General features: G+C 70.7%; 49 protein-coding genes, 4 tRNA genes and 1 pseudogene (1 of these 54 cut by a window edge). 34 read left to right on the top strand and 20 right to left on the bottom strand.

The window, feature by feature from the left end; translation table 11 throughout:
* The 9 genes and pseudogenes from AC07AB_RS01710 to AC07AB_RS01670 form a co-directional block, all read left to right on the top strand.
* Positions 1–748, top strand: partial view of an acyl-CoA dehydrogenase family protein gene (locus tag AC07AB_RS01710; protein ID WP_478558332.1) — the 3' portion only. Its footprint begins 320 nt before the window's first position; only the last 748 of its 1,068 coding nucleotides appear in the window; its start codon lies beyond the left edge, outside the window; its stop codon occupies positions 746–748.
* Positions 749–771: 23 nt separating this feature from the next.
* A pseudogene (locus AC07AB_RS01705) lies at positions 772–1,146 on the top strand (MaoC family dehydratase); the annotation flags it as partial.
* Between the two features lie 143 nt (positions 1,147–1,289).
* Complete coding sequence (locus AC07AB_RS01700) at positions 1,290–2,456, top strand: lipid-transfer protein (RefSeq protein ID WP_478558329.1); 1,167 nt, start codon at positions 1,290–1,292, stop codon at positions 2,454–2,456.
* Positions 2,457–2,761: 305 nt separating this feature from the next.
* Positions 2,762–3,754 carry a DUF1906 domain-containing protein gene (locus AC07AB_RS01695; RefSeq protein WP_478558327.1) on the top strand — a complete coding sequence of 331 codons (993 nt, stop codon included), beginning with the start codon at positions 2,762–2,764 and terminating at the stop codon, positions 3,752–3,754.
* Between the two features lie 310 nt (positions 3,755–4,064).
* A complete protein-coding gene (locus AC07AB_RS01690) occupies positions 4,065–4,595 on the top strand; it encodes a SigE family RNA polymerase sigma factor (RefSeq protein WP_478558324.1) in 531 nt (176 codons plus the stop codon).
* 436 nt (positions 4,596–5,031) lie between these two features.
* Entirely contained in the window at positions 5,032–5,967 is a 936-nt protein-coding gene (locus AC07AB_RS01685) for an MEDS domain-containing protein (protein WP_478558321.1), read from the top strand.
* Positions 5,964–6,455, top strand: coding sequence for an ATP-binding protein (locus tag AC07AB_RS01680; protein ID WP_478558318.1), 492 nt, complete (start codon positions 5,964–5,966; stop codon positions 6,453–6,455). Before AC07AB_RS01685 ends, AC07AB_RS01680 begins: the two co-directional genes overlap by 4 nt.
* A gap of 262 nt (positions 6,456–6,717) precedes the next feature.
* The gene (locus AC07AB_RS01675; protein ID WP_478558315.1) at positions 6,718–7,902 is read left to right on the top strand and encodes a serine hydrolase domain-containing protein; all 1,185 of its coding nucleotides are present in this window, start codon (positions 6,718–6,720) and stop codon (positions 7,900–7,902) included.
* Between the two features lie 1,075 nt (positions 7,903–8,977).
* Positions 8,978–10,633, top strand: a complete 1,656-nt coding sequence (locus AC07AB_RS01670) for a long-chain fatty acid--CoA ligase (protein WP_478558312.1) — start codon at positions 8,978–8,980, stop codon at positions 10,631–10,633.
* A gap of 136 nt (positions 10,634–10,769) precedes the next feature.
* On the opposite strand, the gene AC07AB_RS01665 is transcribed toward AC07AB_RS01670, so the two are convergent.
* The 3 genes from AC07AB_RS01665 to AC07AB_RS01655 all read right to left on the bottom strand — a co-directional run bounded on the left by AC07AB_RS01665 (position 10,770) and on the right by AC07AB_RS01655 (position 16,701).
* Positions 10,770–11,168, bottom strand: a complete 399-nt coding sequence (locus AC07AB_RS01665; protein WP_478558310.1) for a cupin domain-containing protein — start codon at positions 11,166–11,168, stop codon at positions 10,770–10,772.
* A 55-nt stretch (positions 11,169–11,223) separates the two neighbouring features.
* Complete coding sequence (locus AC07AB_RS01660; RefSeq protein ID WP_478558307.1) at positions 11,224–15,978, bottom strand: PAS domain-containing protein; 4,755 nt, start codon at positions 15,976–15,978, stop codon at positions 11,224–11,226.
* A gap of 273 nt (positions 15,979–16,251) precedes the next feature.
* Positions 16,252–16,701 (bottom strand): SSI family serine proteinase inhibitor, encoded by a 450-nt coding sequence (locus AC07AB_RS01655; protein WP_478558304.1) that lies wholly within the window; start codon positions 16,699–16,701, stop codon positions 16,252–16,254.
* A 215-nt stretch (positions 16,702–16,916) separates the two neighbouring features.
* On the opposite strand from AC07AB_RS01655, the gene AC07AB_RS01650 reads away from it, so the two are divergent.
* The 3 genes from AC07AB_RS01650 (at position 16,917) to AC07AB_RS01640 (ending at position 18,109) form a co-directional block, all read left to right on the top strand.
* Positions 16,917–17,006, top strand: a tRNA-Ser gene (locus tag AC07AB_RS01650).
* Between the two features lie 154 nt (positions 17,007–17,160).
* Positions 17,161–17,889, top strand: coding sequence for an HD domain-containing protein (locus tag AC07AB_RS01645; protein ID WP_478558301.1), 729 nt, complete (start codon positions 17,161–17,163; stop codon positions 17,887–17,889).
* Positions 17,890–18,036: 147 nt separating this feature from the next.
* A tRNA-Arg gene (locus tag AC07AB_RS01640) sits at positions 18,037–18,109 on the top strand.
* Between the two features lie 305 nt (positions 18,110–18,414).
* Here the strand turns inward: AC07AB_RS01640 and AC07AB_RS01635 are convergent.
* Positions 18,415–19,203, bottom strand: a complete 789-nt coding sequence (locus AC07AB_RS01635) for a GntR family transcriptional regulator (protein WP_478558298.1) — start codon at positions 19,201–19,203, stop codon at positions 18,415–18,417.
* Between the two features lie 107 nt (positions 19,204–19,310).
* Here AC07AB_RS01635 and AC07AB_RS01630 point away from each other — a divergent pair, with 107 nt between their 5' ends.
* The 4 genes from AC07AB_RS01630 to AC07AB_RS01615 all read left to right on the top strand — a co-directional run bounded on the left by AC07AB_RS01630 (position 19,311) and on the right by AC07AB_RS01615 (position 22,449).
* Positions 19,311–19,718, top strand: coding sequence for an NUDIX hydrolase (locus AC07AB_RS01630; protein ID WP_478559689.1), 408 nt, complete (start codon positions 19,311–19,313; stop codon positions 19,716–19,718).
* Between the two features lie 46 nt (positions 19,719–19,764).
* Entirely contained in the window at positions 19,765–20,190 is a 426-nt protein-coding gene (locus AC07AB_RS01625; RefSeq protein WP_478558295.1) for an ATP-binding protein, read from the top strand.
* Complete coding sequence (locus AC07AB_RS01620; RefSeq protein ID WP_478558292.1) at positions 20,184–20,600, top strand: hypothetical protein; 417 nt, start codon at positions 20,184–20,186, stop codon at positions 20,598–20,600. The genes AC07AB_RS01625 and AC07AB_RS01620 overlap by 7 nt, the downstream gene beginning before the upstream one ends.
* Before the next feature lie 586 nt (positions 20,601–21,186).
* On the top strand, positions 21,187–22,449 hold the full coding sequence (locus AC07AB_RS01615) for a DNA sulfur modification protein DndB (RefSeq protein ID WP_478558289.1): 1,263 nt from the start codon (positions 21,187–21,189) through the stop codon (positions 22,447–22,449).
* 443 nt (positions 22,450–22,892) lie between these two features.
* Here the strand turns inward: AC07AB_RS01615 and AC07AB_RS01610 are convergent, their stop codons facing one another.
* Positions 22,893–23,555, bottom strand: coding sequence for a hypothetical protein (locus AC07AB_RS01610; RefSeq protein WP_478558286.1), 663 nt, complete (start codon positions 23,553–23,555; stop codon positions 22,893–22,895).
* A 194-nt stretch (positions 23,556–23,749) separates the two neighbouring features.
* Here AC07AB_RS01610 and AC07AB_RS01605 point away from each other — a divergent pair.
* Positions 23,750–23,823 (top strand) — tRNA-Met (locus tag AC07AB_RS01605).
* 66 nt (positions 23,824–23,889) lie between these two features.
* On the opposite strand, the gene AC07AB_RS01600 is transcribed toward AC07AB_RS01605, so the two are convergent.
* Positions 23,890–24,693 carry an alpha/beta fold hydrolase gene (locus AC07AB_RS01600; RefSeq protein WP_478558283.1) on the bottom strand — a complete coding sequence of 268 codons (804 nt, stop codon included), beginning with the start codon at positions 24,691–24,693 and terminating at the stop codon, positions 23,890–23,892.
* A gap of 100 nt (positions 24,694–24,793) precedes the next feature.
* On the opposite strand from AC07AB_RS01600, the gene AC07AB_RS01595 reads away from it, so the two are divergent.
* Positions 24,794–24,867, top strand: a tRNA-Met gene (locus tag AC07AB_RS01595).
* 160 nt (positions 24,868–25,027) lie between these two features.
* Here AC07AB_RS01595 and AC07AB_RS01590 read toward each other — a convergent pair.
* Together AC07AB_RS01590 and AC07AB_RS01585 are read right to left on the bottom strand one after the other, a co-directional pair.
* On the bottom strand, positions 25,028–25,582 hold the full coding sequence (locus AC07AB_RS01590; protein ID WP_478558280.1) for an NADPH-dependent FMN reductase: 555 nt from the start codon (positions 25,580–25,582) through the stop codon (positions 25,028–25,030).
* A 20-nt stretch (positions 25,583–25,602) separates the two neighbouring features.
* Positions 25,603–26,511 carry a TIGR03620 family F420-dependent LLM class oxidoreductase gene (locus AC07AB_RS01585; protein ID WP_478558277.1) on the bottom strand — a complete coding sequence of 303 codons (909 nt, stop codon included), beginning with the start codon at positions 26,509–26,511 and terminating at the stop codon, positions 25,603–25,605.
* A gap of 313 nt (positions 26,512–26,824) precedes the next feature.
* Between AC07AB_RS01585 and AC07AB_RS01580 the strand changes: the two genes are divergently transcribed.
* The 6 genes from AC07AB_RS01580 (at position 26,825) to AC07AB_RS01555 (ending at position 35,764) form a co-directional block, all read left to right on the top strand.
* The gene (locus AC07AB_RS01580; protein WP_478558274.1) at positions 26,825–27,568 is read left to right on the top strand and encodes a response regulator transcription factor; all 744 of its coding nucleotides are present in this window, start codon (positions 26,825–26,827) and stop codon (positions 27,566–27,568) included.
* A gap of 12 nt (positions 27,569–27,580) precedes the next feature.
* Entirely contained in the window at positions 27,581–29,350 is a 1,770-nt protein-coding gene (locus tag AC07AB_RS01575) for a sensor histidine kinase (RefSeq protein ID WP_478558271.1), read from the top strand.
* Between the two features lie 39 nt (positions 29,351–29,389).
* Positions 29,390–30,919 carry a bifunctional glycosyltransferase family 2/GtrA family protein gene (locus AC07AB_RS01570; RefSeq protein ID WP_478558268.1) on the top strand — a complete coding sequence of 510 codons (1,530 nt, stop codon included), beginning with the start codon at positions 29,390–29,392 and terminating at the stop codon, positions 30,917–30,919.
* Positions 30,916–33,030, top strand: a complete 2,115-nt coding sequence (locus AC07AB_RS01565) for an ArnT family glycosyltransferase (RefSeq protein WP_478558265.1) — start codon at positions 30,916–30,918, stop codon at positions 33,028–33,030. Before AC07AB_RS01570 ends, AC07AB_RS01565 begins: the two co-directional genes overlap by 4 nt.
* A 299-nt stretch (positions 33,031–33,329) precedes the next feature.
* Entirely contained in the window at positions 33,330–34,868 is a 1,539-nt protein-coding gene (locus tag AC07AB_RS01560) for an MFS transporter (RefSeq protein ID WP_478558262.1), read from the top strand.
* Positions 34,869–34,963: 95 nt separating this feature from the next.
* Positions 34,964–35,764, top strand: a complete 801-nt coding sequence (locus AC07AB_RS01555) for a TetR/AcrR family transcriptional regulator (RefSeq protein ID WP_478558259.1) — start codon at positions 34,964–34,966, stop codon at positions 35,762–35,764.
* Positions 35,765–35,938: 174 nt separating this feature from the next.
* On the opposite strand, the gene AC07AB_RS01550 is transcribed toward AC07AB_RS01555, so the two are convergent.
* From AC07AB_RS01550 to AC07AB_RS01540, 3 genes are all read right to left on the bottom strand, one after another.
* Positions 35,939–36,781 carry a YceI family protein gene (locus AC07AB_RS01550; protein ID WP_478558256.1) on the bottom strand — a complete coding sequence of 281 codons (843 nt, stop codon included), beginning with the start codon at positions 36,779–36,781 and terminating at the stop codon, positions 35,939–35,941.
* 235 nt (positions 36,782–37,016) lie between these two features.
* Positions 37,017–39,503, bottom strand: coding sequence for an MFS transporter (locus tag AC07AB_RS01545; RefSeq protein WP_478559686.1), 2,487 nt, complete (start codon positions 39,501–39,503; stop codon positions 37,017–37,019).
* A gap of 114 nt (positions 39,504–39,617) precedes the next feature.
* Complete coding sequence (locus AC07AB_RS01540; RefSeq protein WP_478558253.1) at positions 39,618–40,100, bottom strand: MarR family winged helix-turn-helix transcriptional regulator; 483 nt, start codon at positions 40,098–40,100, stop codon at positions 39,618–39,620.
* A gap of 285 nt (positions 40,101–40,385) precedes the next feature.
* On the opposite strand from AC07AB_RS01540, the gene AC07AB_RS01535 reads away from it, so the two are divergent.
* A complete protein-coding gene (locus AC07AB_RS01535; protein ID WP_478558250.1) occupies positions 40,386–40,607 on the top strand; it encodes a hypothetical protein in 222 nt (73 codons plus the stop codon).
* Positions 40,608–41,283: 676 nt separating this feature from the next.
* Here AC07AB_RS01535 and AC07AB_RS01530 read toward each other — a convergent pair.
* Both AC07AB_RS01530 and AC07AB_RS01525 read right to left on the bottom strand, forming a co-directional pair.
* Positions 41,284–42,429, bottom strand: coding sequence for a methyltransferase domain-containing protein (locus tag AC07AB_RS01530; protein WP_478558247.1), 1,146 nt, complete (start codon positions 42,427–42,429; stop codon positions 41,284–41,286).
* Positions 42,426–42,833 carry an ATP-binding protein gene (locus AC07AB_RS01525; RefSeq protein WP_478558244.1) on the bottom strand — a complete coding sequence of 136 codons (408 nt, stop codon included), beginning with the start codon at positions 42,831–42,833 and terminating at the stop codon, positions 42,426–42,428. Before AC07AB_RS01525 ends, AC07AB_RS01530 begins: the two co-directional genes overlap by 4 nt.
* Positions 42,834–43,049: 216 nt before the next feature.
* On the opposite strand from AC07AB_RS01525, the gene AC07AB_RS01520 reads away from it, so the two are divergent.
* From AC07AB_RS01520 to AC07AB_RS01510, 3 genes are read left to right on the top strand one after another with little or no spacing between them, the layout of a single operon-like run.
* A complete protein-coding gene (locus tag AC07AB_RS01520) occupies positions 43,050–43,886 on the top strand; it encodes a helix-turn-helix domain-containing protein (protein WP_478558241.1) in 837 nt (278 codons plus the stop codon).
* Between the two features lie 11 nt (positions 43,887–43,897).
* Complete coding sequence (locus tag AC07AB_RS01515; RefSeq protein WP_478558238.1) at positions 43,898–44,116, top strand: DUF397 domain-containing protein; 219 nt, start codon at positions 43,898–43,900, stop codon at positions 44,114–44,116.
* Between the two features lie 50 nt (positions 44,117–44,166).
* Positions 44,167–44,373 carry a DUF397 domain-containing protein gene (locus tag AC07AB_RS01510; RefSeq protein ID WP_478558235.1) on the top strand — a complete coding sequence of 69 codons (207 nt, stop codon included), beginning with the start codon at positions 44,167–44,169 and terminating at the stop codon, positions 44,371–44,373.
* A 314-nt stretch (positions 44,374–44,687) separates the two neighbouring features.
* Here the strand turns inward: AC07AB_RS01510 and map are convergent, their stop codons facing one another.
* Entirely contained in the window at positions 44,688–45,470 is a 783-nt protein-coding gene (gene map, locus AC07AB_RS01505; protein ID WP_478558232.1) for a type I methionyl aminopeptidase, read from the bottom strand.
* Between the two features lie 66 nt (positions 45,471–45,536).
* Here map and AC07AB_RS01500 point away from each other — a divergent pair, with 66 nt between their 5' ends.
* Positions 45,537–45,878 carry a helix-turn-helix domain-containing protein gene (locus tag AC07AB_RS01500; RefSeq protein WP_478558229.1) on the top strand — a complete coding sequence of 114 codons (342 nt, stop codon included), beginning with the start codon at positions 45,537–45,539 and terminating at the stop codon, positions 45,876–45,878.
* 158 nt (positions 45,879–46,036) lie between these two features.
* On the opposite strand, the gene AC07AB_RS01495 is transcribed toward AC07AB_RS01500, so the two are convergent.
* The 3 genes from AC07AB_RS01495 to AC07AB_RS01485 all read right to left on the bottom strand — a co-directional run bounded on the left by AC07AB_RS01495 (position 46,037) and on the right by AC07AB_RS01485 (position 47,897).
* Positions 46,037–46,891 (bottom strand): alpha/beta hydrolase, encoded by an 855-nt coding sequence (locus AC07AB_RS01495; protein WP_478558226.1) that lies wholly within the window; start codon positions 46,889–46,891, stop codon positions 46,037–46,039.
* Positions 46,888–47,088 carry an amidohydrolase family protein gene (locus AC07AB_RS01490; RefSeq protein ID WP_478558223.1) on the bottom strand — a complete coding sequence of 67 codons (201 nt, stop codon included), beginning with the start codon at positions 47,086–47,088 and terminating at the stop codon, positions 46,888–46,890. The genes AC07AB_RS01495 and AC07AB_RS01490 overlap by 4 nt, the downstream gene beginning before the upstream one ends.
* Before the next feature lie 275 nt (positions 47,089–47,363).
* Entirely contained in the window at positions 47,364–47,897 is a 534-nt protein-coding gene (locus tag AC07AB_RS01485) for a GNAT family N-acetyltransferase (RefSeq protein ID WP_478558220.1), read from the bottom strand.
* Positions 47,898–48,478: 581 nt separating this feature from the next.
* On the opposite strand from AC07AB_RS01485, the gene AC07AB_RS01480 reads away from it, so the two are divergent.
* From AC07AB_RS01480 to AC07AB_RS01470, 3 genes are read left to right on the top strand one after another with little or no spacing between them, the layout of a single operon-like run.
* Positions 48,479–49,285, top strand: coding sequence for an SDR family oxidoreductase (locus AC07AB_RS01480; protein WP_478558217.1), 807 nt, complete (start codon positions 48,479–48,481; stop codon positions 49,283–49,285).
* 27 nt (positions 49,286–49,312) lie between these two features.
* The gene (locus AC07AB_RS01475) at positions 49,313–50,206 is read left to right on the top strand and encodes a helix-turn-helix transcriptional regulator (protein ID WP_478558214.1); all 894 of its coding nucleotides are present in this window, start codon (positions 49,313–49,315) and stop codon (positions 50,204–50,206) included.
* A gap of 56 nt (positions 50,207–50,262) precedes the next feature.
* A complete protein-coding gene (locus tag AC07AB_RS01470; protein ID WP_478558211.1) occupies positions 50,263–50,859 on the top strand; it encodes a hypothetical protein in 597 nt (198 codons plus the stop codon).
* Between the two features lie 186 nt (positions 50,860–51,045).
* Here the strand turns inward: AC07AB_RS01470 and AC07AB_RS01465 are convergent, their stop codons facing one another.
* The 3 genes from AC07AB_RS01465 to AC07AB_RS01455 form a co-directional block, all read right to left on the bottom strand.
* Positions 51,046–51,828: an alpha/beta fold hydrolase gene (locus AC07AB_RS01465; protein WP_478558208.1), complete on the bottom strand. Its 783-nt coding sequence runs from the start codon at positions 51,826–51,828 to the stop codon at positions 51,046–51,048.
* 137 nt (positions 51,829–51,965) lie between these two features.
* Positions 51,966–52,877 (bottom strand): helix-turn-helix domain-containing protein, encoded by a 912-nt coding sequence (locus AC07AB_RS01460; protein WP_478558205.1) that lies wholly within the window; start codon positions 52,875–52,877, stop codon positions 51,966–51,968.
* Positions 52,878–52,958: 81 nt separating this feature from the next.
* A complete protein-coding gene (locus AC07AB_RS01455) occupies positions 52,959–53,969 on the bottom strand; it encodes an NADP-dependent oxidoreductase (RefSeq protein ID WP_478558202.1) in 1,011 nt (336 codons plus the stop codon).
* 111 nt (positions 53,970–54,080) lie between these two features.
* Here AC07AB_RS01455 and AC07AB_RS01450 point away from each other — a divergent pair, with 111 nt between their 5' ends.
* Entirely contained in the window at positions 54,081–54,686 is a 606-nt protein-coding gene (locus AC07AB_RS01450) for a TetR/AcrR family transcriptional regulator (RefSeq protein ID WP_478558199.1), read from the top strand.
* A 342-nt stretch (positions 54,687–55,028) separates the two neighbouring features.
* Positions 55,029–56,153 (top strand): PLL family lectin, encoded by a 1,125-nt coding sequence (locus AC07AB_RS01445; protein WP_478558196.1) that lies wholly within the window; start codon positions 55,029–55,031, stop codon positions 56,151–56,153.
* The last annotated feature ends 191 nt before the right edge of the window (positions 56,154–56,344 follow it).

Raw genomic sequence — 56,344 nt, 5'->3', positions numbered from 1 at the left:
GACGCTGGTGGCGACCGGGGCGTTCCCGCCGCGCGCGGCGGCCGCTCTGCGGGACGGCGGCGGCTGGCGGCTCAGCGGCTCCTTCCCCGCCGTTCCGTGGCTGCGCGAGGCGACGCATGTGCTCGTACCGGCCCGGCTGCCGGGCGGTGAGGAGACCGGGTGCTTCCTGGCGGAGGTCGGCGCGGCGGAATCCGCGGAGCTCGTGGAGCCCGTGGAGCCCGTGGAACTCACCGCGCCCTGGTCGGCCGGGCGGCTGACCATGGCCGCGGCCCCCGCCGAACGGCTCGGGGACGCGGACACCTGCGGGTCCGTGCTGGCGGTGGCCCGTACCGCCTTCGCGGGGTTGCAGGCCGGGGTGTGCGCCGGTTCGCTGGCGCGCGCGGTCGAATACACCACGACGCGCGAGCAGTTCGGACGTCCGCTCGCCGCCAACCAGGGCGTGATGCTGCGCGCCGCCGACGCCTATATGGACACCGAGGCGATCCGGGTGACCGCCTACGAGGCGGCCTGGCGCCACGACGAGGGCCTCCCGGTCCGTACGCACGCGCTCACCGCCGCGTGGTGGGCATCGGAGGCCGGAAAGCGGGTCGTGCACGCCGGGCAGCACTTGCACGGCGGCATGGGAGCGGACCTCGACCACCCCGTGCACCGGCACTTTCTGTGGGGCCGCCAGCTCGACGCCTACCTCGGCTCGGCCCCCGAACTCCTCGCCGAACTCGGCGAGGCGCTGACTCAGGAGGCGGCGTGACCACCCGAGAGACGGGACCGCGGGTGTGCACGGGCGACCTGCTGCCCCCGCTGCGCATCCCCATCACGCGCACCCTCATCGTCGCGGGCGCCATCGCCTCCCGCGACTACCAGGACGTGCACCACGATGCCGAAGCGGCCAAGGAGAAGGGGTCCCCGGACATCTTCATGAACATCCTCACCACCAACGGCCTGGTCGGCCGCTATCTCACCGACTACTTCGGGCCGGGCGCCGTCCTGCGGAAGGTCGCGATCCGGCTCGGCGCGCCGAACTATCCGGGGGACGAGATGGTGCTGACCGGCGAGGTGACGGACGTGGCCGGGGAGGCCGTATCGGTCGCGGTGCGCGGCCGGAACGGGATCGGCCACCATGTCACGGGCACCGCGACCGTACTCCTGTGCGGCGAGGGCGACGGGATCGACGGGCGCTTCGGGAGCGACGGGATCGACGGGATCGACGGGCGCTTCGGGGACGATGGGCGCGATGGGCGCTTCGGGGACGATGGGCGCGACGGGCGCGACGGCTGCGACGGCGGTGCCGCATGAGTGTGCGCGGCGCGGACACCCTCGGCGGGAAGGCCGCCGTCGTCGGCATCGGCGCGACCGAGTTCTCCAAGGACTCCGGGCGCAGTGAGCTGACGCTCGCCGCCGAGGCCGTACGGGCGGCCCTGGCGGACGCCGGGCTGACGGCGGCCGACGTGGACGGCATGGTCACCTTCACTATGGACACCAGCCCCGAGATCACCGTGGCGCAGGCCGCGGGCATCGGGGAGCTGTCCTTCTTCTCGCGCGTGCACTACGGCGGCGGCGCGGCCTGCGCGACCGTGCAGCAGGCGGCGCTGGCGGTCGCGTCGGGGGTCGCGGAGGTCGTCGTCTGCTACCGGGCGTTCAACGAGCGCTCCGGCCGCCGCTTCGGCTCCGGGGTGCAGCGGCGCGAGCCGTCCGCGGAGGGCGCGGCGCTCGGCTGGGCGCTGCCGTTCGGGCTGCTCACCCCGGCTTCCTGGGTCGCGATGACCGCCCAGCGGTACCTGCACACGTACGGGCTGTCCCCCGAGGTCTTCGGCCAGGTCGCCGTGGTCGACCGCCGCCACGCCGCGCGGAACCCGGCCGCGTACTTCTACGGGAAACCGATCACGCTCGCCGAGCACGCGGCGTCGCGCTGGATCGCGGAGCCGCTGCGGCTGCTGGACTGCTGCCAGGAGACCGACGGCGGCCAGGCCCTCGTGGTGACCAGCCTGGAGCGCGCCCGCGACCTGCCGAACCCGCCCGCCGTCATCACCGCCGCCGCCCAGGGCGCGGGCCGCGGGCAGGAGCAGATGACCAGCTTCTACCGCGACGAGCTGACCGGGCTGCCGGAGATGGGGGTGGTGGCGCGGCAGCTGTGGCGTACGAGCGGACTGGCGCCCGGCGATATCGACGTGGGCATCCTCTATGACCACTTCACTCCGTTCGTGCTGATGCAGCTGGAGGAGTTCGGCTTCTGCGGGCCGGGGGAGGGGTCGGAGTTCGTGGCGGCCGGGGAACTGCCGCTCAACACGCACGGGGGCCAGCTCGGCGAGGCGTACCTGCACGGGATGAACGGCATCGCGGAGGCGGTCCGCCAGCTCCGGGGCGTCTCGGTCAACCAGGTGCCCGGCGCGGCGCGGGCACTGGTCACGGCGGGGACGGGCGTTCCCACGTCCGGGCTGCTTCTCGCAGCAGACGGCTGAACGAGGTGAGTCTCGGCGCGCGGTGACCGTGTGTCGGCACATTCACTCGACGTATGAACCGACTGAAGCGACGGGAACAGCTGAAGCGACGGGACCGACTGAAGCGACTGAACTGGCTGAACCGGTTGAAGCGACGGGACGGACCCGACCGACGGGATCGGTTGAAGCGACGGGATCGGTTGAAGCGAGGGGACCGGCTGAACCAACGGAACCGACTCGACCGACGGAACCGACGGAACCGACGGACGAACGCCATCGGATACGCGGCCGCGCTGGCGGCCACGGTCGTCTCGCTGACCGGGGGCGTGCAGTCCGCCTCGGCGGAGGGGGCGGCGGGCCCGGGCGCCGTCGGGGCGCACCCGGCCGGCGCCGCGCCGCGCGGCGCCCCGGCCGACGACCCTGATCCGGAGACCGATTTCGGCGCCGATATGGCCGCTGATCTCGATCCGACGACTGACGAAGAGGCAGAGGCAGCGGAGGCGGCCGATACGAGAGAGAAGCCCGGGGCCCGCGAGGAGAGGACGGGCGCCAGGAAGGTATCCCCGGCCCGTACGACCACAGGCGACCCGCGCGCGACGGGCGCCTCCGTCTTCGAGGGCCGGGCCTTCGACACCTGCCACGCCCCGTCGCTGAAAACCCTCCGCGCCTGGCGCTCCTCTCCCTACGGAGCCGTCGGCATCTACTACGGGGGCCGCGGCCGGGCCTGCCCGAAGCAGCCGTATCTCGGCCCCGGCTGGGTACGCGGCGCCCGCGCCATGGGCTGGCAGGTGCTGCCCGTATACGTCGGCTCGCAGTCGCCGTGCGTCGCGAGCGCCCGTAAGAAGCACGTCCGTATCGGCGCCAGCCCCTGGACCCAGGGCAAGGCCGAGGGGCGGGACGCGGTGCGCCGGGCGAAGGCGATGGCGATGGCGGGCGGCAGCGCGCTCTACCTGGACATGGAGGCGTACAACATCCGCAAGAAGGGGTGCGCCCGTACGACCCTCACGTTCATCCGGGGCTGGAGCAACGCTGTGCGCGGCCTCGGGTACCTGCCCGGCTTCTACAGCAGCGCAGAATCGGGCGTACGGCACCTGGAGAGCGCGCGGCGGGCGGGGGCGGACGACCTGCCCGGCGCGATGTGGTTCGCCCGCTGGCACACGAAGCCGTCGGTCGACGGGGAGCCGTCGCTGGCCCGGGGCGCCTGGCAGCCGCACCGCAGGATTCACCAGTACGCGGGTGATGTGACCGAGTCGCACGGCGGCCGGCGGATGAGCATCGACCGCAATCTGGTGGACGCGCCGGTGGCCGTCATCAAGTGATGGGCGGGGTGGCTGCCGGCGGCCGTCGAAAGAGGACCGGCTGTCATCCGATCCGGGCTTGCGCGAGTCCTTCAAGGCGAGGGCACGGGGCTCGGTGACAGGGCTCGGTGACGGGGCTCAGTGGCGGGGCTCGGTGCCGGGGCGGAGGGAGCGGTCGGGGCGCGGGACTCGGGGAGCGCACCCTGATGAACCCTGATCGCTCTCCCCCTCTAGGAGGTGGGGAAACCCCCACCAGTACGACCTGAGAGGGATCGTTCTTCGGCACCTTCGGGCGATCCGCCGCGTACCGGCGCGCTTCTAGCGTTAAGGCATGACCACGCCTGTGTGCACGAGCGCATCCACTGCCGTGTTCCCGTCGTTCTCGTCGTACGTACGGGCCCGCGGGCCGGTGCTGCTGCGCACCGCCCGCTCGCTGACCTCGAACCCGTGCGACGCCGAGGACCTCCTCCAGACGGCGCTGGCCAAGACGTACCTGGCCTGGGAGCGCATCGAGGACCACCGGGCGCTCGACGGCTATGTCCGGCGGGCCCTGGTGAACACGCGGACCTCGCAGTGGCGCAAGCGGCGGGTCGACGAGTTCTCCTGCGACGACCTGCCGGAGCGCGAGACGGCGCCGACACCGGACCCGGCCGAGCAGCAGGTGCTGCGCGACGCGATGTGGCGCGCGGTGCACAAGCTTCCGGAACGGCAGCGGGCGATGGTCGTCCTCAGGTATTACGAGGACCTGACGGAGGCCCAGACGGCCGAGCTGCTGGGGGTGTCCGTGGGCACGGTCAAGAGCGCGGTGTCGCGGGCGCTGGGCAAGCTCCGCGAGGACCCGGAGCTGGTGCAGGCGGCGTGACTTCAGGGTTCCCGGTCTCCGCTGGGCTTCGCTGATCTCAGCTGAGGCGTGAGCGGTGAGCGGTGAGGGGTGAGGGGTGAGGGGCGGGGGCGCTTTCCCGCTTCCGGTGGGCTTTCTGCCTCCGGCGGGCCTTCGACGGGGCCGTCGACAGGGCCGTCGAACGGGCCTCCGGCGGGCCTCCGAACGGGCCTCCGCCGATGATCCGAGCACATTGGGGCGCTCGGCGACCGATACCGAACAGACATGGACCACTCCCGGTGGCTTCCGACCCTCTTTAGGGCAGTTGTAGGCGGTATTGAGGTCATCGGGCTGTCATGCCATTTCCACTGGGTACCCTCCGCGTAACCGGCCGCTGGATGGCTCCATCAACGGGAGAGGGCGAAGGCGGATGCCTGCCTGGGACGCGGAAAGCATCGGCGTGATTCCCGTACAGCGAATGCGACCCGGGGACCACGCCTTCGTGAGTTACGAGGACGACGAGACCCCGTGGGGCATCCTGACGGCCTTCGCCTGGACGGGGCTGACCCGGGGCGAGAAGGTGATGCTCTTCCCGGTCCCCGGGCTGACCGAGAGCGAGGTCCTCGACCGCCTGGACGCCTGGGGCCCGGCCGCGGCGGCCGCGCGCAGGAGGGGCCAGATCGTGCTCAGCAGCATGCGGTCGCTGATCCTCCCCCACCGGGAGTTCACGCCGGGCCGTCAGTGGGCGGGCATCACGACGGAGACCGAGCGTGCCGTACGGGAGGGCTACACCGGGTTTCGGGCGTACATCGACATGCACTGGGTGGCGGATCTCGGCGCGGACATCGAGACGATGATCTACCGCGAGACGCACGCGGACCATCTGTTCACCGACGCTCCGTACAGCGAGATCTGCGCGTACGACCGTCGTGAATTCAGTAGGGAGGTGCTGGACGCCATGGCCAGGGCACACCCCAGGAACCTGCTGGAACGCCTGGGATCGCTGCACACGGAGCACACCGACGGCATGGTGCGGCTGTCCGGTGACGCGGATCTGGCGACCCGCCCGGAGTTCACGGCCGCATTGAGGGCCGCGATGGCCCGTACGCCGGTGGCCGAACGGCTGGTCTTGGACCTCACGGATCTGCATTTCCTCAGCGCGGGTTGCGCCGCCGACCTGCTGCTCGTGGCCGAAGGCGCCATCGGGGGCAGACGGATAGAAGTGCGGTGCGACGCGTTTCAGGCTCGTACGCTGCACAGGCTCGGCGCGGGTTCCATCCGCTGCCTGTCGTTGGTCGAGCGGCCGGGGGAGAAACATCCGAAGGAGAGGCCGCCGGCGAGTACGGCCGAGGGACCGGGCGAGGGGATGGGCGAAGGGTCGGGCGAAGGTTCAGCTCAGGGGAGGCAGCGATGAGGTCCGATCCCTGCGGTCTCTCCGCCGGCGACGGGGCCGTGGAGTGGCTGCTGGAGTGCGACTTCACCGGCGAGGACCTGCCGGGTCTGCGGGTGGCCGTCGGTGAGTGCGCGGCGTCGGCGGGGCTCACGGAGCCGCGCTGGGGGGAGTTCGTCCTGGCCGTCAACGAGGTCGCCTCCAACGCGGTCGAGCACGGCGGCGGCCGCGGCTGCCTGAGGCTGCGGAGACTCTGCGGCGAACTGGAGTGCCGCATCGCCGATGACGGCCCTGGCTTCGCCGAGTCCGTCATCCCCGACCTCCTTCCGGGGCTGGACGGCGCGCACACCGGCCGGGGGCTGTGGCTGGCACGGATGGTGACCGACCGGTTGGTAATAAACGGTGGGGCTATGGGGACGGCTGATTCGGCTGCCTCGGACGCGGGCGCCGTGGGTGCGGCGGACGCTGTGAATGCCGCGGGCGCGGTGGTGACGCTGGCCATACGCGTGTGACGCGGAGCGCTGCGGGTACGTCCGGGGCGCCCGTACATACGCGTGTGACGCGGAGTGCCGCGGGTACGTCCGGGACGCCCGTACATCAGGGGGCTACGTACACCCTGAATGGGCGGGTTGGCGGGATGTTTCGCGCGGTCGCGATGGCGGAGGCTGAACGCGTCAGTCCCGGTCGTCGATCGTTCATCGTTCCTTGATCGCCGTCCGTCGACTGCCGTTCGTCGTCTGCCGTTCGCCGTTCGTCGCCCGAGGAGAGCCCCCCATGTCCGATAGTGCCCAGCGGCTTCGCAACGTCCGAGCACCGCGGTGGATCAAGCGGCGGCGAAGGGGCGCTCTGGCGGCCGTGGTGGCTGCCGGGCTCGCCGTGGGCGGCACGCTGACCGTGGCGAGCGCGCAGTCGCGCGGGCCGGGGGACGGGGTGCGGCGGGGGCTGGACCGGTTGGTGCACGAGGACGGTTACCCGGCCGCGCTGGCGGCCGAGCTCGGCCGGGACGGGCGTACGCACAACTACACGGCGGGCGTCGCGGACCTGAGGACCGGCGCGAAGGCTCCGGTCGACGGGCGGGTGCGGGCGGGGAGCAACACCAAGCCGTTCACTGCCGCGGTCGTTCTGCAACTGGTCGGCGAGGGGAAGATCGACCTCGAAGCCCCGGTCGAGAGGTACCTGCCGAACCTCGTACGGGGCGAGGGCATCGACGGTCGCCGCATCACGGTGCACCAGCTGTTGCAGCACACCAGCGGGCTGCCGGACTACACGCAGTTCATAGAGGCCCCGAAGGGCAAGGGCCGACACCTGTACGTACAGCCCCGCACCATGCTCGACCTGGCGCTGGCCCACAAGGCGACCTTCCCTCCCGGCACCAATTGGTCGTACAGCAACACCAACTACCTCCTGGCGGGCCTGATCATCGAGAAGGTCACCGGCCGCCCGCTGGCCGAGGAGATCACCCACCGGGTCATCCAGCGCCTCGGGCTGCGCCACACCTACTTCCCGGACGCGGGCGACGAGTCCATCCGGGGCGCCCACCCCGAGGGCTACCTCTCGGCGAAGCCGGGGGAGCGGCTGGAGAACATCACCGAGATGGACCCCTCGGCGGCCTGGGCCGCCGGCCAACTGATCTCCTCCCCAAGCGACTTGAACCGCTTCTTCTCCTCCCTCTTCGGCGGCGAGCTCCTGAAGCCCGCGCAGCTGGCGCAGATGCGGACCACCGTCCCGGCACCCGGCTTGTGGCCGGGCGCCCGGTACGGGCTCGGCGTGATCAGCACGCCGTTGAGCTGCGGGGGCCTGATGTGGGGGCATGGCGGCGACATCCCCGGCTATCACACGCTGGCCGGCGTCACGGCGGACGGCCGTGCGGCCACGGTCGCGACAACGGCCGACGGCCCGCCGTCCCTGCGGGGCCCTGCGGATGTCCAGGGCGTTGTGGATGCCGCTTTGTGCGGGTGAGGGGGGCGGGTGAGGGGGCGGGGGTCGGGTGGTGGGTCGGGTGGTGGGGCTGGGTGGTGGTGCTGGGGTGGCTTCGGGTGGTGGTGCTGCCGCGTGGGGCGGTATTGGGGGTGGTTCGGGTGCGGGTTTCGTCTCGGACCCTTCGGGTCCAAGGCGCCGGCAGCGGGAGGGGAGGGGGGCGGCCTGGGGTCGGTGGCTGGATGCGGGTGGTTCGTGGCTGGGGTCAGAGAGGCTCGCTGCGCTGCGCCGCTGGCTGCTGCCGCGAGGTGGCTGTTGCCGGTGAGCGGGTGCGGGTGCGGGTGGGTCTCGGCCTGTGATCCACAGCGACGAGCCGCAGGGGGTGCGGCGCGCTGCGCTGCGCCTCGGTCGTGCTTGCTGTCCGGGGGCGGTTTCCGCCCGCAGAACGAGGGCCCTGAGGTGGGGAAACCCTCCTCCGACGCCAAATGTGCCCGATATGCCCGATCTATTAGGTTGAACGGGCAACAGGGGGACCTATCGCCGGATTCCGTGTCCGAAAAGGCGCTTTTGCCGGGCGGTAAGTCCACCCTACCTACGAGTAGGACACGAGCCTCTTCGGCAGCAACCGGCGGCGTAGCGCAGCGGAGCTTCTTGCGGCCCTGGCCCCTGGCCGAGCGGCGGTCAGCAACCGGCCCGGGCCACCCCCTCCGCCGCTGGAACCCTAGGCCGCAACCCCGAGACCACGCGCGCCCGACGTCCCACCATGACCACTTCGCGGCAGCAGCCAGCGGCGCAGCGCAGCGAGCCTCTCTGACCCCAGCCCCAAAACACGGCGGCACACAGCAAACCGAGAGCAGCCCCGCCCCCTCCCCTCCCGCTGCCGGCGCCTTGGACCCGAAGGGTCCGAGACGAAACCCGCACCAACCCACCCCCAATACCGCCCCACGCGGCACCACCACCCGAAGCTTCCGGCAGCCCTGCCCTGCCCCGCCCGGCCCCGCCCGGTCCGCCCGCCAGTCACCGCCACCTCCCCGCGGGGTAGTGACATACCCGCAGGTACGGCAGCAGAATCAGCGTTACCTACTCGCGCGTAACCGGCCACCGGGAGGCACCCCCGATGCAGAGCACCATGCAGGACGTACCGCTGTTGGTGTCACGAATTCTGAGCTATGGGTCAACCGTCCACGGGACGGCACGGGTGACCACCTGGGCAGGGGAGGGCGAGCCTCGGCGGCGGACCTTCGCCGAGGTCGGCAGCCGGGCCGCGCAGCTCGCGCACGCGTTGCGTGACGGGCTCGGGGTGCGGGAGTCGGATGTCGTCGGAACGCTCATGTGGAACAACAGCGAGCATCTGGAGGCGTACCTCGCCATCCCCTCCATGGGCGCCGTGCTCCACACCCTCAATCTGCGGCTGCCCCCCGAGCAGCTGGTGTGGATCGCGAACCACGCCGCGGACCGCGTCATCCTCGTGGACGGCAGTCTGCTGCCGATGCTCGCCGCGGCGTTGCCGCAGTTGCCGGCCGTACGGCATGTGGTGGTCAGCGGGCCCGGGGACCGTTCGGTTCTGGACGGTGCCACCGCCGCCGTGCACGAGTACGAGCAGCTGATCGCCGGCCGCCCCACCTCGTACGACTGGCCCGAGCTGGACGAACGGCAGGCCGCCGCCCTCTGCTACACCTCCGGCACCACCGGCGAGCCCAAGGGCGTCGTCTACAGCCACCGCTCCGTGTATCTGCACTCCCTCCAGGTCAACGGCGCCGACGCGTTCGGGCTGAACCCCGCCACGATCTGCCTCCCCGTAGTGCCGATGTTCCACGTGAACGCCTGGGGACTGCCGCACGCCGCCTTCATGGCCGGCGCTTCGCTGCTGATGCCCGACCGCTATCTGCAACCCGCGCCGCTCGCCGAGATGATCGAGGCCGAACGGCCGACGTTCACCGCCGGTGTGCCCACCATCTGGCAGGGGCTGCTGGCCGAGCTGGATGCCCGGCCGCGCGTCGTGTCCAGCCTGAAGACCGTGGTCAGCGGCGGGTCGGCGTGTCCGCCGTCGATGATGCGGGCGTTCGAGGAGCGGCACGGGCTGACCATCGTGCAGGCGTGGGGCATGACGGAGACCTCGCCGCTCGGCTCGATCGCGTACCCGCCGCACGGGGTGACCGGCGAGGAGGCGTGGCCGTACCGCGTCACGGCGGGCCGGCTGCCCGCCCCGGTCGAGGCCCGGCTGGCGGGGCCCGGTGGCGGGTTCCTGCCCTGGGACGGCGAGTCCGCCGGTGAGCTGGAGGTGCGCGGGCCGTGGATCGCGGGCGCCTACTACGGGGGCGCCGACGGGGAGCCCTGCCGGCCCGACGACAAGTTCAGCCCGGACGGCTGGCTCCGTACGGGCGACGTCGGCACCATCACCCCGGACGGCTATCTGACCCTCACCGACCGGGCGAAGGACGTCATCAAGTCCGGTGGCGAGTGGATCTCCTCCGTCGAACTGGAGAACCGGATCATGGCCCACCCCGCCATCGCCGAGGCCGCGGTCGTCGCCGTTCCCGACGAGAAGTGGGGCGAACGGCCCCTGGCCACCGTCGTCTTCAAGGAGGGCGCCACGGCCGAATTCTCCGAACTGCGGGACTTCCTCGGCGAGTCCGTCGCCCGCTGGCAGCTCCCCGAGCGCTGGGCGCGGGTGACGGCGGTGCCGAAGACGTCGGTGGGGAAGTTCGACAAGAAGGTGATCAGGCGTCGGCACGCGGCGGGGGAGCTGGAGGTCACCGAGCTGGGCTCGTAGCTGGGCCGCCCTATGGGGCGGACGGGCTTCGAGGGCGGCCGCTCTGCTTCTACCGGCCGCTCTGCTTCTGCCGGCCGCTCGGCTTCTGCCGGCCGGGCGGTCTACCGTCCGGCCGGCCCTCAGCGTCCCCGTCCGGTCACCCTTCGGCGGCCAGGCCCGGGGCCCGCCGCCCCGTTGGTGCCGCATAGCCCGGTACGGACGGCCAGCGCACCGTCAGTACCACCGACTCCTCCTCCGCGAACCAGGAGTGATCGACCCCGCGCCCCCACACCACATAGTCCCCCTCCTCCGTCAGAAGGACGCTGCGACCGGGGAGCTCCACGCGGAAGCGGCCCCTGATGAGCACCAGCAGCGCCGTACGCTCCTCGCCCCGCACCCAGCGCGTCCGCTCGTCGCCCGGAGGGTGGACGCCCCATTTGATCTCTACTGCCTCGCTGTACCGCGGGTCATCGGCATCCTTGAAGTGGCCCAGCAGCCATCCCCGGTCCAGTGCCGCGTCCTTGCCCGCATTGCCCACATACACGCTGTCGTTCACGGAGGCGGAGGCTAGCAGCCGATAGCAGCCCTTTGGCGCCTGCCGTCGGCCACGCTCAGTTGTTGCCTATCTTCGCCAGCAGGTCCACGATGCGCCCCTGTACCTCCGCGCTCGTCGAGCGCTCCGCGAGGAAGAGCACCGTCTCGCCCGACGCGAGCCTCGGCAACTGGGCCGGGTCGAGGTCGGCGGAGGTGTACACGACGAGGGGAGTGCGGGTGAGCAGGCCGTTGCCGCGCAGCCAGTCGACGATTCCGGCCCGTCTGCGGCGTACCTGCAACAGGTCCATGACCACCAGGTTCGGCCGCATCCGCGTCGCGAGCTCCACCGCGTCCGCGTCCGTCGCCGCGTGCCCCACCTGCATGCCGCGCCGCTCCAGCGTGCCCGTCAGCGCCCTCGCGATCGGCTCCTGCTCCTCGATCAGCAGGACGCGGGGCGGGTGCTGTTCGCTGTCGCGCGGGGCCAGCGCCTTCAGGAGTACGGCCGGGTCGGCACCGTAGGCGGCCTCCCGCGTCGCCTGCCCCAGACCCGCCGTGACCAGCACCGGAACCTCAGCGGCCACCGCCGCCTGGCGCAGCGACTGGAGCGCGGTGCGCGTGATCGGCCCGGTCAGCGGGTCGACGAACAGCGCCGCCGGGTAGGCGGCGATCTGCGCGTCCACCTCCTCGCGCGAGTGCACGATGACGGGCCGGTACCCGCGGTCGCTCAGCGCCTGCTGCGTCGTGACGTCAGGGGCCGGCCATACGAGCAGCCGACGCGGATTGTCCAGCGGCTCCGGCGGCAACTCGTCGTCCAGCGGCGGGCGTTGCTCGTCGTGGACCTCGACCGCGCCGTTCGGGCCGTCCAGTGGTTCGGGCCCCTCCGCCGCACCCTCGTCCGGTGCTCCTATGGCGTAGGCGCGGCCTTCGGAAGCGTTCATGAGGTGCGGCTGCTGAGGCTGCGGTTGCGGCTGTGACGGGGTGTGGCCGTGGGGCTGCCCCTGCGGGCCGGTGGGCTCCGGTTCGGGTACGCCGCGGTCGGCCGTGTCCGGCGGCGTGCCGAGCTTGCGCCGTCTCCCCGAGCCCGAGCCCGTCGGCGTACCGCCCGCGGGGGTCGGGACCTCCGCGGGCCGCCGCTGCCCGCCGTCCGTCTGCCGCGCGAACGGCGTGCCCTGGCCGAGCGTCCGCACGCTGATCGAGCGCTGCTGTCCCTGGCCTTGCCCCTGTCCCTGCCCCTGGCCCTGTCCCTGCCCGGGGGTGCCGGCGTCAGGCGCGGACTCGGCGGGCTGCGGCTGACGCGGTGGCTGCTGCTGAGGGGGCTGGTGCGGATGCATTTGGCGAGGCAGCGAGGGCGCGTCGGCCTCCGGACCGTGGTCGCTCCGTTCGCCCCGCGGCTCCTCGGCCAACGGCCGCCGCGCCCGCCTACGGCCCGAGGGCTGCTCGCCACCGTCCGCGCCCCACGGGCCCTGGCCGCTCTGCGCCCCCAGACCGCCGAGCGCATTGGCCATAGCGGCCGGCGACGCGCCGTCCCCGGAATCGGTATCGGCTCGGGAATCGGACGCGGGCCTGGAATCAGACGCGGCCCCGGAGTCGGACGCGGGCCTGGAATCGGGCGCGGCCCCGGAATCGGCCTCGGCGGAGCGCGCCTGCGGCACCGCGCCGCCGCCGGGGAACGGGCCCCCCTGGCCGGGCTGGGCGTTCGGGACCCGCTGCGGAGCACGGTCGGCGGCCGCGGGCGGCAGCGCGAACGGGCCGCGCGGGGCGGGCGGTTCGTTGCCGTCCTGCCCCGGAACCGCCCGGTCTGACGCCTCGGCGAGGGTACGCCGAGCGCGCCGCCCCGCGGGCCGGGACGGCGTCTGCTGTCGGCCTTCGTCGTACGGGTCGGCGCCGTACGGACCCGCTCCGTACGGGCCCGCGCTGTGCCCGCCCGCGTCGTGCTGGGCGAGTCCGCCCGGAGGCGTCGGGCCGAGGGCGCTGGGCAGTTCCGACTGCGGGGTGCGGTCCGCCTCGGCGGGCGGCAGCGCGAAGACGGCCCGCCCGGCGGACTGCTGCTGTGCCTGCTGCGCTTGTTGTGCTTCCTGTGCCGCGTCCCGGCGGGCGCGGCGACCGGTCGGCGGGGGGAACTCGCCCTCGCCGGGCCCACTGTGGCCGGTACGTTCGTCCGCCGAGCCGTCCGCCCCGTCCGCCACGCCGTCCGCCGGAGCTTCAAGGCCCCCGCCCCGGCCGTGCCGGTTGGGCCGTCCGTGCGGTTGCGCTTCGGCATCACCCGCGCCGAGCTGCTCCTCCTGCGGGCTGCGCCGGGCCCGCCGCCGCCCGGTCGGCTGCGGCTGGGCCTGGTCCTGGACCTGCGGCTGGGCAGGAGGCTGTACGTGACCGGCGCCCGGCCCCGAGCCCTGCGGCCCATGACCCTGCCCGCCGGGGCCGCCCTGCCCGCCTTGCCCACTCTGTCCGCTCTGCCCGCCGGGCGGTACGTACGCAGGGTCGCTGCTGCCGGGCCGCTGAGGGCGGTACGGCCGGCCGCCCCCAGGCTGCTGCCCGGAGCCGTCGGCCGCGCCGCCGGGCCCGTACGCCGGGTCGCCGGAGCCGGAACGGTCGCCTCCGTCCGTACGGCCGGCAGCGGGAGCAGACCCGTTCGAGCCACCGCCCGTCGTACGCGCGATGGCCTTGCTGCCGGGGTCGCCGCCCGCGCCCGCACCGGGCCCGCGCTGCCCGGCCTCGGGCGCGGGGCCTGGACCGCCAGGGCGCTCAAGGTGCGCCGACTGCTCAAGGTGCTCCGGCCGCTCAAGGCGCTCCGGCTGCTCAAGGTGCGCAGGCCGCTGGGCGAGGGGCGGCAGCGGACGGCCCGCGCCCTCGCCGCCGCCGGAAGACTGCGGGCCATGCGGGGTGCCGCCCCCGCCGCCGGTCCCGCTCCCGCCGTTGGACCGCTGCCGGCCGGGCTGTTGTCCCGGCTGTTGTCCGGCGCCCTCGGGGCCGCCCGGCGCGTACCCCAGCGCGGGCTGCGCGCCGCCCGTGCCGCCCCCGGGGCGCTGCGGGCCGATGGGCCGACGCTGGCCACCGCCGCCACCGGAGACGTCGTCGGGGCCGTTCCCCTCGTCGCCCGCCTCGGGGTCCCGGCGTGCGCGGCGTCCGCCGCCCTGGGACTGGCCCTGCTGCTCATCGGGGCGCTGGGACTCCCGGGGCGCCCGCGGCGGCTGTACGCCCCCCTCAGCCCGCGCGGAACCGCCCGCACCATCAGCCCCGGCCGCCCCGTCGCGCGCCCCCGTACCGCGCGCCCGCTGTGCGGGCATCGGCATCACCGTGGTCGCGTTCTCGCGGTCCGCCAGGCGCTCGGGCCCGGCGGTCACCGGGCCGCCCTTCGCGGAGATCGGCACCTCCAGCACGTACGCGCTGCCGCCGCCCGCGCCCGGCACCTCATGCGTCTGGAGCACGCCGCCGTGGCGCTGCACGATGCCGCGCACGATGGGGCTGTGCACCGGGTCGCCGCCCGGATACGGGCCGCGCACCTCGATCCGTACGACTTCGCCGCGCTGCGCCGCGGCGACGACGATCGTCGAGTCGGAGGACCCGGCGCCGGAATGCGTGCCCGCCGGCGACTGCGACGGCGAGTCGCCGGTCGCGTCGACGCCCGCGACGTCCGCGATCAGATGGGCCAGCGCCTGCGCCAGCCGCTCCGGGTCCACCTCGGCCTCTATCGGCGGGGCGTGCACCGCGAACTGCGCGCGCCCCGGCCCGATCAGCTCGATCGCGCCCTCGACACCGGCCGCCACGACCGCGTCGAGCGAGACCTTCTCGCGCTCCAGCCGGTCGGCGCCCGCGTCGAGCCGCTGGAAGCTGAGGACATTGTCGACAAGCGTGGTCATCCGGGCGTAACCGGCGGTCAGATGGTGCAGAACCTGGTTGGCCTCGGGCCACAGCTGCCCGGCCGGGTCGGCGGCCAGTGTGCCCAGCTCGGCGCGGAGTTGCTCCAGCGGCCCGCGCAGCGAGTCCTCCAGGACGGCCAGCAGCTGGGCGTGGCGCTCGGCGAGCGTGTCGTACGCGCGCCGGTCCGTGAACGTCATCACCGCGCCGACGAGCTGTTCCCCGTCCCGTACGGGCGCGGTCGTCAGGTCGACCGGCACCGAGCGGCCGTCCTTGGCCCACAGCACCTGCCCGCGCACCCGGTGCTTGCGCCCGGAACGCAGGGTGTCGGCGATCGCCGACTCCTCGTACGGGAAGGGGGACCCGTCCCCGCGCGAGTGCTGGATGAGGGGGTGCAGCTCCCGGCCGCCGAGGTCGCTGGCGCGGTAACCGAGTATCTGCGCGGCGGAGGGGTTGACGAGAACGACCCTGCCCGCCGTGTCCACGCCCACCACGCCCTCCGCGGCGGCGCGCAGGATCATCTCCGTCTGGCGCTGCTGGCGGGCGAGTTCGGCCTCGGTGTCGAGCGTGCCGGTGAGGTCGCGTACGACGAGCATGAGCAGCTCGTCGCCGGTGTAGGGGTGGTGGTCGGCGTACGGGGTGCGGCCGTCCTCCAGGTTCGCGCTGGTCACCTCGACCGGGAACTGCGTACCGTCGGTACGCCGCGCGACCATCCGGGTCGGCTTCGTACGACCGCCCTCGCCCTCCTGCTCCTCCATGCGCCGCATCGATCCCGGGATGCGCCGGGAGTCGAAGTCGGGGAGCAGGTCGAGGAGTCCGCGGCCGACCAGCCCGGTGCCGGGGACCTCGAAAGTCTCCAGCGCGATGTGGTTGGCGTTGACGACCGTGCCGTTGCAGTTGACCAGCAACAGCGCGTCGGGGAGAGCGTCGAGTATGGCTGCGAGGCGAGCAGCGCCTCGGGATGGCCTGCTGCTCACGACGGACGTTCCTCCCTGGTTACCGCACTTCGCCGACGCCCCGGGGCCCCATCCTGCCGTCGGCCCCGCGCCGTGTCATTGACAGGAAGTCTACGGGCTGCGGATGCGGGCGCGTCGGGGGATGACGGGGTATGACGGCGGATACGGGCGTGACGCGAGCACGATGCGGGAGGAAGTCGGCAGGGGCGCGGCGGCGTGCGCCCGCGCCGTTGGGCGCACGCCGGACATATCGCCGGGACCGGCCCGCGGCCGGCCTCGCGGCGTGTCGGGGGGTCAGCCCTGTGAGGTGCCGAGCAGGCTGGAGAACTTGTTCCAGCGGGCGTTCTCACACCCGTTGGACCGCTTGAAGTCGGCGTTCACGGGCCGCCCGGCCCAACTGCCGGACACGTGCGCCCGCTCGGGGCCGCCGTAGATCTGCGTGCACATCCTGTCCGTCGGTACGGGCGCGAAGGTGTCCGTACCCCACACCGTCGCACCGTCGAGCTGGTCGCAGGCGGCCTTGGCGTGCGGATGGGTGCCGCCGGCGGGGTGGCAGTAGAGCTCGTACGTACCGTCGGAGCCGCCGCTGCCCGTGACCGTCACGGTGAGGTGGTCGTCGTGGGCCGGGACGGGCACGGGGAGCGGCCGGGCGGGGGTGCTCGCGGCGGAGGCGGCGGTGGGGAGGGCGAGCAGGGCGGCCGGGAGCAGCGCGGCGGCGGTGACGGCGAGGCGACGGAGCGACATGGTGGGACTCCAGGAGTACGGGGCCGAGCGGGGCCGGTGTCATGTACCTGTGGCCCCTTTTCCCCCTCTAACGCGCCTCCCGCCCGCGCGTTGCGCTCCTCGCGGCGACTTTGCTCCGTCGGCTGCCCGCCGGGTACCGTAGGCTGCGATTGGTGACGGGCCGCTGGCCTGTGTCATCATCTGCACGCACCACCTCGCGCTTGCGCGGGGGTGCTGGAGGCTTCGCCTAGTCTGGTCTATGGCGCCGCACTGCTAATGCGGTTTGGGGTAACCCCCCATCCCGGGTTCAAATCCCGGAGCCTCCGCTCGCTTCGAGAGCCCCGTCCGTACCGCGGACGGGGCTTTTGCGATCCCGGCCTGATCCCGTCCTGATCCGACCTGATCCAGTCCTGATCTCGCCGGGCGCGAGGGGGCGGTTTGCGGGGAGGCTGGAGTCCCACGAGCGAACGGGAGCCCGCCATGGCCATCACGCCGGAAACCCCTGACACACCGGAAATCCCCGACACGCCTGACACCCCCGACACCTCTGACGCCCCCGACGCCCCTGTCGCGGCCACCAGCATCGCCGACATCGTCATCCCGGACAGCAAGCTGGTCCGGGAGGCCACGGAACTGGTCCGCAACGCCACCGACGACCTGATCTACCACCACTCGCGCCGCGTCTACCTCTTCGGCGCCCGCCACGGCCAGACGCACGGGCTCTCCTTCGACCCGGAGCTGCTCTACGTCGGGGCGCTCTTCCACGACCTCGGGCTCACCGCGAAGTTCCGCGCCTCGCAGCAGCGCTTCGAGATCGACGGCGCCGACGAGGCGCGCCGCTTCCTGACCGCCCACGGGGTACCGGAGGACCGCACCCGCCTGGTCTGGGAGGGCATCGCCCTGCACACCACCCCCGAGATCCCGCACCACATGGCCCCGGAGGTCGCCCTGGTCACGGCCGGGGTGGAACTCGACGTCCTGGGCATCGGCTACGCCGACCTCCCCGAGGACGTACGCGAGGCGATCGTCGCCGCCCACCCCCGCCCGGATTTCAAGCGCCGCATCCTGCGCGCCTTCACCGACGGCATCGCCCACCGCCCGCAGACCACCTTCGGCAATGTGAAGGCCGACGTCCTGGCCCACTTCGTGGACGGCTACACACGCCCGGACTTTGTTCGGATCATCGAAGACTCATCCTGGCCCGAGTAGCCGCGCCCCCGGCGGCTCAGCACCACCCACTGAGGGTCATTTTCGCAGGTCAGCGGCGGTGCGGGAATCGGATTTCGCCTCTCGGCGCAGGTCATGTAATGTTGTTCCCGCAACGCCGACCGGCCAGAAAAACCGCCGGAAAGCCAAGCGCTCGTAGCTTAACGGATAGAGCATCTGACTACGGATCAGAAGGTTGCAGGTTCGAATCCTGCCGAGCGCACAGCAGAGCAGAGGCCCCGTTCGATTCGAACGGGGCCTCTTGCGTTCCTCTTGACGGCAGTGTTTGACGGCAACGCCTCAGGCGGCGTCCCCCGTGGCTTCGGCGGAGGATGGCGTGAACTGCCCAGGCGCGCCGAAGTGTTCGGCGGCGTTGGCGACATCCGTCGGTTCCCGAGGGGAGTTCGGCCGCAGCCGATACGCAGGTGCCGATAGCCGTACTACTCGCCAGCTTGTCTATATGGGCGTGGGGCTGGTGTGTACGAGTCCGGGGAGCGCCGGGTGGCGCGGCATCCGGAGTCGCGTTGGTCAGGTGGCGGGGAGCTGGTAGGCGAGGACGTACGCGTCGGCCGCCATCACGGTGTCGCAGACCTCGACGGCCCGCCCCTCGGTGTTGTACGCGGTGCGGACCAGGTGGATCACGGGGACGCCCGAGGCGAGGTGGAGCGTCCGTACTTCGGTGGGCGAGGGCATCCGGGCGCGGATCTCTTCCTCGAAGTGGTCCAGGCGGTGGCCCATCTCCTCCAGCCGGGCGTAGATGCCGCCGGGGCCGGGGTTGGGTTCGGCGATCGGGGTGTTCCGGGCCAGGTCGAGCGGGAGGTAGGAGGTGGCGAACTCGACGGGCCGGCCGTCGAGCAGGTAGCGGCGGCGTCGGGTGAGGACCTTGCGGGGCGAGCCGAGCCGGGCGGCGATGTCCTGCGAGGGGCGTTCCTCCTTCACCTCCAGGCCGTCGACCTCGGGGCGGCTTCCTGCGGCTTCCGCCTCCACGGTGAACGCCGACTTTCCCTGATCGCGATGGCGGCGCGCGAAGCGGTCCGAGGCCAGCCGCCGCACCGGAGGCCGGGGCCGTACGAAGACGCCTTTCCCGTGTTCGGAGACCGCGAGCCCTTCTCCTTGAAGGAGGGAGAACGCGTTGCGGACGGTCATCCGGGACACGCCGAAGTGCTCGACCAGCTCAGTTTCCGAGGGCAGCTTGTCGCCCTCCCGGAAGCGCTGCTTGTCGATCGCTTCGCGCAGCTGGTCGGCGATCTGCCGGAACACCGCGCGGTCACTGGTCGGGTCCAGCGCGCCCAGGAGACCTGAGGCGAGACGAGGCATATGTACTCCTTTAGATATCTAGACAAGTAGCTGGCCCGTGTTGCTACGGTGGAGAGCCTAGCCAGCCGAGAGGGCCGAGGAACGTGAGCATTGATCGCCCGCACTCCGTGAGCGTTGCCGGGGTGATCGTCGACGACGCGGGTCGTGCGTTGCTGATCAAGCGGCGGGACAACGGTAAGTGGGAACCGCCGGGCGGCGTGCTCGAACGCGGGGAAACGATCCCCGACGCCCTGCAACGCGAAGTCCTCGAAGAGACCGGCCTCAAGATCGCGCTTCCCGCGACCCTCACCGGCGTCTACAAGAACATGACCGGCCTGATCGTCTCCATGGTCTTCCGCTGCGAGGCGATAGACGGCACCCCGACCACTGGAGCGGAGACCCGCGCCCTGCGCTGGGCCGCCCGTGACGAGGTCGCCGAGCTTGCTGACGAGGCATACGCGATCCGCGTCCTTGACGCACTCGACAACGCATCCCCGCCGGCCGTCCGCGCCCACGACGGCGTGCGACTCGTCTAGCACAAAACCGCTATCCATAGTCGCCTACCAGCACGGAGTGACTTGTATGGACGAGTATACGAGCAGGGTACGGGTCTGGGGCCTGATCTGCCCAGGTTCCGAAGAAGAGGTGGCTCGGGCCCGCCGCTGGATACGCGACATCCTCAGCGACCACCCGTGCGCCGACGACGCCGAACTCATCGTGAGCGAGCTGAGCACCAACGCCCTCACCCACACGGCCAGCGGCAGCGACACCGGAACGCTCCAGATCACCTTGGCCGTGACCCCGCTGTTCGTCGCGATCTCGGTCACGGACGACGGCGGACGCCCCACCTCACCACGCGTCACCCAGGCCGCCGACGACGCCACCCACGGCCGGGGCCTGAGCATCGTCATGACCCTCGCGGCCCGCCTCGACATCACCGGCAACGACCACGGCCGAACCGTCACCGCCGAACTCCGCCCACCCCCGGCAGGAACAGCACCATGCTGAACATCCCCCTGCACCACGGCTACTGGTGCGAATGCACGATCCTCTCCCCGTCGACGGGAGAACACCCGGCGGTACTGGCCTCCATCGCGGCCGACAGCCCAGGACAGGCAACCCAGTGGATTCACATCACCGTGCAGACCATTGCCGCAGCTCTCGATGAAGGAGCTGGCCGAGAGGCGGGGGAATGGATCCTGGGCGGCTACCTGGACATGGAACGCACCCTGAAACAGGGCGAGGCCGCGACGTTCGCCCTAACGCAGAAGGACACCCGCATCGGGTGGCACGTCCGCCCCGTCGTCTTCCTACCGCTGGCTGACCGCGAGTCAAAGCAACTCCCGCCATGCGCAGAACAGTTCACCAGCCGCCCCGCCCCACACGAGCACATCAGGACCCCATCCCCGTCCCGCTGAGTTACAACTTTCTCTACAGGTTCAAGGCGGCTCGCTCCGCTCCCCGCGCGGCCCGGCTCCCCGGCCCGCCGCTCCTGTCTCCGCCCCGCTCCGGCCCGGTCCGCCCGCCCGCGCAACAGCAGCGGAGAGCCACTTGACCTCAGAACAGATGCCTCCGGCGGGGGCGCTCCGACTCCGGGATGGGAGGGGCGCCGTTCGCGAGTGCCGGCCGGAGCGTGGCGAGCGTAGTGGGGGCTCCCATCCCGACCACCTTCGACCCAGGCGGAGCCGAGCAGTCGCGGCCCAGGGCGTCAAGGTCGTTCGTACAGTGGCGCGCTCCACCTTGACGCCCTGAACCACGACCGCTCCACGGAGTGTGGGTCGAAGGCGGACGGGATGGGAGTCCGGGTGAGTGGTGGGTCCTGTTGCGAAGGCGCCGTAGTCGATCAAAAGGAGTCGAGAGTCGATCTCAAGCGATCAAACAAGCGAGGCGCCCGTCACTAAAACGTGCAACAGGGAGCGTTCTACGTGGATAAGTTGACGTAATACGTCGACCTATCGTACGTTCTGATGCCCGCTCAACTTTGCCTCAACACTGGGGGGTCCCGTGTTCTTCGCACAGCTCGGACTGACACAGCACGACTCGCTGACGGCTGCTCAGGCAGCCGCGAGTGAGGCCGCCACGGCGTCGGGGGGCCGCGTCTTCACCTGTGTCGTCTTCCAGCAGGGGGGGCGCCTCATGCTGACGACTGCCTTCTCGTACGCATTCCTCGTTAAGCACGTGGTTTCCGATGCGGTGGTGAAGGGCGGCAACCCGCGCATGGCCACCAACCGCCCGATCGACACCAACCACGTCAGGTCCATCACTAAGTACCTGACCGAGAACGAGAACGACTACATCCTCCCGCCGGTCACGCTGAACGTCCGTGCTGTCCCGGCCATCCATATCCCGCGAGGAAACTTTGCCATGACGGCTGGCTTCGTCGTCATCGGCGACGAGACCAAGTTCTCTGTGACTGACGGTCAGCACAGGCTCGCTGCCATCGCCAAGCGTAGCGACAGCCTCATCGACACGGATTCCCCTTTCCCGAGCGACAGCATCTCTGTCGTCATCGTCGTAGAACCGGACGTTGCCCGTATCCACCAGGACTTTGCCGACGCAGCACAGACCAAGCAAATTCCGGCAAGTCTTCTGGCTGCATACAACACGCGTGAGCCCCTGAACCGAGTTCTGACGAAGATCGTGGATGGGTCTGCCCTGTTCGCGGGACGCATCGATGAGACGTCCAAGAGCCTGTCGAAGCTGTCATCGGCCATCTTCCTGCTCAACCAGGTGCGTGGGCTGGTCAAGGAACTGCTGTTTCAGGACTACGCGCTCAGCGAGGCGAGCATCCCGGCTCGCAGCTTCCAAGCCATCGGTACCACCGAGAAGCAGGACGCTTTCGTCAGCAGGACCCTGGCCATGCTCGACATCCTCACGCAGCACATGGACCCCTGGCGTGCAGTGGTCGAACTGCCCACGAGCGGAGGGCCGGCCAACCAGGTGGTGGACTTCCGCAAGCACTACATCAACATGACCGCGACGGGTCTGGTCATCATCGGGCACGTGGCCTTCGAGATTGAGAAGAACCTGGACCCGGAGTGGCGGAAGGCTCGATACCTTGACCTTGCCACAAAGATTGATTGGCGCCGGAGCGCGCAGATCTGGGAAGGGAACATCATTACTGGAGACAAGATCACCACTACCAGGTCTCCGGGGCGGATTGCAGCCCGGAAGGTCATGGAGGCGATCGGTGTCCCCGTCATCCCCAAGAACCCAATGATCCCGCAGCCCACGCAGGAGACCATCTCGTCCGAGGGCGTTCACTGAGACTCGCCGGAAGAATGGGCCGCCCGTGTACAGCAGCGCGGTACCGCAACCACAGCAACCGCCACTGCTCGCTACCGTCTCTTCGGGACCCCGTAGCGGCCGGTATGGCCCCAACTGACCGATCCGGCTAGAGCTACGGATCAGAAGGTTGCAGGTTCGAATCCTGCCGAGCGCACAGCAGAGTAGAGGCCCCGTTCGAAATCGAACGGGGCCTCTGGCGTTCCTCTTGACGGCAGTGTTTGACGGCAACCGCCTCAGAGGGTCGGGGAGCGGCGTCGATCAAGATGATTACTGGGGTGCCGGCCGTGCCTCGCCATCGTGTGATGGGTTGCCGTCACCCCGATTCGTCGGCGTGCGGGCTGCGCGGCTGTCCGGTTGCCCGGTGTGTGTCTACGTGAGTGACGGCGTTCGAGGTTAGAGGGCTGGCGGAACGCGCGGTGGGCTCATCGTGCCTGCTCGCGCCATTGCGCGAAGCTGTCCTGTACCTCGGCGATGCTGGGGTGGCGCACGGCGTCCAGCCCGTCGTCGGCGAGGAGGTCGGCGATCAGGGGGGAAGGGCCGAAGACCTCGGTCGCGCTCAGGTCCCAGTTGGTGAGGACGAACCAGGAGCCCTCCGCAGGCCACCAGTGCGCGGGGAACTGGGTCTGTACGGTCTGGTGGGGCCGGGCGCAGGCGTCATGGTGAGCAAGTGCCTCCTCCAGTCGGCCTCGGCGGGCCGGGACCGGACAGCCCAGGTCCTCGATCGCCGCCTGGGCCCAGTAGCACTCCGTACGCAGCCCCTCTGGGCTGTGCCGGGCGAGGACCTCGACCAGGCGGGCCAGGCCGGCGCGGTCGATTTCTCCCAGGTCGGGCTTCTCAAGGTTCCCGGGCAGGTCCAGCCCTTGGAAGACCCGGAACGAAGGGGTGTACTGCCAGTCCTCCAGACGCCTGCCGGCGTGCGCCAGCACGTCATCCCACCGGGAGCGTTCCCCTCCTACGGTGACGGCGTGCAGAACCCAGCAGCGGTCCGGGAAACCCTCCTGGGGTTCGTAGCCCAGGACGGCGTCGTCCCCTTCCAGGGACGGGCGCATACCGCCCAGTGAATCGTCGTCCGGCACAAGCTCCAACGCGGAATCCCTCGATACTGCGATACTTCGGCCACACGTGTGACGTTCTGTCATCAGCCGAGGTTAGACGGCGAACTCAGGGCATTCCCGCCGTTGTTGGTGATCGGTTGGGCGCCAGGGGTGGCGGCCGGGTGGCGGGCCGCGGGTGTGGATTTCCCACTCTGGGGTTCGTCGCGTAGTGTCGTGTTTACCGACGCGGGGTGGAGCAGCTCGGTAGCTCGCTGGGCTCATAACCCAGAGGTCGCAGGTTCAAATCCTGTCCCCGCTACTGTCACCGAAGGCCCGGCACTGGATCGTATTCAGTGCCGGGCCTTCGGTCTGTCTGAGGGATTGTCTACTTCGCGGTCGTCTCCATGAAGCGGTCGATCATGGCGTTGACCTGGGTGGGGACCTGGAGCTGGTTGAAGTGGCCGGAGCCGATGGTCTGGCCGATGGTCACGTTGGGGTAGTGGCGCAGCCCTGCCTCCGGCTCGCCGGCGTGGATCGACAGGATGGGGACCTGGGTCTTCGCCAGTACCGACGCGCCGTCGAACGTGGCGACGGCGCGCCAGGTCTCCGCCGCGATCGCCGGCGGGAGTGAGGCGAATCCGGTGATGATCGCTTCTCGGCGGTGGGTGTCCGAGGGCGGGAGCATGTCGGTGGCGCACTGTCGGCGCCAGGAGCCGTCCTCGTCGGCTGCTGCGTCCTCGATGGTGCTGGTGATGAACTCCTTGCCCTGGCCGTCGAGCACCGGGGCCGGGTCGACCAGCACCGCGGCCCGTATGGCGCCGGGGCGGGTCGCGCAGGCCAGGGCGATCAGGCCGCCGAGGCTGTGGCCCACCACGATCGGGCGGTCGAAGCCCGCCGCGTCGGCGACGGCCAGCACGTCGTCGGCGAAGGCGTCGATGCTGTACGCCCCGGGTATCGCCGTGTCGGGGCAGTCGCTCTCACCATGGCCGCGCAGGTCCAGGGCGGCCACCGGGTGCGACCGGGCGAAGTGGGTGAACTGCGGCTCGAAGTATGAGCGATCGCCGGCCGTGCCGTGCACGAAGAGCATGGGGGGCCTGCCGGAGTCGGAGTCTGGAGCGGTCCCGGCTCGGTCGTACGTCAGGCGGACGGGGCCCGCTGCCTTGTCCACATGCTCCGTGTAATTCTTCACCCAGACCTCCGGGACGTTGTTGTTCTCGTCGGCCTCAATGCTCCGGTCCGATCTTTGATTTCCCTCAGGCGCGATCGTCGCGTAGTGTCATGTTTACCGACGCGGGGTGGAGCAGCTCGGTAGCTCGCTGGGCTCATAACCCAGAGGTCGCAGGTTCAAATCCTGTCCCCGCTACTGTGAACACAGGCCCGGCACTTTCGAGTGCCGGGCCTGTGGCGTTTCCGGGGGGCGGCGGTGCGGGACGGTGAAGTCGTCCCGCACCGGCGGAAGTTGGGGCTGCCCGTGGGGTTCGGTGTGCGTACGCACGTCATGTCGGAGCGGGGTCGGGGCCGTTTCAGCCGTTGGCGCCGTCCGCTGCTGTGCGCAGCGCCTGGAGCGCTCCCGACAGCGCCTTCAGCGTCGGCTCATCCGTGATCCGGCCCGCCGCGCGGTCGATCTTCGGGCCTATCGCGTCGATCTCCAGGCACGCCTCCTCGACCAGCGCGCCCGTCAGCATGGCCAGCGTCTCGCGCAGCTGAGCCTGCGCGTACGAGCCGCCGCCGGGGTGCGGCGACGCGGTGACCACCGCGGTCGGCTTGTCGCCGAGGGCGCCGCTGCTCACCAGCCACTCGATGGCGTTGCGCAGGACGCCGGGGACCCCGTGCGCGTACTCGGGGCTGACGAACAGCAGCGCGTCCGCCTTGCGAACCGCCTCGCGCAGCGCCTCCACCGGGGCGATGGGCTCCGCGCCCTCGACGTCCAGGTCCTGGTTGAAGTGGGGCAACCCGCCGATCCCGGCCAGCCTCGTAGCCGTCCAGCCCTCGGCCTTCGCCAGGTCGGAGGCCGTATGTATCACCGCGTTGTTGGTGGACTGTTCGCGCAGGCTGCCCGATATCGCCAGGAGGTTCATGCCGAGACCGTAACCGGGGCCTACAGGAGGGTTTCCGCCAGGGCGCGCCACTCCGCGCGCGGCAGGGTGTCTCGGATGCCCTCGGTCACCACCTGTACCGCGAGGTGGTCCGCGCCGGCGGCCAGGAAGGCGTCCACGCGCTCGCGGACGGCCGGGCCGTCGCCGAGGGCGAAGACGGCGTCGAGGAGCCGGTCGCTGCCGCCGCCGGTGAAGTCGTCGTCGCCGAAGCCGAGTCGGCGGAAGTTGTTGGTGTAGTTGACGAGCCCGAGGTACGAGGAGAGGTACCCGCGGGCGGTGGCGCGGGCGCGTGCGAGGTCGGGGTCGAGGACGACCTTGAGCTCGGGTGCGAGTACGGCGTCGGTGCCCAGGGCCGTACGGGCGTCGGCGACCTGTTCGACGGTGGTCAGGTAGGGCAGCGCGCCGAGGGCGCGATCGCGGGCGAGCCCCAGCATCTTCGGGCCGAGGGCGGCCAGCGCGCGCCGGGCGGCGGGTACGGGCCGGGGCGCGGCGTCGAGCGCGTCGAGGTAGGCGGCCATCGCGGAGTACGGGCGGCCGGCGTACGGGTGGTCCTGGCGGTCGCCGAACTCGGCGTGGCTGACGCCGAGGCCGAGGATGAAGCGGTCGCCGTGGGCGTCGCTGAGTTCGGCGTGCCGGGCCGCGACGGACGCGGCCTCGTGCTGCCAGATGCTGAGGATGCTGCTGCCGACGGTGGCGCGGGAGGTGGCCGTCAGCACGGTGGCGATGTCGTCGGGGGAGGGGCTGCCGCCGATCCAGAGCGTGCCGTAGCCGAGCTCGTCCAGTTCCGCCGCGGCGTCGGCGATCTCGCGGCGGCGGTCGGGGTCCTCGGAGCGCAGTGCGCCGCTCCAGACGCCGATCCGGCCGAGGCGGGTGGTGGATTCCGCCGCTGCGGCGGGCGTGGTGGAAGTCATGGCGGGACAACCGGAGGAGGTATCCGGATTATTTCGCGGCACAGCCGCCATGCTGTGGCACAGCCGCCACGCCGTGGCACAGTCGCCACGCCCTCACACAACCGCTGCGTCACGGCTCAACCGCTGCGTCACGGCGCAGCCGCCACGCCACAACCCGGCTGCCGTCCTACGGACCTGTCGCCGCATCACGCCCCCGCCGCCCCACCGGCCGGCCGCACCGCGCCCCTGCCGCACCACCGCCCCCGCCGGATTCTCAGGCGATTCACAGACAGGTGAAAGCGGTCTCTCAGGCCGCCGATCCAAGATCGTAAGCATGACCGCGACCTCGCCCAAGGGGCGTACCGAGCTGCTGCGAAACGATGGGAGCCCCGTACGGGTGCTCGTCGTCGACGACGAGAGCGCGTTGTCCGACCTGCTGTCGATGGCGCTGCGCTACGAGGGCTGGGACGTGCGGACAGCGGCGGACGGCGCCGGGGCGATCCGTACCGCCTGCGACTTCCGGCCGGACGCCGTGGTGCTCGACATGATGCTGCCCGACATGGACGGTCTCTCGGTGCTGGGGCGGCTGCGGCGGGAGCGTTCCGAGGTGCCCGTGCTGTTCCTGACCGCCAAGGATTCGGTCGAGGACCGGATCGCGGGGCTCACGGCGGGCGGCGACGACTACGTCACCAAGCCGTTCAGCCTGGAGGAGGTCGTCGCGCGGCTGCGCGGGCTGCTGCGCCGCTCGGGCGCGGCCGCCCAGCGGAGCGACTCGGTGCTGGCCGTCGGCGACCTGGTGCTCGACGAGGACAGCCACGAGGTGACGCGCGGCGGCCGGGAGATCCATCTGACCGCGACCGAGTTCGAGCTGCTGCGCTTCCTGATGCGCAATCCGCGCCGGGTGCTCAGCAAGCCGCAGATCCTCGACCGGGTCTGGTCCTACGACTTCGGCGGCCAGGCCAACGTCGTCGAGCTGTACATCTCGTATCTGCGCCGGAAGATCGACGCGGGCCGGGAACCGATGATCCACACGCGGCGGGGCGCGGGCTATCTGATCAAGCCCGCCGAGGCCCGCTGAGGCCGTGCGCCGGTGAAGCTCCGGCGGTCCCACCGCACCCGGTCGTCCCACCGCACCTGGTCGCTGCGCACGCGGCTCGTCGTCTCCGCCGTCGCCCTGGTCGCCGTCGTCTGCGCGGTGATCGCCACCGTCACCACCATCGCGCTGCGCACCTCGCTGTACGACCAGCTGGACGCGCGCCTCGCCGAGGTCGCCGGGCGGGCCGCCGGTCCGCCCGGTGAGCCGCAGATGCCGATCTTCATCACCGACGAATCGCTGCGCTTCGTCTCCAGCGGCGGCCAGCCGCTGGGCACCATAGGCGTGGTCGTCGACAACAGCGGCTCGGTCGTCGCCTCCGCCATCAGCGTGCAGCAGAAGTCCGCCAAGCGCACCGCGCCGCCCGTGGGCCGCGACCGGCTCAAGGACGAGCAGATCCAGGCGCTCAGCGGCGTCCGGCGCGACGGCCGCCCGCACACCGCCCACATCCCGGGCCAGGGCGAGTACCGCGTACGGTCCGCGAGCGGCGCCAATGGCACGTACCTCGTCGGCATCCCGACCAGGGAGGCCCGCGACACGCTCGGCACCCTCATCGTCGCCGAGGTCTGCGTCACCGCCGCCGGGCTGGTCGCCGCCGCCCTCGCGGGCACCGCGATCGTACGGATAGCGCTGCGCCCGCTGCGCCGGGTGGCCGCGACCGCGACCCGGGTCTCCGAACTCCCCCTGCACAGCGGCGAAGTGGCGCTGCACGAGCGCGTACCGGCGGCGGAGGCCGACCCGCATACGGAGGTGGGTCAGGTCGGCGCGGCGTTCAACCGTATGCTGGGGCACGTCGGTTCGGCGCTCACCGCACGGCAGGAGAGCGAGACACGGGTCAGGCAGTTCGTGGCGGACGCCAGTCACGAGTTGCGCACGCCGCTCGCCTCCATCCGCGGATACGCCGAACTCACGCGCAGGGGACGGGAGGAGACCGGCCCCGACACGCGGCACGCGCTGGGCCGCATCGAGTCCGAGGCGCACCGGATGTCCGGTCTGGTCGAGGACCTGCTGCTGCTCGCGCGTCTGGACGCCGGCCGCCCGCTCTCGCGCACGGAGCTCGACCTCTCTCCGCTCGTGGTCGACGCCGTGAGCGACGCGCGGGCGGCCGGGTCGGGCCACCGCTGGGTGCTCGAACTGCCCGACCAGCCCGCCCTGGTGCGGGGCGAACCGGCCCGGCTGCACCAGGTGCTGGTCAACCTGCTCGCCAACGCCCGTACGCACACACCCCCCGGCACCAAGGTCACCGCGCGGGTCGAGCGGCGCGGGCAACGGCTGGTGCTGGCCATCGAGGACGACGGGCCCGGCATCCCGGCCGAGCTGCGCCCGCATGTCTTCGAGCGGTTCGCGCGCGGCGACGCCTCGCGCTCCCGGAATGCCGGGAGCACCGGTCTGGGCCTCGCCATCGTGCACGCGGTCGTGGGGGCGCACGGCGGGCGCGTGACGGTCGACAGCGTCCCCGGGCGTACGGTCTTCGCCGTGCACTTGCCGGTTGCCGCCCAGAGCCCTCCCGGGAAAGAGGACCCTCCCGGGAAGGGAAACCCTCCAGGGAGGGAAAGGGCCCCAGGGAGGGAAAGGGCCCCCGGGAAGGGGAGCCCTCCCGCGACGGCGGGCGTGCCCGCGAAGGAGAGCCCGCGAGCCAAGGCGAGCGCGCAGGTGAAGGCGGACGTTCGCGCGGAGGACGGCCTTCCCGCGCAGGAGAGCGCTCCCGCGAAGGGCTGCGCACCGCCGCCGGAGAGCGCCTCGGCTCACAGCCGTTCCACAGGCTGAACACACGTCTGCGACAGGGGAGTTGCGGAGAGTCGAAATATGACTCATCCCCCGCTCGACACGTTGCCGGCCCGGGAGCATCTGCTCCTCGGGCCCACGGCGACGGTGCTCGATGTCGTGATCCCGGTCTACAACGAGGAGACCGATCTCGAACCCTGTGTGCGCAGGCTCCACGACCACCTCTCGGCGACCTTCCCGTACGGCTTCCGGATCACCATCGCGGACAACGCGAGCACCGACCGCACCCCCGAGGTGTCCGCCTGGCTCGATGACACGATCGAGGAGGTCACCGCCGTCCGGCTGGAGCGCAAGGGCCGTGGGCGGGCGCTGCGCACCGTCTGGTCGCTCTCCGACGCCCCGGTCCTCGCCTATATGGACGTCGACCTCTCCACCGACCTGAACGCGCTGCTGCCGCTGGTGGCGCCGCTGATCTCCGGCCACTCGGACCTCGCGATCGGCTCGCGGCTCGCGCGCAGTTCGCGGGTGGTACGGGGCCCCAAGCGGGAGTTCATCTCGCGCGCGTACAACCTGATCCTGCGCTCCAGCCTGGCGGCCCGGTTCTCGGACGCGCAGTGCGGATTCAAGGCGATCCGCAAGGACGTCGCGGACCGGCTGCTGCCGATGGTCGAGGACTCCGGCTGGTTCTTCGACACGGAACTCCTGGTGCTGGCGGAGCGCGCGGGGCTGCGGATTCACGAGGTGCCCGTGGACTGGGTGGACGACCCGGACAGCACGGTGCGCATCGCCCGTACGGCCGCCGAGGACCTCAAGGGCGTCTGGCGGGTGGGGCGGGCGCTGGCCACCGGGGCGCTGCCGCTGGACCGGCTCAGCCGCCCGTTCGGCACGGACCCGCGCGACCGCGAGCTGAGCGGGGTGCCGGGCGGGCTGGCCCGGCAGCTCGTCGGCTTCTGCGTGGTGGGCGCGCTGAGCACCCTGGTCTATCTGGGGCTGTACTCGCTCTTCCGGCTCGGCACCGGCGCCCAGGTCGCCAACGGGCTGGCCCTGCTCGTCTCCGCCCTCGGCAACACGGCCGCCAACCGGCGGCTGACCTTCGGCGTGCGCGGCCGGGAGCGGGCCGTGCGCCATCAGGCACAGGGCCTCGTCGTCTTCGGTATCGGCCTCGCCCTGACGAGCGGCTCGCTGGCCGCCCTGGACGCGGCGGCGGGCGTGCACGGTGCCACGCACGGCGTGGAACTGGCGGTCCTCGTGGTCGCCAACCTCGCGGCGACGGTGCTGCGCTTCCTGCTGTTCCGCGCCTGGGTCTTCCCGGCGGGCCGCGAAGCCGGGGCCGCTGACGCTGCTGTTGCCGGCACCGCTGCCGGCACCGCTGCCGGCACCGTTGACAGCGCTGCCGCCGGTGCCGCTGACGGCGCATGGGCATGGGCCGCGGGCAACGGAAGCCACCCGCGCCACGACGGGATCGGGGGCAGTCACCCGCGCCACGACGTGGACCGGGGCAGTCACCCGAGCCACGGCCAGGGCCATGGCCACGACCACGACCACGACCACGACAGCCGTTCAACCCACCTCGACCGGGGCCGCGGCTACGCCCCGAGGAGCACTCGATGACGACCCGCCACCCCGACGCCCCGATGCCGCCGACGCGCCTGCGGGGCGAGTCGCGCCACGGACGTACCGGCTCCGTACCGGCGTACGGGCCGGACGCCGGGCTGCGCGGGCTGCCGCGCCGCGTCTGGCGCGGCCACCCCGAGGACCCGAGCTGGGCGCGGCCGTCGCTGCTGGCGCTGCTCGCGGTGTCGGCCGTGCTCTACCTGTGGGATCTGGGGGCGTCCGGCTACGCCAACCAGTTCTACTCGGCCGCCGCGCAGGCGGCGAGCGAGAGCTGGAAGGCGCTGTTCTTCGGCTCGTCCGACGCGGCGAACTCCATCACCGTGGACAAGCCGCCGGGCGCGCTGTGGCCGATGGGCCTGTCCGTACGGCTCTTCGGGCTCAGCTCCTGGGCGGTCCTGGTGCCCGAGGCGCTGATGGGCGTCGCGACCGTGGGCGTGCTGTACGCGGCCGTGAAGCGGCACTTCGGCCCCGTCGCCGGGCTGCTGTCCGGTGCGGTGCTCGCGCTCACCCCGGTGGCGGCGCTGATGTTCCGCTTCAACAACCCCGACGCGCTGCTGTGCCTGCTGATGGTCTGCGCGGTGTACTGCGTGCTGCGGGGGCTGGACGACGCGCGGACGAAGTGGCTGGTCCTGGCCGGGGTCTGCTTCGGGCTGGGCTTCCTGACGAAGACGCTCCAGGCGTGGCTGATCGTGCCGCCGCTGGCCCTCCTGTACGTGCTGTGCGCGCCGACCCGGCTGCGCAGGCGGCTGGCCCAACTCCTGTGGGCGGGGCTGGCGATGCTGGTGTCGGCGGGCTGGTGGGTGGCGATCGTCGAGCTGTGGCCGAAGTCCTCGCGCCCGTACATCGGCGGCTCTCAGGACAACAGCTTCCTCGGGCTGACCCTCGGCTACAACGGCTTCGGCCGGATCACCGGGAACGAGGCCGGGAGCGTGGGCGGCGGCAGGGGCGGCGGTGGCGGCGGCTGGGGTCTGACGGGCCTCACCCGGCTCTTCGAGCCCGAGATGGGCGGTCAGATCGCCTGGCTGCTGCCCGCGGCCTTCCTCCTGCTGATCGCGGGGGTGTGGCTGGCCTGGCGCGGCCGGGGTACGGACACGGCGCTGCGGGCGGGGGAGCGGGTGGCGTTCCTGGCCTGGGGCGCGGCGCTGCTGATGACGTTCCTGACGTTCAGCTTCATGTCGGGGATCTTCCATCAGTACTACAACATCGCGCTCGCCCCGTATATCGCCGCGCTCGTCGGCATGGGCACCGTGGTGTTGTGGCGGCGGCGGGCCGGGGCCGCGGCGGCCGTGGTGCTGGGGGCGACGGTGGCGGTGACGGCCGGCTGGTCGTACGTACTCCTCGGCCGCACCGCGCACTGGCTGCCGTGGCTGCGCTGGTCCGTGCTGATCGGCGGCGTGGCGGCGGCGCTCGCGCTGCTGGTCGTGGCGCGGCTCGGGCGGCGGCTGGCGTGGTGGGCGGCGGCTGTGGGGATCGCCGCTTCGCTGGGCGGGCCCCTCGCGTACGTGGCCAACACCATCGGCACCCCGCACGGCGGCTCGATCGTGACGGCGGGGCCGGCCTCCGGGCAGCTGGGGATGGGGATGGTGATACGCGGTCAGAAGGGCAGTAAGGACGGCAAGGGCGGCGCCTTCTTCGGCGCGGGCGCGAAGCCGCAGAAGGCCCCGGGCGGGCAGCAGGGCGGACCGGCCGGCGGGCGCGGGAGCGACCGGCGCGGCAAGGGGCCGGTGCTCGTGGGCGTGGGCGGGCTGCTCGGCGGCCAGACCATCGACGCCAAGGCCAAGGCCGCCGTCAAGGCGGACGCCGATGACTACACCTGGGCGCTGGCCACGGTCGGCTCGCAGAACGCGGCGAGCTATCAACTGGCCACCGGAAAGCCGGTGATGCCGATCGGCGGGTTCAACGGAAGCGATCCGTCGCCGACGCTCGACGCGTTCAAGGAGGCCGTGCGGCAGGGGAAGATCCATTACTTTGCCGAAGCGGAACGGCTGGGCGGCCAGCGGCAGGAGGGCTACGGCCCGCAGATCACTTCCTGGGTGAAGGCCAATTTCCAGCAGGTCAAGGAGGGCAAGAGCACGCTCTACGACCTGACGAAGCCGAAGGCGAAGTAGGGCCCGAAGTAGGGCCCGAAGTAGGGCCCGAAGTAGGGCCCGAAGCAGGGCCCCAAGTAGAGCCCGAAGCGCAAGAAGCAGAGCCCGAAGCGGAATCCAGAGTCGCAGCAGAAGGAGAAGCAGAAGCAGAGGGAGAAGCAGCAGCAGAAGAAGAAGGCGAAGAAGGAGGCGGGGCGGCCGGAGCCGCAGTAAGCGGAATGCCGGTCGCCGCGCGCCCGCGATAAATCGCTTGTGCAGCGTATAGATGGCTGTTGTACGGTGTAAATCGATCCCAGTCATACGCCGTACAAGGAGTCCAGTTGACCGCGCCTGCCGCCATCCGGCCACCCGCCGGGTCGGGCCACCCCCAGAGGTGGCTGATTCTCGGCGTCATCTGTCTAGCCCAGCTCACGGTCCTGCTGGACAACACCGTCCTCAACGTCGCCATCCCCTCCCTCACTACCGAGATGGGCGCCGCGACCTCGGACATCCAGTGGATGATCAACGCATACTCGCTCGTGCAGTCCGGGCTGCTGCTCACCGCCGGCAGCGCCGCCGACCGCTACGGCCGCAAGAAACTGCTGGCCGCCGGGCTCGCCCTGTTCGGCATGGGCTCGCTCGCCGCCGCCCTCTCCCAGACCACCGGCGAACTGATCGCCGCCCGCGCGGGCATGGGCGTCGGCGGCGCGCTGCTGATGACCACCACCCTCGCCGTCATCGTCCAGGTCTTCGACGACGAGGAACGCACCAGGGCCATCGGCCTGTGGGGCGCCGTCAGCTCGCTCGGCTTCGCCGCCGGGCCGCTGATCGGCGGCGCGCTGCTCGACCACTTCTGGTGGGGATCGATCTTCCTGGTCAACATCCCCGTCGCGCTCCTCGGGCTGATCGCGGTCCTCAAGCTCATACCGGAGTCGAAGAACCCGGCGGGCGACCGACCCGACCTGCTCGGCGCCCTGCTGTCCACGATCGGCATGACCGGCGTCGTCTACGCGATCATCTCCGGACCCGTGGACGGCTGGACCTCGTCCACCGTGCTGCTGTCCGCGCTCATCGGCTTCGCCGGCCTCGGCGTCTTCGTGTTCTGGGAGCGCCGGGCCCCGCACCCCATGCTGGACATGCACTTCTTCCGCAACCGCCGCTTCGTCGGCGCCGTGGCCGGCGGCATCCTGGTCGCCTTCGGCATGGGCGGCTCGTTCTTCCTGCTCACCCAGCACCTGCAATTCGTGCTCGGCTACAACCCGTTGGAGACCGGGCTGCGCATGACGCCGCTCGCGATCGTCATCGTCGCCCTCAACCTCACCGGGATCGGCGCCCGGCTGCTCCCCAAGCTCGGCACCCCGCTGACCATCGTCAGCGGCATGGGCCTGCTGGCCGTCGGCCTCGCCGCCGTCGCGGTCCTCGGCGCCCACGGCTACGCCGGGCTGCTGCTCGGCCTGGTCCTGATGGGCGCGGGCATCGCGCTCGCGATGCCCGCCATGGCCAACGCGATCATGTCGGCCATCCCGCCGGAGAAGGCGGGCGTCGGCGCGGGCGTCAACGGCACATTGACCGAGTTCGGCAATGGATTGGGCGTAGCCGTGCTCGGCGCGGTCCTCAACTCCCGGTTCGCCGCGCTCGTACCCGCCGTCGCCGCCGGGGCGGGTTCGCTGCCCGCCGCGCTCGCCGCCGCCCGTACGGACGCGGACCGCACCGCCGTCGCCGACGCCTTCTCAACCGGCGTCCAGACCAGTCAGTTGGCGGGTGCGGCGGCCGTGTTCGTCGGCGGCGTGCTGGCCGCGCTGCTGCTGCGCCGGGCCGAGCGCGCCGCCGTCCCGCCGCCGGAGCGGGAAGCGGAGGCGGGCGTCGCCGCCGGCGGGTGAGCGTCGCCGGGCCCGGGCCGGGCGGGCGGCTTCGCCCGGTCCGGGCCTTAGCATCGGATACGTACCACCAGCGCATCGCAGAAGGAGAGCGCGCCATGACGAGCGGCCGCACCCGAACCATCCGGGCCAGTGTGTGGCTGAACGAACGGCGGGCTCCCAAACGCAGGGCGGAACACTCCGGACCGGGCGGCGGCGCCGAGCAGACGGCCGGACTCGACCACGACAGGATCGTCGCGGCCACCGTCCGGCTGCTCGACGCCGAGGGCCTGACGAAGTTCTCGATGCGGCGGCTGGCGGCGGAACTGGGCGTCACCGCCATGTCCGTCTACTGGTACGTCGACACCAAGGACGACCTGCTGGAGTTCGCCGTCGACGCGGCCGCCGCCGAGCTGGAGGTGCCCGAAGAGGGCACGGACGCGGACTGGCGCGACCAGCTGCGCCAGCTCGCCGCCACCAACCGCGACATGCTGGTGCGCCACCCGTGGGTCTCCCGGCTGATCGGGGAGTACCTCAACATCGGCCCGCACTCGATGGTCTTCGCCGCCGCCGCCCAGCGCGCCGCGATCAGCAGCGGGCTGCCGCTGGAGCAGATCCCCGGAGTCCTGGCCCTCGTCTACCAGTTCGTCTACGGCTACGGCACGATCGAAGGCCGCTTCGCCGCCCGCTGCCGTGAGGTGGGGATGAGCCAGAACGAGTACTTCGACGAGGTGATGGCCACCGTCAACGGGCGGCCGGAGTTCGAGGAGTCCAAGCGGCTCATGGACGCCCGTCCCAGCACCGACATCGAGGCCATGCGCGTCCGCGACTTCGAGGTGGCGCTGGACTGCGCCATCGCCGGCATCGAGGTGCTGAGGGACCGCGCGCTGCGGGAGAGCGGGCAGGACGCGGCCCGGTAGGGCGGGCAGGGCGCGGCTCGGCGGAGCGACGGGGAGGACGCGGGCAGGCGGCCCGGTAGAACGGCCCCCGCGACGCACGAAGGGGCGTACGGAAGCCCGTACGCCCCTTCCCGCGTATCCGCGGCCTTCCCGCGTATCCGCGGCCTTCCGCGCGTATCCGCGGCCGTGCCGCTGTCAGAGACCCGGCAGCTGCGTCCCCTGCACCGCCTGGATGTCGAGTTCGACCCTCAGCGTGGTGCCGATCGCCGCGATGCCCGCCGCGACGACCTGGTTGTAGTTCATCGCGAAGTCCTCGCGGCGCAGCTCGGCGGTGGCGCGGAACGCGGCGCGGGTGCCGCCCCACGGGTCCGGGCCGGTGCCGAGGTAGGTGAGGGCGAGGTCCACGTTCCGCACCACGCCGTGCAGGGCCAGCTCGCCGTGGACCGTCCAGCGGTCGGCGCCGGCGGGCTCCAGGCCCGTGGAGCGGTAGGTGATCTCCGGGAAAGCCTCTACGTTCAGGAAGTCGGCGGACTTCAGGTGGCCGTCCCGCATGGCGTTGCCGGTGTCGATGGAGTCGGCCCGGATGACTGCCTCGACGGCCGACTTGGCCGTGTCCGCGACATTCTCGGCGATCTCGATGCGCCCGCCGAATTCGGTGAACCGCCCGCGCACGCTGGAGATCCCCAGGTGCTGCGCGACCGCGCCCACCGAGGAGTGCATCGGGTCGATCGTCCACGCCCCGGGCGGCGGCAGCTCCACGCCGCCCTGCCGGGCGAGGACCACGGTGCCGACGTCGGCGCGCCCGGAGGCGGTGACGATGGCGGTCGAGGCGGCCGGGGCGTAGCCGACGGCGGTCGCGATGACCGTGTACGGGCCGGGCGGCAGCGGCTGGTCCGTGCGGACCGCGCCGTCCTCGTCGGCCTGGGCGCGCAGCACCTGCGCGCCCTGCATGTCGGTCATGGTGAGCACCGCGTGCTGCACCGCCCAGCCGTCGCGGGTGCGCAGCCGCGCCCGCAGTCCTGCCCCAGTGGTGGTCATTGCCGTTCCCGCTCCCGATTTCTCGCTCGTCGTTCGTGTGGGGACGTGTGGGGGGATGTCGTGGGGGCCCGCTGTGTGTGGCGGAGCCCCGGCGGCGGCGCGCAGGCCGTCCCCTGCCTGTTGGCCGGCCGCCGCCGGGGCCCCTTGGGACCGTTCGTGCCGGTCCCGGGCCGGGGGCCGGGGCGCGTCTCCGCTCGAACCGCGCCCCGGTCCCCGGGGTCTTGCGCGGCGCCGGTCAGTCGCCGGGGTGGGTGAGCTCGACGTCGTACCCGTCGACGCCGTGCCCGGCGACGTTCAGCGCCCCCGCGACCGGCGGGTAGCCGCTCGCGATGACGGTGTAGTCGCCCGCGTCCAGGTCGGTGAAGGCGTACGCGCCGTCCTCACCGGTGGTGGCGGTGGCGACCACGTTCCCGGCCGCGTCGATCAGGGTGACCCGCGCGTCCGGCATGGGACGCCGGTCGGCCCCGGCCCGTACGGTGCCCTGCACCCGGGCGCCGGGCTGGAGTTCGACCTCCATGCGGGTGACGCCCTGGTGGCCGACCTCGACGGGGAGGGCGGCGGGCCGGTAGCCGGGCGCGTTCACGGCGATGGTGAACGTGCCGGGGGCCAGCTCGTCGAAGGTGAAGTCGCCCTGCGGCCCGGTCTTGCCGGTGGTGAGCACCTCGCCCCGGACGTCGGTGACGACGACCATCGCCGCGTCGACCGGCGCACCCGTGACGGCGGCGCGGACGAGGCCCGCGAGGCCGCTGGTGCCGGAGAGCAGGATGTCGTAGCCGAGCGGCTCGTCGCCGACGACGACGGTGGACGCCTGCGGCTGGTGGCCGTCGGCCGCCGCGATCAGGACGTACGAGCCGGAGCCCGGTGCGTACAGCGCGTACGAGCCGTCGCCCTGGGCCACGGCGCGGCCCAGCTGGCTGCCGCTCAGCGAGATCAGGGTGACCGCGGAACGGGCGACGGGCTGGCCGTCGGCGTTCTTCACGAACCCCCGGATCGCGGTGGAGCCCGGAGGCGGGCCGTCGCCGGTGGAGGCGAACGCCGCGAGGCGCTGCGGCTCGGAGGCGGCGGCGGGGGCCAGTGCCTGGTCGCCGTCGGCCGTGCTCGGCGCGCCGACGAGGGCGGGCTCCAGCTCGGCCGTGTTCTCGAAGGACTCGGCGGCCGTCGCGGCCGGCACGGGGGCCGTCGCCGGCTCCGCGCTGTCACCGGACAGCGCGCGCTCGGTGCCGGACTTGCTGCGCAGCGCGACCTCCTTGATGAACAGGGTGAGGAAGAAGGCGAGCAGGGCGCAGGGCGCCGCGTACAGGAAGACGTCGCCGACGCCGTGCCCGTACGCGCTCTCCATGATGGTGCGGAAGGGCGCGGGCAGCTGGGACAGGTCGGGTATGCCCCCGCCGCCGGCGCCGCCGTGGCCCAGGGCCGCGCCCTTGGGACCCAGGTCCGCGACGCCCTCCTGGACGTAGTGGGTGACCCGGGTGCCGAGCACCGCGCCGAGCGCCGAGACGCCGACCGCACCGCCGAGGGAGCGGAAGAAGGTGACGACGGAGCTGGCGGAGCCGAGGTCCTGGGGAGCGACCTGGTTCTGCGTGGCGAGGACCAGGTTCTGCATCATCATGCCGATGCCGAGGCCCATGAGCAGCATGTAGATGGCCAGGTGCCAGTACGGGGTGTCGTACCGCATGGTGCCGAGCAGGCCGACGCCCGCGGTGAGCAGCGCGCCGCCGGAGACCAGCCAGTACTTCCACCGGCCGGTCTTGGTGATCACCTGGCCGGAGACGGTGGAGGCGACGAAGAGGCCCGCGATCATCGGGATCGTCATGACGCCGGACATCGTGGGGGTCTTGCCGCGCGCCAGCTGGAAGTACTGGGAGAAGAAGACCGTGCCGGTGAACATCGAGATGCCGACGAACAGCGACGCGAGGGAGGCGAGGGTGATCGTCTTGTTGCGGAACAGCCGCAACGGGATGATCGGTTCCTTCGCCTTGGACTCGACGTAGACGAAGATCAGGGCGAGCACGATCGCGCCGCCGACCATCGCGAAGGTCTGCCAGGAGATCCAGTCGTAGTTCTTGCCGGCCAGGGTCACCCAGACCAGCAGCAGCGTGACGGAGGCGGCGACGAAGAACGCGCCGAGCCAGTCGACCTTGACGTCCCGCTTCAGAACGGGGAGCTTCAGGGTCTTCTGCAGCACGATCAGGGCGATGATCGCGAACGGCACGCCGACGTAGAAGCACCAGCGCCAGCCGAGCCAGCTGGTGTCGGTGATGACGCCGCCGAGCAGCGGGCCGCCGACGGTGGCGACGGCGAAGGTCGCGCCGAGGTAGCCGCTGTAGCGGCCGCGCTCGCGCGGGGAGATCATCGCGGCCATCACGATCTGGGCGAGGGCGGAGAGACCGCCGACGCCGACGCCCTGGACCACGCGACAGGCGATCAGCATGCCGGCGTTCTGCGAGAGCCCGGCCACGACCGAGCCGCCGACGTAGATCACCAGGGCTATCTGGACCAGCAGCTTCTTGCTGAAGAGGTCCGAGAGCTTGCCCCAGAGCGGGGTGGTCGCGGTCATCGCGAGCAGCGAGGCCGTGACGACCCAGGTGTACGAGGACTGGCTGCCGTGCAGGTCGTGAATGATGCGCGGCAGCGCGTTGGAGACGATCGTCGACGACAGGATCGCGACGAACATGCCGAGCAGCAGCCCGGACAGTGCCTCCATGATCTGCCGGTGGGTCATGGGCTCTGCGTCGGAGCCGGGGGCCGGTTGGTGGCCTCCGTGCTTGGCGTGGCCGCCCCGCACACCGGCTGGTGTGGTCGAAGCCATGTGGTTCCTTCGGTTCTTTACGCGTCGTTACGCGGGTGTACGGGCAGTGGAGTCCGCGCCGTGGGGGTGCGGTGCGCGCGCCCGGCAGTCGCCGAACGCCTCGCGCAGCCGCGTCAGCAAGTCGATGAGGCTGCCGACGTCGTCGTCGGACCAGTCCTTGAGGCACGCGGCGAGCGTCTCGGTGTAGAGCGTGGACACCTGGTTCAGCAGCTCGGCGCCGCTGGGGCTGAGGCTCAGCAGCCGGGACCGCTTGTCGAGCGGGTCGGGGTGCCGTTCGATCCAGCCGCGCTCGGCGACGTACGCGACATGCCGGCTGGTCACCGACATGTCGATCGCGAGCAGCTCGGCCAGCTTGCTCATCCGCATCTCGCCGTAGCGCTTGAGGAGGGAGAGCAGGATGGCCGAGGCGGGCGAGCAGTTCAGTGGGAGCATCCGGCCCATGTCTCGCTTGATCGCGTCGACGGTACCGAGTTGCCGGGCCAGCTCCTCGTACTGCTCTTGAGCGGCCACTGGCACCACCTCCGGACGATCAGTTGCTTAGGGCAACCATAGAATCATTTGGTTGCTGAAGGCAAACGAAATGGGGTCCGCAGAGGTAAAGGAGTGGGAAAGGGTGCGTAGGCGATACGTCAAGGTGCGGTGCGAACCTCGTAAAACCGCAGGTGAGGGTAGGTCGCGACGGGGGTACGGACGCGGACATAGAGGCGGAAGGCGGGGCGAACGGCCTCTGGGGCCAGGGGGGATGGGCTGCCCCGGGGTGCCGACGGGCACGCTTCTTCGCTAGGGTCCTGCCCTATGGCTAACCCCCAGCAGCAGGGCCCAGAGGGCAGCAACGACCCGGCCGGCAACACGCAGATGTTCCGCGCCTTCGTCGACGAAGAGCCCCAGCGCCGAGCGGCCGCTCCCGCGGCCGCAGTCACCCCTCCTTCCTCATCCGGCCCCCGGGTCGGGGTGATCGTGGGAGTGATCGTCGCGATCGTGGTCGTGGTGGCGGTGGCTTGGCTGGCGCTTAAGTAGGGGCGGGGGCTCGGCAGGCGCTTCGCGCGGCTGCCGGGCGCTCCGCGGATTGAGCCCGCTTTGCGGGTTGGGCGCGCTCTGCGGATTGAGTCCGCTGTGTAGGTCGGGAGCGCTTTGCGGGCCGGGTGCTGTGCGGTGGGGCGCGGAGTTTCGCACCTCATGACGAGGCGCCGGATTCCGCACCTGCCGCGCACTTCGCAAGCGGCGCTCCTCTGGGGCGGGCCGTCTCGCGGTGTGCCGACGCGCGGCTATCAGTAACGCGTCTCGCACGGGCCGCGCCCACCCGGTACCCCCGGCGCGCGCCGCCCGGCGCGTGACGCGTCGCGTACGGGCAATGGCGAATGGCGCGGGTCACGCCGCTGGCCCCGGCGCGCGGCTGCGGGGTGGACGAGGCCCGTACGAGCGTTGGCGCGGGTCACCCAACGGTTCCGGCGCGCGGTCCTTGGGCCGGGGCGCGGCCTGTACGAGCGTTGGCGCGGGTCGCCACCTTCCGCGCCCGGCCGGGGACCGGTCCGATCCGCCCCGGGGCGCGCAGTCGCCGGTGGCGCGGCCCGTACCCGTACCCCTGGCAGAGCCGGGGGTCAGGGCTCCCGGTGGACCCGCCCCGCCCGTACCGCAGCTCGATGCGGGGGTGTGGACGTACCGGCCGTCCGGCGGCCGAAGTCTCCGGGGCCTCTCAGGCGCCCCGCGTACGGCCGGCCGGCCACCGAGGGCCGGTGGCGGGGTGGCCGGACCATACGTACTGGTCATGCGGCGTGACCGTCATGCCGAAGTCGTACAGCTCGGGCGAGCCCTCGGCCGTCCACTCGTCCCAGGCGGCCAGCACCTCGTCGGCCAGGCGGCGCGGGCCGGACTGGTGGGCCACCGCTGTTCCGTTGTCGCCGGGGGAGGGGTGAAGGGCGGCCCAGGAGGTGTGGGCGGTGTCGTGGAGACGTACGGCCGGGGCGCCGTCGCCCGCCCAGCCGTACGTATCGAGAGTCAGGTGCACCTCCGGCAGGGCCACCCGTAGCGCGAACAGCAGGTGGGGGTCCGCACGCAGCGGGCCGAGGTCCCGTACGGTGCGCCACTCCGCCTCCGGCGGCGGACCGGTGCCGCGTACCTGCTGCCAGGTGGGCGGCGGGGCGGTGCCGCGGCTGGGCATGAAGGCCGCCAGCCCCTGAACCCAGCCGGCCGCCGACGCGCCGTCCTCGGCGACGGTCAGCGCCACGTGCCCCAACCTCCCCCAGGGCGTGACGATCCGTCCGCCCGGCCGCGTCTGTTCCACCCACGCCCATGGGACCGCGTCGACCGCGTACGTGCAGATCACCCGGTCGTACGGCCCACCCGCCGGCCACCCGGCGGCCCCGTCGCCGACCTCGACCGTGACATCGACTCCCATGGCGGCAAGCCGAGTTCGGGCCTGCGCGGCGAGTCCGGGGTCGGTCTCCACACTGGATACGAGCCCCGGCCCGGAACGCCGCGCCAGCAGCGCGGCGTTCCAGCCCGAGCCCGTACCCAGTTCGAGAACGCGCTGCCCCGGCTCCAGCTTCAGCGAGTCCAGCATGTCCACCACGACCGCGACGCAGGACAGACTGGACGACGCGCGCCCGTCGATGACCTGGGTGACGGCTGGATCGTCCGGCCCCGCGTACACCTGCGCCGCCCACCGCCCGGCTTCGGTTTCCCGGTCCACCGGTACGTACGCGTGGCCGTCCCACCGCCACAGCCGGTCGGGCGCGAACGCGTGCCGGGGCACGTCGCCTACGGCCCGCCGAATCCACGGCGCACGGTCGGGCCACAGCCTTCGCCGCTCCATGGCGGCGTCGAGGGTGGCGCCGTTCATGCCGCCACCAGTTCGCACCAGACGTACTTGCCGCTGTCGCCGGTAGAGGTGAGGGGGTGCCAGCCCCAGCCGTCGGCGCAGGAACGGACGAGGGCGAGGCCGCGGCCGTTCTCGGCGTCGGTGGGGGTGTACAGCGGGGGAGTGGGCGGCGTGGGGTCCGCGTCCCAGGCACCGATACGGAGCACCCCGCCTGCCCAGCGCACGCCGAGGGCCGCAGGCCCCTTGGTGTGGCGTACGGCGTTGCCGACCAACTCCGTTGCCAGCAACTCCGCCACCTCGGAGAGGTGCGGCAGCTCGTGGGCGGCGAGGATCAGGCGCAGCGCGCGGCGGCAGACGGTGACCGCACGTGGATCGTGCGGGATGTAAAGCGTGTACTCCCACGGCTCTTCGTCGTTTTCAGGCATGCGGGCACTCCGAGTGTGAGGGGGGAAGTCGGGGTGCACTGCGGTCTATGGGCGCGGTGGCATGGCCGCGGCCGTCGTGGCGTGACGGGGCGGTGCGCTTCCGGGGGGCCGAAGTCGCAGCGTGTGTGTTGCGTCACTTAAAGTAGGGGGCCAGTTGAACCCGGTCAAGCCGGACTGGGATACTCGTACTTTCAACTCCCGGGAGAGCAGGGGAACATGCCGGCGAGAAGCATTGTCACCGCCCGCCAGGAACGACTCGGCGCTGAGCTGCGCAAACTTCGGGAACGAGCGGGTCTGACAGGCCGGGAGGCCGCTCGGGCGGCGGGCATTGCCGAGACCAAGGTTTCCGCGATGGAAGCAGGCCGGGTCGGCGTCAGTGCTGAGCGTGTACGTCACTTGGCCAGCCAGTACGCGTGCGACGACGCCGCGCTCGTGGACGCACTGGTGGCCATGGCGACGGAGAGGGGCAGGGGATGGTGGGAGGAGCACAGGGGGTGGGTGCCCTCCGGCTACCTGAACCTTGCTGAGCTGGAGCACCATGCTGAGTGCTTGAAGAACTTCGAGAGCGTCTATATCCCGGGTCTGTTGCAGACCGAAGCGCAGATTCGGGCGCTCTTCGCTTCCACAGTGCCGAAACTGTCGGCGGCGGAGCTTGAGATGCGAGTGCAGTTCCGGCTGCGGCGCCAGGGGCTGTCTGTGCCCTACCTAGCAGTGATCCACGAAGCGGCACTGCGAATCAGGGCAGCCGACAGAAAGGTCGCCCGGAACCAGCTACTCCATATTTTGGAACAGTCCGAACTGCCCCATGTGACCGTACGAGTTATCCCCTTCGACGTGGATGATTTCGCCAGCCTCGGTGACCCACTGCTGTACGCGGGCGGGCCCGTTCCGCAGCTGGACGCAGTCCTGATGGATACGCCATACGGCCCTGCTTTTCTGGATGCAGAGGCGCAACTCCGTCGCTGTCGAGCGATTGTCCGCAAGTTGGAGGCGGCGGCACTCGGAGTCGTAGAGTCGAGAGAGCTCATCAACCGCCTCATGCAGAGCATGTGAAAGGGCCCGACATGACACTGATTGCCGTGTGGCAGAAGTCTTCGTTCTCCGGCGGTCATGACTCGGCCAACTGTGTTGAACTCGCTGCTGCGGGCGACGTCGTCTTCCTCCGCGAGAGCGAAGCCCCCGCCGACGTGCTTGCCCTCCCGCGCGGGGCGTTGGCGGGGTTGGTGCGTCAGGTGAAGGCTGGGGACCCCGACGGGGGCTTCGAACTGCCCGTGCATCGATAGAGCCGATGCATCCGCTGTCTCGTGCGAAGCGTGTGAAAGGGGGGCCCGGCATGACATTGGTTGCCGTGTGGCAGAAGTCCTCGTTCTCCAGCGGCGGTGATTCAGCCAACTGCGTTGAACTCGCTGCCGTGGGTGCCGTCGTCCTCCTCCGCGAGAGCGAAGCCCCCACCACCGCACTCACCCTCACTCGCCCGGCGCTGGCCGACCTGCTGCGCCGCGTAAAGGCCGGCAGTCCCGATGGCGAGGCTCGGCTGTAGGGGAAACGGGGGCTCCGCGCTTGATCCGCGATGGAGCGGGGGAGACGGCCCAGGTTGATCAGTGATGAGGCGCGCGAGCGCGCTCGCGCGGACGCCCGGACGTCTCCGGCGACTGGAAGACCACTGCGCGGAACCGAAATCGACCTTCGGTCGCGGCTCGCAGGGCCGCAGCTCTTGGGCCGGGTACCCGGCACCCTGGTTTCGTGTGCGCATTTACGCCTCGGGTTGCTCCACGATCACCAGAGTGCCGCGTCGGGCCGCTTCGATGCTGTCTTGCTTGCCGCAACTGGAAGAAGCGCGCGGGGAGTTCGGCCTTACGGCTGCGACGGCTTCGGCGACGTGAGGATTTCGGATCCGTCCTCGGTGATGGCGATCGTGTGCTCGCTGTGTGCTGTCCGGCAGCCCGTCGCGCTGCGGAGCGTCCACCCGTCGGCGTCGGTGACGAGTTTGGCGGTGTCCGCCATGACCCACGGCTCCAGGGCGAGCAGCAGCCCCGGGCGCAGTTTGTATCCACGGCCCGGGCGTCCGGTGTTCGAAACGTGGGGGTCCTGGTGCATCGTCGATCCGATGCCGTGGCCTCCGAACTCGGTGTTGATCGGGTACCCCGCCTTGGTGAGAACGGTGCCGATGGCGTGGGAGATGTCGCCGATGCGGGCGCCGGGGCCGGCGGCGGCGATCCCCGCGGCCAGCGCGCGTTCGGTCGCATCGATCATCGCGACGCTCTCCGGGGGCTTCGTGTCGCCCACGATGAAGCTGATGGCGGCGTCCGCGGCGACTCCGCGCTTGGAGACGGCGAGGTCGAGTGTCAGCAGATCGCCGTCGGCAAGCGTGTAGTCGTACGGCCGTCCGTGGAGCACGGCATCGTTGACGGCCGTGCAGATGTAGTGGCCGAACGGGCCGCGTCCGAAGGACGGCGCGTAGTCGACATAGCAGGACAGCGCTCCCGCGTCGGCGATCATGGACTTGGCCCACCGGTCGATGTCCAGGAGACTCGTGCCGACCGTGCTCCGGCCCTTCAGAGTCTGCAGAATGTCCGCTACCAGGGCGCCTGTGTCTTTTGCCCGGGCCAGCAGAGCGGGGTTCAGGATCTCGATCATGTGCCACTTTCCTCACGGAACCAACAACTATACCGGTCAAACTATACCGGTATTAGAATCGGTGCCATGGTCAGACTGCCGCTCACTCCCGCAGAGGTCGCACGCGGCCGGCACCTTGGCACCCTCCTGCGCCGGGCCCGGGGAGAACGTTCGATGCTTGAGATCGCGCTCGACGCACGTGTCTCACCGGAGACGCTCAGGAAGATCGAGTCGGGTCGCGTGGCCACCCCCGCCTTCCCGACCATCGCGGCGATCGCCGCTGCCCTCGGCCTCTCGCTCGACGCGGTGTGGGCCGAGATCAGCCGGTCCGACGTGAACTCCGACGGCGGCGTTGGACCCGCGAACTCCGACGGCGGCGTAGGACCCGCGAACACCGGTCACCGCACGCGTGAGCGGCTGACCGTGTAAGCCGCCATCCCGTAGCTGCGTCGGGGCGACAGGGGAGGACGTCTCGGCCCGGCTCTCGCCTACTGCCCCGGCCGGTGCCCCCGGCCGGTGCCCCTGGTCGGCCAGGCAGAGCCGCGGCGTCCAGGCTTGGCGCCGTCCAGGCTTGGCGCCGTCCAGGCTTACTGGGCGCGGCAGGTCCTGAGGTAGCTGAGGAACGATGCCTGCAACCCAGTCACGTGCGTTTCGTGCATGAGTGCGCTGGTGACGGATCCGCTGCGCGAGGTGAGGCGGTGAAGGAACGTGGCCGTGTTTTTCGTGAGATTCTGGTAGACCGCCAAGTCCCCGAGGATCTCTCGGTCGTTGAAGGTCACGTGAAGCTTGGTGGCAGGCAGGGTGTCACCCATTGCTTCAAGACGAGCGAAGACCTGACTGTCTGCATTGACAATGCCGGGGCTGCCCGCGCCGATGCTCTCGAAGAGGGCGCTATTGGTGAGCCAGGCGTAGAGACTGAAGAGTCCGCCGTAGGAATAGCCGAAGAGGCCGTGACCGCTCGGGGCTGTGCCGTAGTCGCGTTCGATCCGCGGGTGTAGGTCGTCGGTAAGGAAGTTCAGGAACATATCTCCGCGGCTGCCGCTCAATTCAGCGAGGTAGGCGTCGGCTTGCTCGCGAGTCGTCGTGCCCGCTTCGACCCCCATCTCCACCGCATCGATGTACTCCTTCGCGATGGGTTCGCCGGGGGGCACGAGGTCTCGGTTGCGCAACCGCTCCCAGTGCTCTGCCTCCTCGCCTGCGTAACCCACGCTGACTTGTACGTAGGGCTGAATCGACTGCATGGGGTCCAGTTGCGTGACGATGAGTGGGGCGGTCATGCCCACGGCCCAGTTGCCGTCGAGTACGTACACGACAGGCGCTTGCGCCGCGGCAGGGTCGTAGCGCGGTGGCGTGGTGACCCAGACGCCGTAGTCGTGCCCACCGCTGGAGCGGATCTCGAAGTAGTCGGTGTGGGCGAGGCAGCCCTGCCACATGGTGCTCATCTGAGGTCCTTCACGATGAGGCCGGCCTGGATTACGAGGACGGCGTTGGTGGGGTCGGAGAACAGTTCCGGGTCTTCGAGCGGGTTGCCGTTCCACAGAACGAGGTCTGCCTGCGCGCCGGGAGCGATGACACCCCCCTGGCCGGACAGGCCGAGGACCTCGGCGTTGGTCCGGGGCGCCGCCACGAGCGCTTCCATCGGCGTCTCCAGGGCTGCGCGCAGGCTGAGTTCTCTGCCGCGGCGGTCCCCTGGGCCGGGCCGATGAGGTCGGAGCCCAGCCCGGAGCGTTGAGCAGGCCCCATGACCCGCAGCCTACCGAGCCAATTGAGATGACCTCTTGGATCGTGATCTTGCTGGTTGTGACGGGGGGGCTTGGGCTGACCGGTGAGCGCCCGAGTCGGCCGATCCCGTGCTCAGCCATTGACCCTGGTGAGGGCAGTCGGACCAGGGACGACCCTCACCGGAGCGATCCATCACATGGGGAGCGAGAGCAGGCGGACCTCTCCGGTGGGCCAACTCGCGCCGTCGTGCAGTGGTGTCCACATGGTCCGCAGCGGCATGATCACTGGTCGCTCGGGTTGTTCGACGTGGACGTCCTGCTCAATCGTTCGCCAGCCGAGTCGCTGGTAGAGCGGGACGAGGGGCGGCCGGCAGAAGAGAAGCCCGTGCTGTGGCCCCATTGTCCGCGCGTGGTCCACGGCCGCCGATACGACCAACCGGCCCAGTCCGTGCCCGCGCAGATCAGGCGCGACAGCCACCCCGCCGACGCCCACCACCTGCGTGTCGACCCCGCCGATCGATATGGGGAGCCGCAGCAGACCGGCGTGTGCGACGAGGCGGCCCTGCTGCCTGATGACGAAATGATCTTCCTTGGGCAGCCACGTCAATCCGGCGTCCGCGACGCCGAAGGGATCGGCACTGTCGCCGACGATTTCGATCTGCTGGGTCTTCGTGTACTCCGTGAGTCGCACCGGGGTTGGAGGTACGGAAGAGAGGCTGTCTGTCATTTCGCCATGATCCTGCTCGCGCCGGATTCGGGGCAATGAAGCACACCGAAGTGCTCAGGGTGGCCCGGAGAGTTGCGAGGTCACGCTGGCGGGTGACGGGTGACGGGTGACGGGTGACGGGTGGCGGGTGCGGAGACGGGTGCGGCCACCGTTGGTCATCGGTTTGTGAAGACCTGAAGTAGGCCGTGCCCGTTGGCAGGAGGCATTCGAGGGCCTGATGGGCCGGGTCGTGGGACGCTCCGGCCCGATCGTCACCGCCGCCTTCCCGGAGCTGGCGGCCGCCGCCCGGCGCCTGCCGTCGGGGACGGCCTTCGACGGCGTTATGCGACCTGTACGGGTACCTCAGCTCCAAGGTGTCTCAGGTGAGTCAGCGCACCAGGCAAGGGGGGCTCTCACAGTACCTGGATCACCAGGGTCTCCCAGACGTCCCAAACGCCTGTCAACCTGATCGAGTCGAAAGCGCCGACAACACTCCATGGACACGCACCGCAGCTTTATCCCCATCAGTTCAATTCAGCTGCCCCGAATGCGCGACCGTGTCGGCGCATTCTTCCACGACAGAACAGAATGGACGGAGACCAATGGCGGACAATAAATTCACCACGCACACAGAACTTTTCGATCTGAGTGGGAAGTACGCCCTTGTCACTGGTGGCACCAAGGGCATTGGGATGATGATAGCGCGCGGCCTTCTCCAGGCGGGCGCCCGCGTCGTCATCAGTTCCCGCAAGGCAGACGCGTGTGCGGAGGCACAGCACCTGCTGTCCGAATTCGGCGACGTTCGAGCAATCCCCGCCGACCTGTCCAGGCACGACGAGTGTCAGCGCCTCGCTGATCTTGTCAAGGGAGACTCGGAACGCCTGGACATCCTTGTCAACAACGCGGGAGCGATGTGGCGCGAGCCGCTGGCGACGTTCCCGGACGAGGCCTGGGACGCAGTGATCGACCTCAACCTCAAGTCTCCGTTCTGGCTGGTGCAGGCGCTGCTCCCCGCACTTCGCAGGGCGGGCACCGCCGATGATCCCGCGCGGATCATCAACATCGGCAGTATCGCCGCCATCCACGTCGCCCAGTCGCCCAACTACTCGTACGCCAGCAGCAAAGCGGCACTGCATCAACTCACCAGAGTGCTTGCCAGGGAACTGGGCCCACAGCACGTCACGGTGAACGCGGTAGCACCGGGAGTGTTCCCGTCGCGGATGATGGAGTCCACGCTCGATGCCATCGGCGACACGATCGCGGCGGCGGCCCCTGCGCGCCGGCTCGGCCGCGACGACGACATGGCGGGTGTCGCCGTGTTTCTCGCCAGCCGGGCCGGGTCCTACCTCACGGGCACCGTCATTCCGGTAGACGGCGGCATCGCGACGACCGCAACGGGCACGCCTTAAACTGCCGGACGGGCTTACGGTGAGGGGATGGCCACGATGGATCTACGCACCGAGATTCGGGAGTTTCTCAGCTCGCGTCGCGCCCGCATCACACCCGAGCACGCGGGCCTGCCCGCTTACGGCGGCAACCGTCGGGTCAAAGGTCTGCGCCGCGAGGAGGTAGCGCTACTGGCGGGGGTATCGGTCGACTACTACGTACGCATGGAACGCGGCAGCCTCGCCGGTGCCTCCGATGGCGTGCTCGACGCGTTGGCCTCTGCCTTGCAACTCGACGAGGCCGAGCGCGACCACCTGTACCACCTCGCGCGCCGATCCAAGGCGCCGAGCGGCCCACGCCGGCGTCGGCCTGCCGTGACGGTGCGCTCGACACTGCAGCAGGTGCTCGACGCGATCTCCGATGCGCCGGCCTGGATCGGTAACGGCCGTTATGACGTGCTCGCCATGAATCAACTCGCTCGCGCGCTGTATTCACCGGTGCTGGCCGGCCCGCGACGGCCCGCGAACACCGCGCGGTTCGTCTATCTAGCTCCCGAGGCGGCCAGAGATTTCTTTGTCGACTACGACCAAGTTGCCGGTGGCGTGGCCGCGAAGCTACGCATGGAAGCCGGCCGCAATCCGCACGACGAGGAGCTGATCGCCCTGGTCGGCGAACTGTCGACGTGCAGTGAGCTATTTCGGCAGCGGTGGGCATCTCAGGACGTGCGGCTGCACCGGTCCGGCCGCAAGCGTGTGCGCCATCCGGTCGTGGGCCAGCTCGACTTGGATGTCGAGTCCCTGGAACTGCCCGCCGAACCCGGCCTGCACCTCAACGTCTACACCGCACCCGCGGGCACGCCGACCGCTGACAATGTTGCGCTCCTGGCGTCGTGGGCGGCCACCCAGCAGACGCTGGCGACTGAGCTCGAAGCACACAACGGATAGTCCAACCCGAGAGCAAGCAAGCGCAGCCTGATTTCCACGTGGTCGACCATGAGCGCATGGACGTCCCCGAACTGCTCGAATCAGCTTCCCTGCTGGTTCCGGAAGATACCGCCACCGAGAACGACATCACGGTGCGAGACATCTGGGACTACCTCGTCCACGACGAGTGGGAGATCGCCCTGGGCCTGCTGGAGGAGTTCGGGGACGGGCGCTCGCTCCCTCTGGCGTTCTGGGAGAAGCTCGCCGAGGCGGCTGAGCAGCTCTGGCTGGAGCGGAGCGCGGCTTGGTGCCATTGGCGGTGCTCCGAGATCCGCAACGGCGGGATCCGGGCGGATCTGACGCTCCGTCCTGCCACTGAGGCGCGACGCACGACGCCAATCTCCGGCGCCGGTGTTCTGCGGCCCATGTGGGACATCGGCCGCCTCTCGCCCACCGGTGGACATTCGGTCAGCATCGCAGGGCTTTGGGTCGAGAACATGCCCTGTCTGGAGCCCGGCGGGCGAGCCGCAGTTCGCCTTGTTCCCCTCACCCCATCCCACTGGACACACGTCCAGCCCGGCCAGCAGATCAACATGCACGAGGACCGAACCGTGGCCGGCACCGCAGTCATCCTGGAGGTTCATCGCCCTGCCGCCGCCAGGTCCGCGGGATGACGTGACTGGCTCACCGCCTGACTGCTGGTGCACATATCTCCGTACTTGGTGGAGCACTCGCGGGGTACGCCGACATCTGTCACCGCGGCTTTCGCAGCTTCGCCGAAGGAAACGAAATGGTGGACGCTGTTTCGTCAACGATGATCAGGTCGGCGTCATCCCACCGCTTCACGCGCTTCATGCGCCTCATTCCTGGGACCGGTGTATCGGTATATCGGTGTATGCCGTCGCCTGTACCCCGCCTGCGGTCCGAGCCTCTGTGGACGCGATCTCTGTCAGCAGACGGGAGACGGCCTCCGGCTCGGTGATCATGAGATCGTGTCCGCTGTCGATCTCCCAGAATCGGCCTTCGGCGCGCGCCTTGGCAATCGGGCCCTGGCTATGGACACCAAGAGCCAGACTATTGGTGGAGACGATCCGGTAATGCGGTATCGCCTCCAGTGCCGCCTCGTTGTTCAGGACGAGCGGCTGCTCAAGAGTTTTCCAGGGGTGCGGGGTGAGGCGCGGCAGCACCCACTCGATGTCCTTGGGGTCCGTAACCCCAAAGAACCTCACCAGGTCCTCGCTGGGGAAGAGTACGAGCTCGACACCGTCGACTACCTGGCCTTTTTCCCTCTCCTTGAGGAGGGTCGGGAACGCCTCGACCTGCGATGGGCCGACGGGGGCGTCGAGGAACACGAGCTTTCCGACCCGGTCGCTGACGCGATCGGCGGCTCCCTGAATCACCGTGCCACCGTAGCTGTGTCCGACGAGCACCACGTCCGTCAGGTCCTCGTAGAAAAGAAGGTCGGCCACCTCGGTGATGTGCGTGTCCAGATCGACATCGGGGCTCACGAGGTGTGACCGTTCGCCCAATCCGGTCAGGGTCGGGGAATACACGGTGTGGCCCTCGGGCTCCAGAATGCGAGCGACCTTCTGGTAGGACCATCCGCCGTGTCCGGCGCCGTGGATCAGTACGTAGACTGCCATGATCTGCCCTCCTGTTCCGTGTTGATTACAGATGACTAAGAGACCGCATAACGTTCTCGTTTTCGGTGCTGTTTTCCGGCATGCGGCAGCGCACATGCCGATGCGGGAATTCAGGACTTCAAGGCTTCAAGCTGGGGTCAGGCTTTGTCGGCCCGGGGCCGTTTCTGTGCCGCGCCGGAGGAGGGGCCGAGTCGCGTGGTGGCCTTGCTGGTGGCCTGGGCGAGCAGAGCGAGCGCGGCCTCCGAGGGCGAGCCCGCTTCTGTGGTGGCGACCACGACGTTGGGCTCCGTCCCGCTGCTCCAGGTCTGAAGGGTGACGGTCAGGTGCCCGACCAGCGGATGGCGCATCTCGTAGTCGGCGACGGTGCAGGGTTTGACGCGGTGTTCGGCCCACATCGCGGCGAACTCCGCACTCTTCGCGGACAGTTCGCCCAAGAGCGCGTGCAGTACGACGTCCTCCGGGTGCTGGGCCGCCACCAGACGCAGATTCGCGACCACCGCCCTGGCCCTGCTCGGCCAGTCCGCGTACAGGTCACGGGAGTGGGGGTCGAGGAACAGCAGCCTGGCCATATTGGGGCGCCGTACCGGCAGGTCAGGGGCGCCGGGGTCCAGGTGCCCGGCGAACAGCGCGTGGCCCAGGCGGTTCCACGCCAGTGCGTCGCTGCGCCGTCCGAGCACCATCGCGGGGGTCTCGCCCAGTGCGTTCAGCAGCCGGCGCGTCGCCTCCGTCACCCGTTCCGGCGCCGGTCGCCGGACCCGGGTGCGCTGTCTGTCCACCCGGCCCAGGTCGTGCAGGTGCCGCCGCCCGGACTCGTCCAGCCGAAGAGCCCCGGCGATCGCATCCAGAACCTCCGGCGACGCGCTCAGTGACTGCCCCTGTTCGAGCCGGGTGTAGTAGGAGGCGCTCACGCCCGCCAGCATCGCCAGCTCCTCGCGCCGAAGCCCCGGCACACGCCGGTGTTCCCCGTACGTGGGCACCCCGACATCCTCCGGGCGCAGCTGGGCGCGCCGCGCCCGCAGAAAGCTGCCGAGCTGCGTTTTTCCGTCCATGGTTTCGAGTATGGACGGCCTCGCGGCGCTCAGCCTGACCCAGCTGGGGATAGGAAGCCGCGGGGCTGCGGAGCCGCGCGGTTAGGCGACCGTGAGGACGATCTTGCCCTGGATGTGTCCTCGGGCGGCGCGTTCGTGTGCCGCTCGGGCATCCGCGAGTGCGAAGGTGCTGTCGATGGCGACGCGGACCGTGCCCGCGTCGAGCAGGCGTGCCAGCTCGGCGAGTTGGGCGCCGTTCGAGCGGACCTGGGTGCCCGTGACGGTGACGCCCAGCTTCGCGTTCTCTTCCTCGTCGAATTCGCCGAAGAAGACGGGGAACAGGGAGCCGCCGCGCTTGAGCGTGCGCAGGAAGCGCTTGCTGTCAGGGCCGCCGACGGCGTCGAGAACGAGGTCGACGCCGTGCGCCTGCTCTTCGGGACGGCTCTTGGTGTAGTCGATGAACTCGTCGGCGCCGAGCTGGCTCAGGAACGATTCATGCGCGCCCGACGCCACCGCGATGACACGTGCCCCCTTCCATTTCGCGAGCTGTAGCGCGAAGTGCCCCACGCCGCCTGCGGCACCGTTGACGAGCACCGTCACGTCGGCGCCGAGCGGCACCGGACGGTGCTTCGCGGCCTGGAAGGGCGACGGGTGATCGTGGCCGAGCCCGATCAGGAACTGCCAGGCCGTCAGCCCGGCCATCGGCGCCCCGGCGGCGTGCGCGTGATCGATGCCGGCCGGCTTGAGCGCGAGGTCCGACGCGGGCGCGGCCACGTACTCGGCGTATGCGCTGCCGTCGAAGCTGGGGAAGCGGAGGAGTCCGAAGACTTCGTCGCCGACGGAGAAGCCGTCGACGTCGGCGGCGACGGCCTCGACGGTGCCCGACAGGTCCGTCCCCGGAATCACGGGCAAGCTGAACTTCGGCCTCGTCTCCGGAGGCAGGTTGGACATCCCGTCGCGCAGGTACCAGTCAGGGGGGTTGACGCCGACCGCGTGAACGCGGACGAGCACCTCGCCCGGCCCCGGTCGGGGGATCGGCACCTCGTCGTAGCGCAGGACCTCAGGGCCGCCGTGCTCATGGAGGCGGACTGCCCTCATCGTGTGTGTCGGCATCGTTCTCTCCTGCCCGCGCCGCGGGATAGGGTTATCCGGATCAGCGATCCACATAAACGGTTCGCTGATCCGAATATATGGACCACTGATCCGGATAGTCAAGAGGGACCGATGCGGGCCGACGCCAGGAAGAACCGTGACCACCTGCTCGCAGTAGCGGGCACCGCCATCGCCGAGCAGGGCGTCGAGGTGTCGCTGCGCGACATCGCGCGCAGGGCCGATGTCGGGCTCGCGACGCTGCTGCGTCACTTCCCGACGCGCGAGGCGCTGCTCGACGCCCTGCTCCGTACGAGCTTCGACGAGCTGGCGGCCAAGGCAGGCGAGTTCGAGACGTCGAGCTCACCCGAAGACGCACTCGTCGCGTGGCTACGCGACTGCGTCGCGTGGACGACCGAGTACCGGGGCGTGACCGTGCTGATGGCAGCCGCCATCGAGGAACCCGAATCCGCGCTACACGCCTCGTGCGTCACCCTGCGTGCGGCCGGCGCGCGGCTCCTCACCCGCGCCCAGGCCGCGGGGGCGGCACGGAGCGACATCGATGGCACCGATCTGTTCGCGCTGATCGCGGCGCTCGCGTGGCTCGGCGATCAGCCCTCACTCGCGCCACGCGCCGACCACCTCTTCGATGTCGTCGCGAGCGCGATTCTGACGAGCGCGGGGAGCGGCGACGCCGAGGGGAACGCCAAGGAGGAACGCCGCCCTCGGGGCCGTAGCTGAAGCCGCCACCCGGCCCGGTGCCGCCGGCCCGTTCGCCGGTCACCGGCTGTGGTGGTGGGCGAGTGGCCGCGCGTCCGGAAGGTGTGGTCGGTGCACGAGGGGCCTTCGGGCAGTGGCCGCTCGTGTCCGAAAGGCTCCGGTGAGTGCCGCCTTCCGGTGCTGCGGCGGTGACAGGGCGGGGGGACGCTGCCAGAGTGGCCGCGCGAGGAACCTCACGGGCCCCGGCCGGACCTCGCCCCGCGTTCTGGCGTCGGCCACCGCGGCGCCGACGCCTCTCAGTTCGTATCGCCTCAGTTCGCCCCTGCCCGCGATACGCCGGGTGGCGGGCCGGAGAGGAACACGATGGCTTCATGGAAGTGGAACGACCAGCAGCAGCCCACCGCCACGATCGGCGTCCGGGCCACGATGGGCGCCGTCACCATGAAAGACGCCCCCCAGGACGCGCAACGTCCGTACGTATTCGTGCGCGGCTTCGACTCGCGGCTGTACGTCAACTGGTGGGACGGCAAGGCGTGGCACTGGGCCGACCAGGGAACTCCGGTCGGCCGCACCATCCTTGACAAGGTCGGCGCCGTCACGGTGCAGGACCGCCCGGACGCACAGCAGCGCCCGTACGCCTTCGTCATCACCGACGACTCCGAGCTCCACGTCAACTGGTGGGACGGCAACAAGTGGAACTGGAGTGACCAGGGCGCGCCCAGCGGGCGACGGATCCGCGAGGGCGTCGGGGTCGTCACCGTCCGGGACACCCCGACGTCGCCGCAGCGCCCGTACGTCTTCGTCGTCACCGACGACTTCCGTCTGTGGGTCAACTGGTGGGACGGCTCCAAGTGGAACTGGAGCGACCAGGGCGCGCCGCCGAACCGCACCATCTCGCGCCCCATCGGCGTCACCACCATGCGCGACAACCCCAACGCCTTCACCCGCCCGTACGCCTTCGTCATCACCGACGACTCCCGGGTCTGGGTCAACTGGTGGGACGGCTCCAAGTGGAACTGGAGCGAGCAGGGCGCGCCGTCCGGGCAGCCGGTCAAGAAGGGCGCGGGGGTCGTCAGCGTCCAGAACGACCCGCAGGCGACGGAACGTCCGTACGTCTTCGTCCAGGGTTACGACTCGAAGCTGTACGTGAACTGGTGGAACGGCTCGAAGTGGAGCTGGAGCGCGCAGGGCGCCCCCGGCGGCCGGCTCATCCTCGACTCCGTCGGCGTGGTCACGATGAAGGACGACCCGAACGCCTTCACCCGCCCGTACGCCTTCGTCATCGGCGACGACTCGAAGCTGTACGTGAACTGGTGGGACGGCAAGGCGTGGCACTGGGCCGAGCAGGGCACACCGACCGGGCGCGTCATCGAGCGCCCCGGTGAGGTGATCACGGTCCAGGACAGCTCGAACGCGGCGCAGCGGCCGTACGCCTTCGTCGTCACCGACCACTCCGACCTGTGGGTCAACTGGTGGTCACTGCCGTAGTCGGCGCAGAACAGGCGGGTCTCCGGGCGGCCACCGGAGACCCGCCGTTGGGCTTGTGCCTTATCCCTGGCCGGGGGGGGGGGGGGGGGGGGGGGGGGTGTTGTTTTGATTTGGGGGGTTCCTCCCCTCGAACCTGGGCCATCCCCCACCCCGAAAAACCCCCCCCCCCCGTCCTGAGACCCAATTTACTC

Source organism: Streptomyces sp. NPDC044033 (assembly GCF_056434425.1).
Note: the sequence above shows the minus strand (reverse complement) of the source record. Positions and strands in the feature narration are given on the sequence as shown.

Excerpts from the sequence above, each read along its gene's own strand:
- AC07AB_RS01700 (WP_478558329.1), top strand. The coding sequence starts at position 1,290 with ATGAGTGTGCGCGGCGCGGACACCCTCGGCGGGAAGGCCGCCGTCGTC.
- AC07AB_RS01690 (WP_478558324.1), top strand. The coding sequence starts at position 4,065 with ATGACCACGCCTGTGTGCACGAGCGCATCCACTGCCGTGTTCCCGTCG.
- AC07AB_RS01685 (WP_478558321.1), top strand. The coding sequence starts at position 5,032 with ATGCGACCCGGGGACCACGCCTTCGTGAGTTACGAGGACGACGAGACC.
- AC07AB_RS01680 (WP_478558318.1), top strand. The coding sequence starts at position 5,964 with ATGAGGTCCGATCCCTGCGGTCTCTCCGCCGGCGACGGGGCCGTGGAG.
- AC07AB_RS01675 (WP_478558315.1), top strand. The coding sequence starts at position 6,718 with ATGTCCGATAGTGCCCAGCGGCTTCGCAACGTCCGAGCACCGCGGTGG.
- AC07AB_RS01670 (WP_478558312.1), top strand. The coding sequence starts at position 8,978 with ATGCAGAGCACCATGCAGGACGTACCGCTGTTGGTGTCACGAATTCTG.
- AC07AB_RS01655 (WP_478558304.1), bottom strand. The coding sequence starts at position 16,701 with ATGTCGCTCCGTCGCCTCGCCGTCACCGCCGCCGCGCTGCTCCCGGCC.
- AC07AB_RS01645 (WP_478558301.1), top strand. The coding sequence starts at position 17,161 with ATGGCCATCACGCCGGAAACCCCTGACACACCGGAAATCCCCGACACG.
- AC07AB_RS01635 (WP_478558298.1), bottom strand. The coding sequence starts at position 19,203 with ATGCCTCGTCTCGCCTCAGGTCTCCTGGGCGCGCTGGACCCGACCAGT.
- AC07AB_RS01625 (WP_478558295.1), top strand. The coding sequence starts at position 19,765 with ATGGACGAGTATACGAGCAGGGTACGGGTCTGGGGCCTGATCTGCCCA.
- AC07AB_RS01620 (WP_478558292.1), top strand. The coding sequence starts at position 20,184 with ATGCTGAACATCCCCCTGCACCACGGCTACTGGTGCGAATGCACGATC.
- AC07AB_RS01590 (WP_478558280.1), bottom strand. The coding sequence starts at position 25,582 with ATGAACCTCCTGGCGATATCGGGCAGCCTGCGCGAACAGTCCACCAAC.
- AC07AB_RS01585 (WP_478558277.1), bottom strand. The coding sequence starts at position 26,511 with ATGACTTCCACCACGCCCGCCGCAGCGGCGGAATCCACCACCCGCCTC.
- AC07AB_RS01580 (WP_478558274.1), top strand. The coding sequence starts at position 26,825 with ATGACCGCGACCTCGCCCAAGGGGCGTACCGAGCTGCTGCGAAACGAT.
- AC07AB_RS01570 (WP_478558268.1), top strand. The coding sequence starts at position 29,390 with ATGACTCATCCCCCGCTCGACACGTTGCCGGCCCGGGAGCATCTGCTC.
- AC07AB_RS01565 (WP_478558265.1), top strand. The coding sequence starts at position 30,916 with ATGACGACCCGCCACCCCGACGCCCCGATGCCGCCGACGCGCCTGCGG.
- AC07AB_RS01555 (WP_478558259.1), top strand. The coding sequence starts at position 34,964 with ATGACGAGCGGCCGCACCCGAACCATCCGGGCCAGTGTGTGGCTGAAC.
- AC07AB_RS01550 (WP_478558256.1), bottom strand. The coding sequence starts at position 36,781 with ATGACCACCACTGGGGCAGGACTGCGGGCGCGGCTGCGCACCCGCGAC.
- AC07AB_RS01545 (WP_478559686.1), bottom strand. The coding sequence starts at position 39,503 with ATGACCCACCGGCAGATCATGGAGGCACTGTCCGGGCTGCTGCTCGGC.
- AC07AB_RS01535 (WP_478558250.1), top strand. The coding sequence starts at position 40,386 with ATGGCTAACCCCCAGCAGCAGGGCCCAGAGGGCAGCAACGACCCGGCC.
- AC07AB_RS01530 (WP_478558247.1), bottom strand. The coding sequence starts at position 42,429 with ATGAACGGCGCCACCCTCGACGCCGCCATGGAGCGGCGAAGGCTGTGG.
- AC07AB_RS01525 (WP_478558244.1), bottom strand. The coding sequence starts at position 42,833 with ATGCCTGAAAACGACGAAGAGCCGTGGGAGTACACGCTTTACATCCCG.
- AC07AB_RS01520 (WP_478558241.1), top strand. The coding sequence starts at position 43,050 with ATGCCGGCGAGAAGCATTGTCACCGCCCGCCAGGAACGACTCGGCGCT.
- AC07AB_RS01515 (WP_478558238.1), top strand. The coding sequence starts at position 43,898 with ATGACACTGATTGCCGTGTGGCAGAAGTCTTCGTTCTCCGGCGGTCAT.
- AC07AB_RS01510 (WP_478558235.1), top strand. The coding sequence starts at position 44,167 with ATGACATTGGTTGCCGTGTGGCAGAAGTCCTCGTTCTCCAGCGGCGGT.
- map (WP_478558232.1), bottom strand. The coding sequence starts at position 45,470 with ATGATCGAGATCCTGAACCCCGCTCTGCTGGCCCGGGCAAAAGACACA.
- AC07AB_RS01500 (WP_478558229.1), top strand. The coding sequence starts at position 45,537 with ATGGTCAGACTGCCGCTCACTCCCGCAGAGGTCGCACGCGGCCGGCAC.
- AC07AB_RS01495 (WP_478558226.1), bottom strand. The coding sequence starts at position 46,891 with ATGAGCACCATGTGGCAGGGCTGCCTCGCCCACACCGACTACTTCGAG.
- AC07AB_RS01490 (WP_478558223.1), bottom strand. The coding sequence starts at position 47,088 with ATGGAAGCGCTCGTGGCGGCGCCCCGGACCAACGCCGAGGTCCTCGGC.
- AC07AB_RS01485 (WP_478558220.1), bottom strand. The coding sequence starts at position 47,897 with ATGACAGACAGCCTCTCTTCCGTACCTCCAACCCCGGTGCGACTCACG.
- AC07AB_RS01480 (WP_478558217.1), top strand. The coding sequence starts at position 48,479 with ATGGCGGACAATAAATTCACCACGCACACAGAACTTTTCGATCTGAGT.
- AC07AB_RS01475 (WP_478558214.1), top strand. The coding sequence starts at position 49,313 with ATGGCCACGATGGATCTACGCACCGAGATTCGGGAGTTTCTCAGCTCG.
- AC07AB_RS01470 (WP_478558211.1), top strand. The coding sequence starts at position 50,263 with ATGGACGTCCCCGAACTGCTCGAATCAGCTTCCCTGCTGGTTCCGGAA.
- AC07AB_RS01465 (WP_478558208.1), bottom strand. The coding sequence starts at position 51,828 with ATGGCAGTCTACGTACTGATCCACGGCGCCGGACACGGCGGATGGTCC.
- AC07AB_RS01460 (WP_478558205.1), bottom strand. The coding sequence starts at position 52,877 with ATGGACGGAAAAACGCAGCTCGGCAGCTTTCTGCGGGCGCGGCGCGCC.
- AC07AB_RS01455 (WP_478558202.1), bottom strand. The coding sequence starts at position 53,969 with ATGCCGACACACACGATGAGGGCAGTCCGCCTCCATGAGCACGGCGGC.
- AC07AB_RS01450 (WP_478558199.1), top strand. The coding sequence starts at position 54,081 with ATGCGGGCCGACGCCAGGAAGAACCGTGACCACCTGCTCGCAGTAGCG.
- AC07AB_RS01445 (WP_478558196.1), top strand. The coding sequence starts at position 55,029 with ATGGCTTCATGGAAGTGGAACGACCAGCAGCAGCCCACCGCCACGATC.